This window comes from Variovorax sp. P4_D9 (genome assembly GCF_056401695.1).
Window position 1 is genome coordinate 1 of the sequence record NZ_JBFUIU010000003.1, and the last position, 48,671, is coordinate 48,671.

The 48,671-nt window shown below is 69.6% G+C and carries 48 protein-coding genes and 1 pseudogene; 34 read left to right on the forward strand and 15 right to left on the reverse strand.

The window, feature by feature from the left end:
- Positions 1-2: 2 nt before the first annotated feature.
- From AC1DY5_RS00605 to AC1DY5_RS00620, 4 genes are read left to right on the forward strand one after another with little or no spacing between them, the layout of a single operon-like run.
- Complete coding sequence (locus tag AC1DY5_RS00605) at positions 3-932, forward strand: thiamine pyrophosphate-dependent dehydrogenase E1 component subunit alpha (RefSeq protein ID WP_478107334.1); 930 nt, start codon at positions 3-5, stop codon at positions 930-932.
- The gene (locus AC1DY5_RS00610) at positions 929-1,939 is read left to right on the forward strand and encodes an alpha-ketoacid dehydrogenase subunit beta (protein WP_478107336.1); all 1,011 of its coding nucleotides are present in this window, start codon (positions 929-931) and stop codon (positions 1,937-1,939) included. The genes AC1DY5_RS00605 and AC1DY5_RS00610 overlap by 4 nt, the downstream gene beginning before the upstream one ends.
- 33 nt (positions 1,940-1,972) lie before the next feature.
- Positions 1,973-2,203: a biotin/lipoyl-containing protein gene (locus tag AC1DY5_RS00615; protein ID WP_478107338.1), complete on the forward strand. Its 231-nt coding sequence runs from the start codon at positions 1,973-1,975 to the stop codon at positions 2,201-2,203.
- Positions 2,200-2,928 carry a 2-oxo acid dehydrogenase subunit E2 gene (locus AC1DY5_RS00620; protein ID WP_478107340.1) on the forward strand — a complete coding sequence of 243 codons (729 nt, stop codon included), beginning with the start codon at positions 2,200-2,202 and terminating at the stop codon, positions 2,926-2,928. The genes AC1DY5_RS00615 and AC1DY5_RS00620 overlap by 4 nt, the downstream gene beginning before the upstream one ends.
- A 21-nt stretch (positions 2,929-2,949) precedes the next feature.
- Here the strand turns inward: AC1DY5_RS00620 and AC1DY5_RS00625 are convergent, their stop codons facing one another.
- Complete coding sequence (locus AC1DY5_RS00625) at positions 2,950-3,717, reverse strand: GMC family oxidoreductase (RefSeq protein ID WP_478107342.1); 768 nt, start codon at positions 3,715-3,717, stop codon at positions 2,950-2,952.
- Between the two features lie 85 nt (positions 3,718-3,802).
- Positions 3,803-4,555, reverse strand: a pseudogene (locus AC1DY5_RS00630) (GMC family oxidoreductase); the annotation flags it as partial.
- A gap of 209 nt (positions 4,556-4,764) precedes the next feature.
- Between AC1DY5_RS00630 and AC1DY5_RS00635 the strand changes: the two are divergent.
- From AC1DY5_RS00635 to AC1DY5_RS00735, 21 genes are all read left to right on the forward strand, one after another.
- The gene (locus AC1DY5_RS00635) at positions 4,765-5,010 is read left to right on the forward strand and encodes a hypothetical protein (RefSeq protein WP_478107344.1); all 246 of its coding nucleotides are present in this window, start codon (positions 4,765-4,767) and stop codon (positions 5,008-5,010) included.
- Positions 5,011-5,252: 242 nt separating this feature from the next.
- Entirely contained in the window at positions 5,253-5,489 is a 237-nt protein-coding gene (locus AC1DY5_RS00640; RefSeq protein WP_478107346.1) for a hypothetical protein, read from the forward strand.
- 16 nt (positions 5,490-5,505) lie between these two features.
- The gene (locus AC1DY5_RS00645) at positions 5,506-6,744 is read left to right on the forward strand and encodes a CaiB/BaiF CoA transferase family protein (RefSeq protein WP_478107348.1); all 1,239 of its coding nucleotides are present in this window, start codon (positions 5,506-5,508) and stop codon (positions 6,742-6,744) included.
- Complete coding sequence (locus AC1DY5_RS00650) at positions 6,741-7,994, forward strand: NAD(P)/FAD-dependent oxidoreductase (RefSeq protein WP_478107350.1); 1,254 nt, start codon at positions 6,741-6,743, stop codon at positions 7,992-7,994. Before AC1DY5_RS00645 ends, AC1DY5_RS00650 begins: the two co-directional genes overlap by 4 nt.
- Positions 7,995-8,016: 22 nt before the next feature.
- On the forward strand, positions 8,017-8,337 hold the full coding sequence (locus tag AC1DY5_RS00655) for a 2Fe-2S iron-sulfur cluster-binding protein (protein WP_478107352.1): 321 nt from the start codon (positions 8,017-8,019) through the stop codon (positions 8,335-8,337).
- Positions 8,338-8,400: 63 nt separating this feature from the next.
- The gene (locus tag AC1DY5_RS00660) at positions 8,401-9,624 is read left to right on the forward strand and encodes an amidohydrolase family protein (protein ID WP_478107354.1); all 1,224 of its coding nucleotides are present in this window, start codon (positions 8,401-8,403) and stop codon (positions 9,622-9,624) included.
- Positions 9,621-10,598 (forward strand): NAD(P)H-dependent flavin oxidoreductase, encoded by a 978-nt coding sequence (locus tag AC1DY5_RS00665; RefSeq protein WP_478107356.1) that lies wholly within the window; start codon positions 9,621-9,623, stop codon positions 10,596-10,598. The genes AC1DY5_RS00660 and AC1DY5_RS00665 overlap by 4 nt, the downstream gene beginning before the upstream one ends.
- 9 nt (positions 10,599-10,607) lie before the next feature.
- Positions 10,608-11,780: an NADH:flavin oxidoreductase gene (locus AC1DY5_RS00670; protein WP_478107358.1), complete on the forward strand. Its 1,173-nt coding sequence runs from the start codon at positions 10,608-10,610 to the stop codon at positions 11,778-11,780.
- On the forward strand, positions 11,780-12,610 hold the full coding sequence (locus AC1DY5_RS00675) for an enoyl-CoA hydratase (RefSeq protein ID WP_478107360.1): 831 nt from the start codon (positions 11,780-11,782) through the stop codon (positions 12,608-12,610). Before AC1DY5_RS00670 ends, AC1DY5_RS00675 begins: the two co-directional genes overlap by 1 nt.
- A gap of 5 nt (positions 12,611-12,615) precedes the next feature.
- A complete protein-coding gene (locus AC1DY5_RS00680; protein WP_478107365.1) occupies positions 12,616-13,410 on the forward strand; it encodes an enoyl-CoA hydratase/isomerase family protein in 795 nt (264 codons plus the stop codon).
- 26 nt (positions 13,411-13,436) lie between these two features.
- Entirely contained in the window at positions 13,437-14,258 is an 822-nt protein-coding gene (locus AC1DY5_RS00685) for an enoyl-CoA hydratase/isomerase family protein (protein WP_478107367.1), read from the forward strand.
- Positions 14,259-14,475: 217 nt separating this feature from the next.
- A complete protein-coding gene (locus AC1DY5_RS00690; protein ID WP_478107369.1) occupies positions 14,476-15,315 on the forward strand; it encodes an oxidoreductase in 840 nt (279 codons plus the stop codon).
- A 10-nt stretch (positions 15,316-15,325) separates the two neighbouring features.
- Positions 15,326-16,681 (forward strand): hypothetical protein, encoded by a 1,356-nt coding sequence (locus AC1DY5_RS00695; RefSeq protein ID WP_478107371.1) that lies wholly within the window; start codon positions 15,326-15,328, stop codon positions 16,679-16,681.
- Complete coding sequence (locus AC1DY5_RS00700; RefSeq protein ID WP_478107373.1) at positions 16,678-18,075, forward strand: acyl-CoA reductase; 1,398 nt, start codon at positions 16,678-16,680, stop codon at positions 18,073-18,075. The genes AC1DY5_RS00695 and AC1DY5_RS00700 overlap by 4 nt, the downstream gene beginning before the upstream one ends.
- Before the next feature lie 58 nt (positions 18,076-18,133).
- Entirely contained in the window at positions 18,134-18,877 is a 744-nt protein-coding gene (locus tag AC1DY5_RS00705; protein ID WP_478107375.1) for a MarR family transcriptional regulator, read from the forward strand.
- Between the two features lie 54 nt (positions 18,878-18,931).
- A complete protein-coding gene (locus AC1DY5_RS00710; protein ID WP_478107378.1) occupies positions 18,932-20,407 on the forward strand; it encodes an MFS transporter in 1,476 nt (491 codons plus the stop codon).
- Positions 20,408-20,547: 140 nt separating this feature from the next.
- The gene (locus tag AC1DY5_RS00715) at positions 20,548-22,266 is read left to right on the forward strand and encodes a DUF1302 domain-containing protein (protein WP_478107380.1); all 1,719 of its coding nucleotides are present in this window, start codon (positions 20,548-20,550) and stop codon (positions 22,264-22,266) included.
- 20 nt (positions 22,267-22,286) lie between these two features.
- On the forward strand, positions 22,287-23,648 hold the full coding sequence (locus tag AC1DY5_RS00720; protein WP_478107382.1) for a DUF1329 domain-containing protein: 1,362 nt from the start codon (positions 22,287-22,289) through the stop codon (positions 23,646-23,648).
- A 45-nt stretch (positions 23,649-23,693) separates the two neighbouring features.
- Complete coding sequence (locus AC1DY5_RS00725) at positions 23,694-24,788, forward strand: YCF48-related protein (protein ID WP_478107384.1); 1,095 nt, start codon at positions 23,694-23,696, stop codon at positions 24,786-24,788.
- A gap of 7 nt (positions 24,789-24,795) precedes the next feature.
- Positions 24,796-27,228, forward strand: a complete 2,433-nt coding sequence (locus tag AC1DY5_RS00730) for an efflux RND transporter permease subunit (protein WP_478107386.1) — start codon at positions 24,796-24,798, stop codon at positions 27,226-27,228.
- Complete coding sequence (locus tag AC1DY5_RS00735) at positions 27,225-28,664, forward strand: MFS transporter (protein WP_478107388.1); 1,440 nt, start codon at positions 27,225-27,227, stop codon at positions 28,662-28,664. Before AC1DY5_RS00730 ends, AC1DY5_RS00735 begins: the two co-directional genes overlap by 4 nt.
- A 19-nt stretch (positions 28,665-28,683) precedes the next feature.
- On the opposite strand, the gene AC1DY5_RS00740 is transcribed toward AC1DY5_RS00735, so the two are convergent.
- From AC1DY5_RS00740 to AC1DY5_RS00780, 9 genes are read right to left on the reverse strand one after another with little or no spacing between them, the layout of a single operon-like run.
- Positions 28,684-30,267 (reverse strand): AMP-binding protein, encoded by a 1,584-nt coding sequence (locus tag AC1DY5_RS00740; RefSeq protein ID WP_478107390.1) that lies wholly within the window; start codon positions 30,265-30,267, stop codon positions 28,684-28,686.
- Entirely contained in the window at positions 30,267-31,061 is a 795-nt protein-coding gene (locus AC1DY5_RS00745) for an SDR family NAD(P)-dependent oxidoreductase (RefSeq protein WP_478107392.1), read from the reverse strand. The genes AC1DY5_RS00740 and AC1DY5_RS00745 overlap by 1 nt, the downstream gene beginning before the upstream one ends.
- A 32-nt stretch (positions 31,062-31,093) precedes the next feature.
- Positions 31,094-31,936 (reverse strand): SDR family oxidoreductase, encoded by an 843-nt coding sequence (locus AC1DY5_RS00750; RefSeq protein ID WP_478107394.1) that lies wholly within the window; start codon positions 31,934-31,936, stop codon positions 31,094-31,096.
- Positions 31,937-31,941: 5 nt separating this feature from the next.
- On the reverse strand, positions 31,942-32,748 hold the full coding sequence (locus AC1DY5_RS00755) for a crotonase/enoyl-CoA hydratase family protein (protein ID WP_478107396.1): 807 nt from the start codon (positions 32,746-32,748) through the stop codon (positions 31,942-31,944).
- A complete protein-coding gene (locus AC1DY5_RS00760; RefSeq protein ID WP_478107398.1) occupies positions 32,745-33,854 on the reverse strand; it encodes an acyl-CoA dehydrogenase family protein in 1,110 nt (369 codons plus the stop codon). Before AC1DY5_RS00760 ends, AC1DY5_RS00755 begins: the two co-directional genes overlap by 4 nt.
- Before the next feature lie 7 nt (positions 33,855-33,861).
- Positions 33,862-35,058 carry an acyl-CoA dehydrogenase family protein gene (locus AC1DY5_RS00765; protein ID WP_478107399.1) on the reverse strand — a complete coding sequence of 399 codons (1,197 nt, stop codon included), beginning with the start codon at positions 35,056-35,058 and terminating at the stop codon, positions 33,862-33,864.
- Positions 35,055-35,879, reverse strand: coding sequence for an enoyl-CoA hydratase (locus AC1DY5_RS00770; RefSeq protein ID WP_478107401.1), 825 nt, complete (start codon positions 35,877-35,879; stop codon positions 35,055-35,057). The genes AC1DY5_RS00765 and AC1DY5_RS00770 overlap by 4 nt, the downstream gene beginning before the upstream one ends.
- A gap of 4 nt (positions 35,880-35,883) precedes the next feature.
- Positions 35,884-37,152 (reverse strand): CaiB/BaiF CoA transferase family protein, encoded by a 1,269-nt coding sequence (locus AC1DY5_RS00775; RefSeq protein WP_478107403.1) that lies wholly within the window; start codon positions 37,150-37,152, stop codon positions 35,884-35,886.
- The gene (locus AC1DY5_RS00780) at positions 37,149-37,619 is read right to left on the reverse strand and encodes a MaoC family dehydratase (RefSeq protein WP_478107405.1); all 471 of its coding nucleotides are present in this window, start codon (positions 37,617-37,619) and stop codon (positions 37,149-37,151) included. The genes AC1DY5_RS00775 and AC1DY5_RS00780 overlap by 4 nt, the downstream gene beginning before the upstream one ends.
- 142 nt (positions 37,620-37,761) lie before the next feature.
- Between AC1DY5_RS00780 and AC1DY5_RS00785 the strand changes: the two genes are divergently transcribed.
- The 8 genes from AC1DY5_RS00785 to AC1DY5_RS00820 are packed head-to-tail and all read left to right on the forward strand — an operon-like array spanning position 37,762 to position 44,858.
- Positions 37,762-38,577 carry an enoyl-CoA hydratase/isomerase family protein gene (locus AC1DY5_RS00785; protein ID WP_478107407.1) on the forward strand — a complete coding sequence of 272 codons (816 nt, stop codon included), beginning with the start codon at positions 37,762-37,764 and terminating at the stop codon, positions 38,575-38,577.
- Positions 38,578-38,587: 10 nt separating this feature from the next.
- The gene (locus AC1DY5_RS00790; protein ID WP_478107409.1) at positions 38,588-40,132 is read left to right on the forward strand and encodes a class I adenylate-forming enzyme family protein; all 1,545 of its coding nucleotides are present in this window, start codon (positions 38,588-38,590) and stop codon (positions 40,130-40,132) included.
- Positions 40,129-40,920 carry an enoyl-CoA hydratase/isomerase family protein gene (locus AC1DY5_RS00795; RefSeq protein ID WP_478107411.1) on the forward strand — a complete coding sequence of 264 codons (792 nt, stop codon included), beginning with the start codon at positions 40,129-40,131 and terminating at the stop codon, positions 40,918-40,920. Before AC1DY5_RS00790 ends, AC1DY5_RS00795 begins: the two co-directional genes overlap by 4 nt.
- 17 nt (positions 40,921-40,937) lie before the next feature.
- The gene (locus tag AC1DY5_RS00800) at positions 40,938-41,729 is read left to right on the forward strand and encodes an SDR family NAD(P)-dependent oxidoreductase (RefSeq protein WP_478107413.1); all 792 of its coding nucleotides are present in this window, start codon (positions 40,938-40,940) and stop codon (positions 41,727-41,729) included.
- A gap of 19 nt (positions 41,730-41,748) precedes the next feature.
- A complete protein-coding gene (locus AC1DY5_RS00805; protein ID WP_478107415.1) occupies positions 41,749-42,111 on the forward strand; it encodes a Zn-ribbon domain-containing OB-fold protein in 363 nt (120 codons plus the stop codon).
- Positions 42,112-42,114: 3 nt separating this feature from the next.
- Positions 42,115-43,269 (forward strand): thiolase, encoded by a 1,155-nt coding sequence (locus tag AC1DY5_RS00810; RefSeq protein WP_478107417.1) that lies wholly within the window; start codon positions 42,115-42,117, stop codon positions 43,267-43,269.
- Between the two features lie 8 nt (positions 43,270-43,277).
- Complete coding sequence (locus AC1DY5_RS00815; protein ID WP_478107419.1) at positions 43,278-44,147, forward strand: MaoC/PaaZ C-terminal domain-containing protein; 870 nt, start codon at positions 43,278-43,280, stop codon at positions 44,145-44,147.
- Between the two features lie 18 nt (positions 44,148-44,165).
- On the forward strand, positions 44,166-44,858 hold the full coding sequence (locus AC1DY5_RS00820; RefSeq protein ID WP_478107421.1) for an SDR family NAD(P)-dependent oxidoreductase: 693 nt from the start codon (positions 44,166-44,168) through the stop codon (positions 44,856-44,858).
- 20 nt (positions 44,859-44,878) lie between these two features.
- On the opposite strand, the gene AC1DY5_RS00825 is transcribed toward AC1DY5_RS00820, so the two are convergent.
- From AC1DY5_RS00825 to AC1DY5_RS00835, 3 genes are read right to left on the reverse strand one after another with little or no spacing between them, the layout of a single operon-like run.
- On the reverse strand, positions 44,879-45,793 hold the full coding sequence (locus tag AC1DY5_RS00825; RefSeq protein ID WP_478107423.1) for a crotonase/enoyl-CoA hydratase family protein: 915 nt from the start codon (positions 45,791-45,793) through the stop codon (positions 44,879-44,881).
- On the reverse strand, positions 45,790-46,644 hold the full coding sequence (locus AC1DY5_RS00830; protein WP_478107425.1) for an SDR family NAD(P)-dependent oxidoreductase: 855 nt from the start codon (positions 46,642-46,644) through the stop codon (positions 45,790-45,792). Before AC1DY5_RS00830 ends, AC1DY5_RS00825 begins: the two co-directional genes overlap by 4 nt.
- A 5-nt stretch (positions 46,645-46,649) precedes the next feature.
- Positions 46,650-47,621, reverse strand: a complete 972-nt coding sequence (locus tag AC1DY5_RS00835; protein WP_478107427.1) for a phytanoyl-CoA dioxygenase family protein — start codon at positions 47,619-47,621, stop codon at positions 46,650-46,652.
- 175 nt (positions 47,622-47,796) lie between these two features.
- Here AC1DY5_RS00835 and AC1DY5_RS00840 point away from each other — a divergent pair, with 175 nt between their 5' ends.
- Complete coding sequence (locus AC1DY5_RS00840) at positions 47,797-48,195, forward strand: carboxymuconolactone decarboxylase family protein (RefSeq protein WP_478107429.1); 399 nt, start codon at positions 47,797-47,799, stop codon at positions 48,193-48,195.
- Here AC1DY5_RS00840 and AC1DY5_RS00845 read toward each other — a convergent pair.
- A partial coding sequence (locus AC1DY5_RS00845) for an enoyl-CoA hydratase/isomerase family protein (protein WP_478107431.1) occupies positions 48,192-48,671 on the reverse strand: 480 nt, incomplete at its 5' end. The two genes, AC1DY5_RS00840 and AC1DY5_RS00845, sit on opposite strands and share 4 nt — an antisense overlap.

Below are 48,671 nucleotides of genomic sequence, written 5' to 3' on the forward strand. Positions count from 1 at the left end.
GCATGGCGCTGATCCAGCGCAGCGACGATCGCTTCCGCGCCGTCATCAAGGCCGGCAAGATCGTCGCGCCATACTACTCGCCGCGCGGGCAGGAGGCGATCCCCGCCGCGGTGTCGGTGAACCTCACCAACGAGGACACGATCTGCACCATCTACCGCGGCATCCACGACATGCTTGCCAAGGGCGTGCCGTCGAAGCTGCTGTGGGCGGAGATCGCCGGCAAGGCGACCGGCACCTGCAAGGGCAAGGGCGGCCCGATGCACATCACGCATCCGGAATCCGGCGTGATGGTGACCACGGGGATCGTCGGCAGCAGCATGCCGATCGCCAACGGTCTGGCGCTGGCAGCGCAGATCCGCGGGCAGAAGCATGTGTCGGTCGCGTATTTCGGCGACGGCGCCTCGAACATCGGCGCCTTCCACGAAGCCTTGAACATGGCGGCGGTCTGGAAGCTGCCGGTGATCTTCGTCTGCCAGAACAACGGCTATGGCGAGCACACGCGCTACGAGCTGGCCACCTCCGCCAAGCAGGTTTCCGACCGCGCCGCCGGCTACCAGATGCCCGGCGTCACGATCGACGGCAACGACCCGCTGGCGGTGTATGCGGCGGCGCGCGAGGCTGTCAGCCGGGCGCGCGCGGGCGAGGGGCCGACGCTGATCGAGGCCAAGACCTTCCGCTTCCATGGCCATGTTTTCGGCGACGCGGACGCCTACATGGCGCCCGGCGAAAAGGAGGCTGCGATGGCGAGGGATCCGGTGCCGCGCTTCCGCAGCTGGCTGATCGAAGGGGGCGTGGCCGAATCCGAGCTGGCGGCGCTCGAATCGGCGATCGATCGCGAGATCGACGAGGCCGTGGCCTTCGCGCTGGAAAGCCCCGTGCCGGATCTGTCCGAATTGCAGCGCGATGTGCTGGCCGAGGAGCTTGCGCAATGAATACAGCTGCCGCCGTGCTCGACAAGGTCAAGCCGATGAACACGATCCAGGCCGTCAACCTGGCCCTCGACGAGGCGATGGGTCTGGACCCGAACGTGATCCTGCTCGGCGAGGACATCGCCGACGGCCAGGAGGGCGGCATCGTCGGCGTGACCAAGGGCCTGTCGAGCAAGTACGGCAACTCGCGCGTGCGCTCCACGCCGATTTCCGAGCAGGCGATCATCGGCGCGGCGATCGGTGCCTCGATCGTCGGCATGCGGCCGGTGGCGGAGATCATGCTGATGAATTTCACCGCGGTGGCGATGGACATGATCGTCAACCATGCGGCCAAGCTGCGCTACATGTCGGGCGGGCAGACGCACGTGCCGATCACGATCCGCACGATGACCGGCGCCGGCTTCGGCACCGGCGGCCAGCATGCGGACTACCTCGAGGCCTGGTTCGCGCACACCGCCGGCATGAAGGTGGTGGCGCCGTCCTCGCCGGCCGATGCCTACGGGCTGATGCTGTCGTGCATCTTCGACGAAGACCCGTGCCTGTTCATCGAGAACATGCCGAGCTACTGGACGCCGGGCGCGCCGCCGCAGGTCGGCCAGCGCATCCCGCTCGGCAAGGCCAATGTACTGCGCGAAGGCCGCGACGTGACGGTGATCAGCTACAGCCGCATGGTGCAGGACTGCGCGGCCGTCGCGGACAAGCTAGCCAAGGAAGGCATCGAGGTCGAGCTGGTCGATCTGCGCACGATCTCGCCCTTGGACGAGGCGGCCTTGCTGGGCTCGGTCATGAAGACGCGGCGCGCGGTGGTCGTGCACGAAGCGGTGCGCCGCTTCGGCGTCGGCGCCGAGATCGCCGCGCTGCTGCACGAGCACCTGTTCGGCGAGCTGAAGGCGCCGGTGCAACGCGTCGGCGCGAACCACTCGCCGGTGCCGTTCTCGAAGACGCTCGAGGCGGCCTACGTGCCGCAGCCCGCGGCCATCGAGGCGGCGATCCGCAAGACGCTGGACTGAAGAACGAACGCCCCAACGACCGAGGACATCCCCGTGCCCACCCAGGTTCTGCTCCCCAAGATCGGCTTCTCCATGAACGAGGCGACGCTCGCCGAATGGATGGTCGCCGACGGCGCCGCCGTGACCGAAGGTCAGCCGCTCTATGCGCTGGAAAGCGACAAGTCCGTGCAGGAGGTCGAGTCGCCCGCGACCGGCACGCTGAAGATAGTGGCCCGCGTCGGCGAGGTCTACGAGGTCGGCGCACTGCTGGCCGAGATCGCATGATCGGTGCGGACCTTCCTGCCTGGCCCGCGGTCGACTTCGCCGCCTTCGGCGAGGTCGAGCAGAGGCCTCTGTCGCGCATCCAGGGCCTGACAGCCGGGTTCCTGTCGCGCRACTGGCTGAGCATTCCGCATGTCACGCACCAGGACGATGCGGACATCACCGCGATCGAAGCGCTGCGCGCGACGCTGACGCCCAAGCCGAGCGCGCTGGCCTTCTTCGCGAAGGCGATCGTGTCGGCGCTGAAGGTCTTCCCGCAGTTCAACGCCTCGCTGGACGCGAGCGGCAGGAACCTGGTGCTCAAGAAGTACTTCCACATCGGCATCGCGATCGACACGCCGCGCGGGCTCATGGTCGGCGTGGTGCGCGACTGCGACCGCAAACCGCTGGCCGACATCGCGGCCGACATCTCGGCCCTGTCCGCCAAGGCGCGGGGCCGCGGGCTGCCGATGAGCGACATGGAGGGCGGCTGCATCTCGATCAGCTCGCTCGGCGGCATCGGGGGCACCGGCTTCACGCCCATCATCAACGCGCCCGAGCTCGCGATCCTCGGCATCGCCAAGGCCGAATGGAAGCCTCGTCGCGCATCCGATGACGCGATCGAATGGCGGCTGGAGGTGCCGCTGTCGCTGAGCTACGACCACCGCGTGATCAACGGCGCCGACGCCGCGCGCTTCCTGCGGCATCTGGACGAGGTGCTCGCCGAGCCGACGCAGCTGCTTGTCTGAGGAAGGGCTGCCGGCGGCTCCTTATCGCGCATCCTCAAGGATCAGATCGGCCGCGCGCCACGCCATCGCCATCACCGGGCCGTTGGTGTTGCCGGCAGGCATGGTCGGCGCGATCGACAAGTCCATCACGCGCAGCGCGTCGACGCCGCGCACCTTGAGCCGCGGATCGACGACGCTGCGCTCATCGCCGCCCATGCAGCAGGTGCCGCAGGCGTGGTAGCCGCTCTTGCCGCCGCTGCGGAAGGCGTCCAGGATCTGTTCGTCGCTCTGTGCCGCCGGCCCCGGCCGAGTCTCCGCGACGATCAACGGCGCCAGGCTCGGCTGTTCCGCGACCTTGCGCATGAAGCGCATCGAGGCGATCGCGATTCGGCGGTCTTCTTCGTCCGCCAGGTAGTTCGGGTCGACCTCGGCCGACACGTCCGGATCGGGCGAGACGATGCGCAGATGGCCCTGACTGCGTGGGCGCAGCCCGTAGCTGAAGAGCTGCATGCCGGGGAAGGCTTCCATCGCCATGCCACCCGCCGCCGTGAAATCGAGCGAGAAGGGGCACATCATCAGTTGCGCGTCGGGCCGCGCGGCGCCGGGCAGCGTCCGGTAGAAGCCACCGACCGGGTACGAGCCCGTCGCCATCACGCCGCTGCGCGTCGAGAGGTACCGGGTTGCGTTGAGCCCGAGGCGCCAGCCGCTGAACTCGCGGTTCTGGGAATGGCGCCAGTCGGCGAGCCGCCATTGCGCCATGTACAGCAGGTGTTCCTGCAGGTGGCGCCCGACGGCTGGGTTGTGCGCCACCGGCCGGGATTCCAAGGGAACGAAGATGCTCGCCGTCACCGACGCCGGACAGCTTCAGCCGGCGCGGCGATTGGAGCGCACCGGCGCAGAGAATGAGCTCGCGCGTCGCATCGAAGCGCCGAACGTGGCCATCGACCACGGCCTCGACGCCGACGGCCCGCCGGCCTTCGAACAGCACGCGGACGACCCGCGTGTCGGTGAGCACCGTCAGGTTGGGGCGGGATCGCACGGGCGCCAGGAAGGCGACGGCGGCGCTCTGCCGCACCCCGTCCCGGATCGTGTAGCTCAGGTACGCAATGCCTTCGTGATCGAGGCGATTGAGGTCGTCGCGGCGCTCGAGGCCCAGGCGCGCACAGGCGGCGATCGTGGCCTCGGCCAGCTCGCTGCGCTCGCCATGGGGCGTCACCTTGAGCGGCCCGCCGGCACCGCGCAGCTCGTCGGCGCCGAGTGCGTGGTCCTCGATCGCCTTGAAGCGCTTCGCGATCTCGGCCCAGCCCCAGCCGACAGCGCCCTGCGAGGCCCACTCGTCGTAGTCCTCAGGATGGCCGCGCACGTAGACCATGCAGTTGATCGCGCTCGAGCCGCCCAGCATCTTCCCGCGCGCCCAGACCTCCTGTCGCCCCCATTTGCCTGCGTGGGGCGCCACAGGGGTGTAGTCGGCATGCTTCGGGTCCGCGAGCAGCTTGCCGAAGCCCTTGGGCATGGCGATCAGGGGGCTGCTGTCCTCGGGGCCGGCTTCGATCAGCAGCACCCGATGGGCGGGGTTCTCGCAGAGGCGGTTGGCGAGCACGCAGCCGGCAGAGCCGGCGCCGACGATGAGATAGGTGGCGTCGGTCATCGCAGCGCGCAGGTACCGGATGGTGCTGGCATTGGCTTCATATTGTCGTACAGTGTTCTGATAATGGAATCGACAAGAGAAGCTGTCAAGCTGGCTTCAGACCCGGGTTTCTCCGGATGTGAAGCTAAAATTTCAGAATACCATTCATAAAAGCGAACGACTTTTCATGCGAATAGTCGCACGATGTTTGGTCGCCCGAGGAGACTGAAATGCTCAGTGGTCTGAAAGTGTTGGCAGTCGGCGCGGCCGTCGGCTTGTTCGGGTCGGTCGGCTATCTGAAGTCGGACGCGTCCGATGACGCGCGTGCCGCGGCCCCTTCGAAGGCCGAAGTCTGCCGCGCGGGTGGCATCAACCTGCCGGCTTCGACTGCCGAGGACTGCTATAGGGAGATGGTCCGCGCCTATGGCTATCAGGGAGGCTCCATCGGCCAGGTGTTCGCGGCATCGCTCCGCTGAGGCGGGCGCCTCGCAGACCGCGTTGGGGCCCGCACGCGGATCGCGGCGAGCCCGGGCCGGAATTCGCTTCGGACGCCCTGCGATGTCATCGCACGATGGCTCGTGCCGGTCTTTTTTTGCCCCCTGTTGGGATTGCCTCATGGCCGCGCCTGGAATCGGGCCGCACCGGCATGAAGGGGTGCATGAAAAGAGCTTGCAATGTTCTCAAAGTCGACTATCATTCGACTATACGAACAGCGGTGGTGAGTGCCATGAACAGCTTGCAAATCGATTCGAATGGTGCGTTGACAGAGCTCGTCGCGTTCAAGTGGCTAATGGCGGGGYGCGGCTGGTGGGTGGATGTGCCGCGTTTCAGGCGCGACGTGGCGTACGCGCAAGAGTGCGCGCAGAAGGGCGCCGAAAGCGGCCTGGAACTGCTTGCGCGCAGCAGTGCCGCCTTGCTGGCGCAGATGCAGCGACCGACACTGCAGGGAACCTGATTCACACCTCCCAGCCATGTCCAGAAAGCCCTTCTTGCACATTCGCGTTCTCGATCTGTCGCGCGTCATCGCCGGCCCGCTGGCTGCGCAGACGCTCGGCGACCTTGGTGCCGAGGTGATCAAGGTCGAGCGCCCCGGCGTGGGCGACGACGCGCGCAGGATGGGTCCGCCGTTCCTGAAGGACCGCGATGGCCAGGACACGCACGAGACGCCGATCATCCTCGGCAGCAACCGCAACAAGAAGTCCATCACGCTCGACCTCGCCCGGCCCGAGGGCCAGGCGCTGGCGCGCCGGCTGGCCGCGATGTCGGACGTGCTGGTCGAGAACTTCAAGGTCGGCGACCTGAGGCGCTACGGCCTCGACCAGGCGAGCCTGCGCGAGCTGAATCCGCGCCTGATCTATTGCTCGGTAACGGGCTTCGGCCAGACCGGGCCCTATGCATCGCGCCCCGGCTACGACTCGATCTTCCAGGCCATGGGCGGCCTCATGAGCGTCACCGGCTATCCGGACGAGGAGGGCGGTGCGCCGGTCAAGACCGGCCCGTCGATCGCCGACTTCGTGGCCGGGCAGTTCGCCGCGATCGGCGTGATCACAGCCCTGTACGAGCGCGACGCGAACCGCGAGGCCAGCGGCGGCCGCGGCCAGCACATCGATGTCGCGCTGTTCGACTCGTTGGTGTCTTCGCTGTCGCACTACGCGGCGCAGTATCTGGCCACCGGCGAGGTGCCGGTACGGCGCGGCACACAGGGCAGCGGCGGATTGCCGTCGCAGGTGTTCCCGTGCGCCGATGGCGGCGTGATGGTGGTGTGCGGCAACGACGAGCAGTACCGCCGCTTCTGCGGCGCGCTCGAACACCCCGAGCTCGCCGACGATCCGCGCTTCGCGACCAACCCCTTGCGCGTGGGCAACCGCAAGCAGCTCACCGCCACCTTCGATGCGATCACGCGCCGCTGGTGCCAGGCCGACCTGCTCGCCGCGATGGAAGCGGCCGGCGTGCCGGCCGGGCCGATCCGCGATCTGAAGCAGGTGTTCGACGATCCGCAGGCCCAGCACCGCAGCCTGGCCACCGAGGTACCGCATCCGCTGGCCGGCAGTGTCCGGATCTACACCAATCCGATCAAGTTCTCGGACACGCCGATCACCGACTACAGCGCGCCGCCGACGCTGGGCCAGCACAACGACGAGATCTACCGCGGCCTGCTCGGCCTCGATGCCGAGGAGCTCGAGCACTTGAAATCGAAGGGAATCGTGTGACCGGCGAGGGCGGCGCGCTGGTCGTCGTCGGTGCCGGGCACGCGGGCACCGAGCTCGCGGTGCAGGCGCGCGAGGCCGGGTGGCCGGGCCCGATCCAGCTGGTCGGCGACGAGACCGCGCTGCCTTATCACCGGCCGCCGCTGTCCAAGGCCTACCTGGCCGGCACCGCCACGCCCGATTCGCTGCACCTGAAGGCGCGCGCCACGCTCGAGAAGGCCGGCGTCGAGCTGCTGCAGGGCCGGCGCGTGCAGGCCCTCGACCGGGCGGGCCAGCGTGTCGCGTTCGAGGACGGCTCCTCGATCGGCTATGCACGGCTTGCGCTGGCCACCGGCGGTCGCCCGCGTCCGCTGCCCGCAGCGATCGCGGGCGCGGCCGAAGGCGCCGACAACTTCCACTACCTGCGCACGCTGGCCGACGTCGATCGCATCCGCCGGCATTTCGAGCCCGGTGCGCGCGTCGCGATCGTCGGCGGCGGCTACATCGGCCTGGAGGTGGCGGCGGTGGCGGTCAAGGCCGGACTGAAAGTCACCGTACTGGAGGCGGCCGACCGCGTGCTCGCGCGCGTCACGGCGCCGCGCGTGTCGTCCTTCTACGAGCAGGTCCACCGCGAAGCCGGCGTCGACCTGCGCATCGGCGTGCAGGTCGAGGGCTTCGAACTCGATGCCGCGCGCCACAGGGTCACCGGTGTGCATTGCGCCGATGGCGAGCGCCTGGCCTGCGACCTGGTGATCGTCGGCATCGGCCTGGTGCCCAACACCGAGCTCGCTGCCGCCGCCGGCCTCGCGGTCGACGACGGCATCCGCATCGACGCCTGCGCACGCACCAGCGACCCGCACGTCGTCGCGGCCGGCGACTGCACGCGCTTCGACAGCGCGTTGTATGGCCGTTCCGTGCGGCTCGAGTCGGTGCCGAATGCGCTCGAACAGGCGCGCTGCGCGGCGGCGGCGCTGCTCGGGCACGACCGGCCGTTCGAGAGCGCGCCGTGGTTCTGGTCCGACCAGTACGAGCTGAAGCTGAAGATGGTCGGCCTGTCGCAGGGCCACGACCAGTTCCTGTTGCGCGGCTCGGTCGAAGAGCGCTCGTTCTCGGCCTTCTACCTGAAGGGCGAGCGCGTGATCGCGGTCGACACGGTGAACCGCCCGGCCGAGTTCATGCTCGCCAAACGCATCGTCGGCGCGCGCATGGTCATTCCAACCGAGCGGCTGGTCGATGACGGCGTGCCGCTGAAGAGTCTGCTTCCCGCAGCCTAGCCACCACGAGGAGACAAGCACCGTGCCCCGTTTCACGATCATCGAGCACACCGGTGCCGAGCACCAGGTCGACGCCGAAGTCGGCCAGTCGGTCATGCAGGGCGCCATCGACGCGCTGGTGCCCGGCATCCTCGCCGACTGCGGCGGCTCGTGCAGCTGCGCGACCTGTCACTGCTACGTCGACGAAAGCTGGGCGTCCAGGCTGCCGCCGCCGGAATCCACCGAGCGCGAGATGCTCGAGTGCGTGCTCGAGCCGCGCGAGACGAGCCGCCTGTCATGCCAGTTGCGCGTCACGCCGGCGATCGACGGCCTCGTGATCCGGCTGCCCGCATCGCAAGTCTGAAGCACCCCCCATTCGACGCTGCGCCGCGATCCCGCGGCGTGGCATTCCATCCCCGGAGACCTGATGACGACCACCACCACCACCGCTGCCCCGCTCTTCAAGGGCCTGATCTTCGACGGCGACACCCATCTCTACGAAACCCCCGACGCCTTCAGCCGCTACCTGCCCGAACAGTTCAGGAAGGACTGGGGCTACGAGTGGAAGGTCGGCGCCGACGGCGAGTACGCGCTGTACGTGGGCCATCGCAAGGTCGAGGTCAGTGCCGGCTACTACGCCGAGGATGGCCGCGTGCCGCCGCCGGGCAAGCTGCACGAATGGCTGCGCGCGCAGAAGGAGGGCAAGGAGAACGTCGACATGCGCGTGCCGATGACGCAAGACATGTATGCCCGCGACGCCCGCCTCGCGAAGATGGACGAGTTCGGCGTCGAAGGCTGCTTCCTCTACTGCGGCAACATGGTCGCGACGATGAGCTACCTCGACGAGCCGAAGGCCGCGGCGGCGGTGATGCATGCCTACAACCGCTGGATGCTCGACGACTGGGGCTTCAACCACAAGGACCGCATCTACTCCGCGCCGCTGGTCTCGCTCGACGACCTGGACGCCGCCTGCGCCGAGGCCGAATGGGCGATCAAGCACGGCACGCGCCTGTTCCTGATGCCGATGGGCCCCTTCGGCGGCAAGCCGCCGGCGCATCCGGACTTCGACCGCTTCTGGTCCATCCTCAACGAAGCGCGCTGCCGCGTGGTCTATCACGTGTCCGAGGCGATCTACATGAAGGACCACATGGCGGTGTGGGGCGAGCCGGTGCAGCAGTCGCGCCAGCGCCAGACCGCCTTCGTCTGGATGCACGGCTACAGCGAGCGGCCGGTGGTGGAGACGATCTCGTCGCTGATCTTCTGGAACTTCTTCGCGCGCTTCCCCAACCTGCGCGTGCTGTCGGCCGAGAACGGCGCCGAGTGGGTGCCGACGATGCTGATCAAGATGGACAAGTGCCGCGGCATGGCGAAGAACGGCTACTGGCCGGGCGGGCAACTGAAGGAGCGGCCGAGCCGGATCTTCCAGCGCCACATCAGCGTGGTCGCCTATCCGGAGGACGACCTGAAGACGATCGTCGACCAGGTCGGCTCGCACGAGTGGATGATCATGGGCTCGGACTATCCGCATGCCGAAGGCGTGCCGGCGCCGCGCGACTTCGCCGACGAGGCCTGCAAGAAGCTGGACGCCGAACAGACGCAGGGCGTGATGCACGACAACGGCCGACGCTTCCTGGCGCCGGTTGAATCATGAAGACGAAGGCGAGCGCGCTGCTCGGCAGCCGGCTTCCGATCGTGCAGAGCGGCATGCGCTGGGCTTCGCGCGCCGAACTGGTGTCGGCGGTCTCGAACGCCGGCGCCTTCGGCATCCTGTCGGCGCACACGCAGCCGGATGCCGAGGCGCTGCGCCGCGAGATCGAGCGCACCCGTTCGATGACCGATCGGCCCTTCGGCGTCAATCTCACGCTGCTGCCGGGCGCCAGCGGCGTCGACGTGGAGGGCTATGTGCGCGTGGTCTGCGAGGAGCGCATCCCGGTCGTCGAGACGGCCGGCGGCAGCCCGGCCCGCTCTCTCGAGGCGCTGAAGGGGGCCGGCGTCAAGGTGATGCACAAGGCCACCAGCGTGCGCCATGCGCTGAAGGCCGAGTCGCTCGGCGTCGACGCCGTGATCATCGACGGCTTCGAATGCGCCGGCCACCCGGGCGCCGATGACGTGCCGGGCCTGGTGCTGATCCCGGCTGCGGCGCGGGCGCTGAAGATCCCGGTGCTGGCGGCCGGCGGCATTGCCGACGGGCGCGGCCTGGTCGCGGCCCTGGCGCTCGGCGCCGAGGGTATCTGCATGGGCACGCGCTTCCTGTTGACGCAGGAGTCACCCCTGCACGCCGAGGTCAAGGCGCGCATGCTCGCCGCGGCGGAGACCGACACCACGCTGGTCGGCCGCCGCTTCGGCGACAGCATCCGCGTGCTGAAGAACCGCACGGCCGCCGAGGCGCTCGCCCTCGAGGCGCAGCCGGCGACGACGCACGGGGACCTGCTGCCGCTGATCGGCGCGCCGCGCTGGATGCAGGCGATGGAAAGCGGCGCCGCGGACGATGCGGCGCTGCCGATCGGCCAGTGCGTCGGCCTGATCGACGATCTTCCCACCTGCGCCGAGCTGATCGAGCGCATGCTGTCGGAGGCGCGCGCCGCGATCGAGCAGCGCCTGTCGCTGTTGCTGGGCGCCGCGTAGGCCGAGACCATGAACGATCCATCCGGACCCATCGACGTCGCGCCTTTGTTCGAACCGATCGCGATCCGCGGCCTCGCGCTCGCGAACCGTATCGTGATGGCGCCGATGACGCGCAACTTCTCGCCCGGCGGCGTGCCGGGCGAGGACGTCGCCGCCTACTACCGCCGCCGCGCCGAGGGCGGCACCGGCCTGCTGATCACCGAAGGCGTGGGCATCGACCATCCCGCCGCGCTCGGGGATGCGGGCCTCGGCGAAAACAACCTGCCGCACCTCCATGGCGAGGCGGCGCTGGCCGGCTGGCGGCGCGTCGTCGATGCGGTGCATGCCGCCGGCGGGCGGATCGTGCCCCAGCTCTGGCACCAGGGCGTGATGCGCGAACCCGGGACCGGTCCGCATCCGGAGGTGGCGTCGCTGCGTCCCTCGGGCCTGTGGGGGCCGGCAAGCCGGATGACGTCGATCGACCCGGCCTATGCCGCACGCGTGCAGGCGCCGACGCGGCCGATGACCGAGGGCGAGAACCAGGACGTGATCGATGCCTACGCGCGCAGCGCCCGCCACGCGCGCGAGGCCGGTTTCGACGGCATCGCGATCCACGGCGCGCACGGCTACCTGATCGACACCTTCCTGTGGGACGAGACCAACCGCCGCACCGACGCCTGGGGCGGCGACCGGCGCGCCCGCGCGCGCTTCGCCGCCGAGGTGGTGCGCGCGATCCGGCGCGAGGCGGGCGAGTCGCTGCCGATCTTCTTCCGCTTCTCGCAGTGGAAGCAGCAGGATTTCAAGGCGCGCCTCGCGGCGACGCCGCAGGAACTCGAGGAGGTGCTCGGCCCGATCGCCGATGCCGGCGTCGACGTGTTCGACGGCAGCGTGCGCTATTTCGACCGCGCCGAATTCGAGGGCTCGCCGCTCAACCTCTCGGGCTGGGCCCGGAAGCTCACCGGCAAGCTGGCGATGGCGATCGGCGGCATCGGCCTGGACCGCGGCTTCTACGATTCGAAGCGCGACGGCCGCGCCGGCGGCTCCGACAATGTCGCCTTGCTGATGAAGCGCTTCGAGCGCGGCGAGTTCGACCTGGTCGCGGTCGGCCGCGCACTCTTGAACGAACCGCGATGGACCGAGAAGCTGCGCCACGGGCACGCGTTGCCGGCCTTCGACGAGCAGCGGATGAAGGAGCTGTACTGATGAGTGAGGCCATCACCTGGGCGCTTGCCGATTCCGGCGTGCTGACCTTGACGATCGACCGCCCGGAGGTGAAGAACGCGATCGACACCGCCGGCCAGAACCTGCTGGTGCGCTTGCTGGCCGACGCCGCACGCCATCCGCGCGTGAAGGTCGTCGTGCTGACCGGCGCCGGCGCGGCCTTCTGCACCGGTGCCGACGTGCGCTCGATGGGCGCGCCGGACCCGGACGACGCGATTGCGCAGGCCTTCGGCAAGACCGAGCTCTGGCAGGCGCACGAGGCGCGGGTCGACCGGCTGCGGCGCCTCGCCGAAGCTTCGTTCCTGCTGCACGACATGGGCAAGCCGACGATCGCGAAGCTGCGCGGGCCGGCGGCCGGGCTCGGCTTCTCGCTCGCGCTGGCCTGCGATTTCCGCCTGGCCGCCGACAACGCCTTCTTCGTCTCGAGCTTCGCCAAGATCGGCACGCCGGGGGACTACGGCGGCAGCTACTTCCTGGCGCAGCTCGTCGGCCCCTCGAAGGCCAAGGAGATCTACATGCTGTGCGACCGCGTCGGTGCCGCCGAGGCGCTGGCGTGGGGCATGGTCAACCGCGTCGTGGCCGAGGCCGAGCTCGACGCCGCGACCGACGCGTTCGCGCTGCGCCTGGCGAACGGGCCGGCGCTGGCCTGGCGGGCGATCAAGGAGAACGTCCACGCCGCCGCGCACCAGACGCTGCAGCAGGTGCTCGACCTCGAGGCGCGCAACATGATCCGCTGCCGCCTGAGCGAGGACTGCAAGGAGGCGCTCGCAGCCTTCCAGCAGAAGCGCGAGCCGCGCTTCGAAGGGCGGTGACAGGAATGACCAAGCCCGTCGACCGCCCCGCCGACATGGTGCCGATGACGCGCGATGGCGCGGTCGCGGTGCTGACGCTGAACTTCCCGGCGCGCCGCAACGCCTACTGCCTGCAGATGCGCACGCAGCTTCGCGAGCGGCTCGAAGCGGCGATGGCCGATGCCGAGGTGCGCGCGATCGTCCTCACCGGCGCCGGCGGGCACTTCTGTGCCGGCGGCGACATCAGCGAAATGGAAGCGCGCACGCTGCTGGAGAACCGCGAACGCTGGCAGCTCGTGACTGCGCTGATCCGGCTCATCGCACTCGGGCCGAAGCCGGTGCTTGCGGCGGTCGAGGGCTCGGCGATGGGCGCGGGCCTGTCGATCGCGTCGCTCGCGGACCATGTGGTCGCCGCACGCGACGCGAAGTTCGGCGCTGCCTTCGTCAAGGTGGGCCTGATGCCGGACATGGGCGCGCTGTGGAGCCTGCAGCACCGGGTCGGCCGCGCGAAGGCGCGCGAGATCCTCGGCCTCGGGCGGGTGTTCGATGGCGCCGAGGCGTACCGGATCGGCCTGGCCAACGAGCTCGCCGAGCCAGGCGGGGCGCTGGCTCGAGCGCTCGCAGTCGCGCACGAATACGCCGCGCTGCCGCCGGTGTCGAGCGCGTTGCTGAAGAGCGCGCTGGCGCAGGGCGTGGACAGCCTCGATTCGGCGATCCGCAGCGAGGTGGAATTCCAGGCCGTGGCGATGGGCAGCGCCKACCATGCCGAGGCGGTGCGCGCGTTCCTGGAAAGGCGCGCGCCTCGCTTCGAGGGCCGGTAGAGGCGTCACGTCCGAAGACCGCGACGATGGCCCGGGTGCGCTCCGAGCTCTGGCGTGTCGGCGGCGTGTTGCAGCTCGTGCTCGAGCATGCCCCGGTGAACAGCCTCTCGCACCCGATGCGGCTCGCGCTGTGGGAGGCGCTGGAGGCGGCGGATGCCGATCTCTCGGTGCGTGCCATCGTGATCGGCGGCGCCGGCCGCGGCTTCTCGGCCGGCGGCGACTATGCCGAGCTGCGCTCGCCGCTGCAGCAGCAGTGGCCGGCCCTGTCGTCCCACCTGTTCCCGCGCATCGAGGAGTGCACGAAGCCGGTGGTCGCGGCGATCCACGGCTTCGCGATCGGCGGCGGCTTCGAGCTCGCGCTGGCCTGCCACTACCGCATCGGGCAGCGCGACGCGCGCGTCGCGCTGCCCGAGCTGGGGCACGGCGTCGTGCCGCCGAGCGGATCGCAGCGCCTGCCGCGTGCGGTCGGCGTGGCACGCGCTCTCGCGCTGATCCTGGCCGCCGAGCCGGTGCGCGCCGACCGCTACGCCGACACGTCCTTGTTCGATCGCTTGTGCGACGCCGACCCGCTGGCGGCCGCGCGCGCGTTCGCCGCGGCGCTCGATGCGGACCGGCCGCCGGCATCGGCGCTGTTGCGCCATCGGCCGCTCGAGCGCGTCGGCGCGGCCGAGGCGATCGCCGCGTATCGCGCCAGGCTGGCCGATGCGGGCGAGCCGAGCGAAGCCGCGCTGCGCTGCATCGACGCCGTCGAATGCGCTGTGCGTGCCGCGGACTTCGACGTCGGACTCGCGGCCGCGAAACGGATCCACGACGAGCTCTCTGCCCGCGCCAGCGCGGGCAACGCCTGAGATCGGGCGATATGGATAAACATATCAGCAGGATGTGGGCCTGGATGTCCGCGTAGGTCCTCCATTCGCCGGCGACGCCGAACCGATACCTGCGAACCAGGGTAAACCCGATTGCGGCCTGGCGAGGCGACATTGAAGATTCGCCAAGATAATAAAAAACAGAACGTCGTATATATAGTTGAACATCCCGACAGCAACGATCAAAGGAAATCCCGAGATGGCAAATTGGCTTATCACCGGCGTCTCGAGCGGCTTCGGCCTCGAACTCGCCCGGGCCGCGCTCGCGCGCGGCGACACTGTCGTCGGCACCGTGCGCCAGCCTGCGCAGGCCGATCGCTTCGAGCAACTCGCGCCTGGCCGCGCCCATGCGCTGCTGCTCGACGTGTCGCGCATCGACCAGGTCGAACCGGCCGTGCAGAAGGCCCTGAAGCTCGCCGGCACGATCGACGTGCTGGTCAACAACGCCGGCTACGGCCTTTTCGGCGCGATCGAGGAAGTGTCCGACGCCGAAGGGCGCCAGGTGATGGACACCAACCTGTTCGGCCCGCTCGCGGTCGTGCGGGCGCTGCTGCCGCACCTGCGCGAGCGGCGCGCCGGGCACATCTTCAACGTCGCCTCGGTGGCCGGCGTGATCGGCTTTCCCGCCTGCGGCCTGTATGCCGCCTCGAAGTTCGCGCTGGAGGGCGCGACCGAGGCGCTGGCGACCGAGCTGGCGCCATTCGGCATTCGCGTGACGATCGTCGAGCCGGGCGGCTTCCGGACGCAGTTCGCCGGTGGTTCTCAGCGCCAGGCGGGCCTGCGGATCGAGGCCTACGAGGGCACGCCCGCGCACAAGGCGCGCGACCACATCGGCCACTACCACGGCCACGAGCCGGGCGACCCGGCCAAGGCCGCGGCCGCGATCATCCGGGTGCTGGAGGCACCGCAGCCCCCGCTGCGGCTGGTGCTCGGTGCCGACGCGGTCGGCATGCTGCGTGGGGCCTACGAATCGAGGGTGAAGCAGCTCGCCGAGTGGGAAAGCGTGTCGGTTGCGACCGCCATCGATGTCTGCCAGTGAGGCGGGCAGCATGACACCGAACCGAAAGCAACTGGTCGACATGATCCTCGACCCGGACCTCGCCTATGACCTGACGGCCTCCGACGTCGAAGTGCTGCAGGTGCGCGCGGCGCAGGAGCTGCTCGAGGAGCGCAAGGCGCAGATCCCGCTGCTCGCGCGGCGCGCCGAAGAAGCCGGCATCGAGCACATCGGCAGGCTCGCGGACCTGGTTCCCCTGCTGTTCGCGCACACGGTCTACAAGTCCTACCCGCCGTCCTTCGTCGAGAAGGGGCAGTGGGGCCGCATGCTGCAGTGGCTGAACACGCTGTCAGTGGCCGACACCACCGGCGTGAACGTCGACGGCGTGAAGGACGTCGACGACTGGGTCGCGCGGCTGTGGGAGGCCGGCCACCGGGTGCTCGCGACCAGCGGTTCGTCGGGCAAGTGCTCGTTCCTGAATCACACGGTGGGTGACCACGACCTGAAGAAGCGCCATTTCAAGTACTCGGTCGGCTGGCCCTACGTGCGCTCGAATGCCGACCGCACGGTGTTCTGGCTGGGCCCGTCCAGAGGCGCGAGCAGCGCGACCGAGGCCGCCCAGTTCAACTTCGAGAACTTCGGCAAGCCGGGGCAAACCTTCGCGCTGACCGACCAGCCGCTCAGGATCGCCGACGTCAGCCGGATGGCGGCGATGCGCAAGAAGATGGCCGAGGGCAGCGCGACGCCCGACGAGATCGCCGCCTTCGAGCAAGAGGCCGCGCGCAAGGGCGCCGAAGGGCGCGAGGGCTTGCTGAAGCTGCTCGACACGATCCTCGACCGCCGCGCGCAGCCGATGCTGATCTCGGGCATGTGGGCGCAGTACATGGCGCTGATCGCCCGGGCGCGCGAGCGCGGCATCGGCGACGGCGCCTTCCATCCCGACACCGTCGTCAACGCCGGCGGCGGCATCAAGGGCGTGCCCTTGCCGCCGGACTACAAGGAGCAGGTCGACCGCTTCTTCGGCAAGGTCGTGCGCCCGGGCAACTACGGCATGACCGAGCTCGCGCAGGTGATGCCGCGCTGCGAGGCCGGGCGCTACCACCGCGCGCCGGCGCTGATCTGGCTGATCGTCGATCGCGATGGCGAGCGCCTGTTGACAGCGAAGGACGGCGAAGATGGCATCGTCGAGGGCCGCTTCGCCTTCCTCGACCTGCTCTACGAAGGGCGCTGGGGCGGGCTCATCACCGGCGACAAGGTGACGGTCGACCTGAAGCCGCGCTGCCCCTGCGGGCGCCGCGGGCCGACGCTGTTCGACAACATCACGCGCTTCGCGCAGCCGGGCGAGGACGATCACATCGGGTGTGCCGGCACGATCGACGCCTATGTGCGTGGAGCGATGGCCGCATGAACGCGACCAGCGTAGCGACCTCCGCGGTCCCCGTGTGCCATGTCGTGAAGGGCAACGTGGTCACAGGCGCGGCCCACGAATACGGCAGCCCGCGGGCGCGCTTCGCGACCCCGGCGCTGGACCTGAACGCGCTGGTGTGGACGCGCCGCGAGCCCGGCCCCGCCTTCGACACGCCGCTGGCCGAGATCATCGACCTGCTCGTGGCCTCCGGCGAGCGCCTGAAGCGCGACCCCGACGGGCTGCTCGCCGAGGCGCTCGAGTTCAGCATGCGCACCAGCCCGTTGCCGCGCGACGTGCTGGAGCGCTCCTATGCCGGCCTGGGCCGCGTCTTCGACCGCCGCGGCTTGATCTTCCAGGTCGAGCAGGAGCTCGGTGGCGCCGATGTGCTGGACGGCTGGCGCGTCATCGCCGACGCGCCCAGCGGTCGCACCCACCGAATGCGCGCGTTCCCGCCGCGGCTGATCCACGTGATCGCCGGCAACGCGCCGGGCGTGGCCGCGATGTCGRTGGTGCGGGGCGCGCTGACGAAGGGCGTGCACCTGATCAAGCTGCCCTCCAACGATCTCTTCACGGCCACCGCCATCCTGCGCACGATGGCGGCCGTCGCGCCCGGCCATCCACTTGTGCGCTCGTTCTCGGCGGCCTACTGGCGCGGCGGCGACGCCCAGGTCGAGAGCCTGTTGTTCCGGCCGCAGTTCTTCGACAAGGTGGTGGCCTGGGGCGGCGAGAGCACGATCCGCAGCGTCAAGCAATACCTCGGCCCGGGCTTCGAGCTGGTGGCCTTCGATCCGAAGACCTCGATCTCGCTGATCGGCCGCGAGGCCTTCGCCTCCGACGCCGCGCTCGCCGACGTCGCCGAGCGCGCCGCGACCGACGCGACGATCATGAACCAGCAGGCCTGCGCGTCGAGCCGGGTGCAGTTCGTCGAGGGCTCGGTCCAGGAGGTCGATCGCTACTGCGCGCTGMTGCAGGCGCGGCTGGGCGTGCAGCGCGACACCTGCTCGGCGGTCGGCAGCCCGCTGGCGACCGAGCTGCGCGACGAGATCGACGGGCTGCGCGGCATGGAGCCGCACTACCGCGTCTGGGGCGGCTACGAGGGCCGAGGACTCGTGATCCGCTCGGAAGAGCAGGTCGATTTCCATCCGGACGGCCGCGTGGTCAACGTCGTGCCAGTGACCAGCCTGGCCTCGGCGGTGGGCTGCGCCAACGTCGCGACGCAGACGGTCGGCGTCTACCCGCCGCAGCGCAAGGCGGAGTTGCGCGATGCGCTGGCTGCGGCCGGCGTGCAGCGCATCGTCGAGCTCGGCAAGGCGGTGGCCTTCGAGGCGGGCATCTCGCACGACGGCTTCCTGCCGCTGAACCGCTTCGTGCGCTGGGTCAACGACGAAGGTTGATCGCTTGCCCGCGGCCTGCCGCTGATATCGTGAAAGATATCAACCAGCAGGCGTACCGATGACCGAACCAAGCACCTGGAGCAAATCCTCATGGGCCGAATTGCTGAAGGAGAAGCGCGCCGCGGCGGGATGGTCGCAGCGCGAACTGGCACAGCGCGCCGGCGTGCATCAACCGCAGATCGTTCGCGCCGAGCGGGGCGAGGACCTGCAACTGTCGGTGCTCGCGCGCATCGCGGCGCCGCTGAACCTGGCGCCGGCGTTGGCCTCCATGGCGCCGGCGGCGCAGGACGACGACGTCGTGCAGCCCAACCTGGAGAGTTGGCGCCGTGCCTGGCCGGAGGTCGATCCGCAGGTGTTCGCCGTACTGGCGCGCCTGTCGCGCCTCGGGCATCACGTCGAGCGCAGCATCGCGTCGCTGGCTGCCGCGCAGGGACTGAATTCCGGCGACGTAATGGTGCTGGGCGCGCTGCGGCGCATGGGGCCGCCCTTCGAGAGCACGCCCACCGGGCTGAAGGAGCGGCTGTGGATCTCGCTGCCGGGGCTGAAGAAGCGGCTCGACCGGCTGGTCGCGCGCGAACTGGTGGAGCGGGTCCACAACCCGCTCGACCGGCGCGGGCAGATGGTGCGCATGACCGCGCGCGGTGACCAGGTGCTGGACGGCCTGATCGCCCACCCGGCACCGGTCTTCAAGGCGGTGCGGGCGCTGCCGGACGACGAGCGCCGGGGGCTGTCGAACAGCCTGAGGCGCCTGCTGCAGCAGCTGGACGGCGGTGTCGCAGGTCCGTTCGACGGGCCGGCTTAGCCGGGCATCGCCTCGGCGCGTGAAGAGCCCTGAGACGGGCACGAGGAGACGTTTGTGAAACTCGATTCCCCCACGCCGGCCGAGAACCGCCGCTGGCTGCTGATCCTCGCCGTGCTGGTCTTCGCCGAGGTGAACAGCTCCTTCGAGGTCGGCATGATGTACGGCGCCTTGGCCACGCTGATGCGCGAGTTCGGCGACCCAGTCGGCGTCGGCTGGCTGATCACGGCCTTCCTGCTCGTCGGCGCCGTCTCGGCCGGCCTGAGTTCGCGCCTCGGCGATCTGTACGGCCGGCGCAGGCTGCTGATCCTGGTGCTGGTGTTCGCGATGGCCGGCTCGCTGATCGGCGCCTTCGCCACCAGCCTGCCGTGGCTGATCGCTGGCCGCGCGGTGCAGGGCATGTCGGCGGCGCTGCTGCCGCTCACGATCGGGCTGGTCCGCGAGCATCTGCCGAAGGCGCGCGTGCCAGTGGGCATCGGCTGGGTCGCCGCGATGGCGAGCTTCACGGCAGGCGCGGGCATCCTGCTCGGGGGCTGGCTGGTCGATCATGCGGGCTGGCGCTGGATCTTCTGGTTCTCGGTCGGGCAGACGGCGCTGTCGATCGCGGCGGTGGTGGGGCTGCTGCCGCCCTCGGTGCGACGTGCGGCTGTGGGGCGCCTCGACCTGCTCGGCGGCGTGCTGTTCGCGCCCGGCGTCGCGCTGCTGCTGTGGGCCGTCACGCGCATGAAGGGCAGTGGGCCGGCCGACCCGGTCACGCTCGGGCTGATCGCAACCGGGCTGCTGGCGATCGCAGCCTGGGTGCGTCACGAATGGCGCCATCCGCAGCCCATGATCGACGTGCGCCGCTTCGCCGAACGCCAGATCGGGCTGGCGATGGGCCTGATGGCGCTGTTCGGCCTCGGCACGGCGCAATTGATGCTCGTGATCCTGCTGCTCGCGCAGCAGCCGGCGTGGACCGGCATCGGCCTCGGTCTCACGGCCACGCTGGCCGCATCGATCAAGGTGCCCGCCAGCCTCGCGGGACTGTTCGGGGCGCCCTGGAGCGGGCATGTCGCGGGCCGCCATGGCGCGCGGCGCGCGGCGCTGATCGGCACCCTGGTGATCTGCACCGGCTGGGTGGCCGTGCTGCTGCATCACGACGCCGTGTGGCTGCTGGTCGCCGAGGCGTTCGTGATCACCCTCGGCGGATCGATCCTCTATGCGGCGATCCCGAACCTGATCGTCGAGGTTGCGCCGTCCGATCGCACGAGCGAGATCAACGGCATGTCGCATGTGGTGCGCACCGTAGGCACCGCGATCGGCACGCAGCTCGCGACCCTGTTGCTGGCCAGCTCGACGGTGAGCGACGCGACCCGGGGCCCCGGGTCGCATCCGAGCCCGGCCGCCTATCTGCTGGCCTTCGCCTTCGTCATCGCCTGCGCCGGCGCCAGCGTGCTGCTCGCCCTGACCTTGCCACGCCGCGACCCCGCGAGGGCGCTATCGCCCGCCCTGTTGCAGATGCCTGGCCGATCCGGGTCACCGGGTAACTACTGAGACGCGTTGGTTGACGCTCTCGTTGCCCTGTGCAAAGATATGAACACTGTTCTAATATTGGCATGAACGCGTTGCCCGGCACGACACGGCGCGGCGCCTCCGCCCAGGACGGATTCCACAGGTCCAACACGGGAGACTCCATGAAAAACGACCGAAGGACTCGCCATCGCGCTGCGCGCGGCGAGCACGCCTTCAAGGTGGCCTGCATCAGCGCGGCGGTTGCCATGGCCGCGCCCGCGGCGGCATTCAAGATCGATACCGACTCGCCCGACCTGGAACTCACGCTCGATACCACGCTGCGATACAACTCGGCGGTCCGCACCGGCGAACGTGATCCCAGGCTCGTCAGCTCGCCGGCGGTGGACGAGGGCAACTGGCTGTTCGACAAGAACGACGTGACGCTGTCGCGCCTGGACGTCTACACCGAGTTCGACCTGAACTACCGGAAGAACATGGGTCTGCGGGTCAGCGCTGCAGGCTGGTACGACACCAACTTTCCGAGCAAGAGCGTCAGCGCCCCGCGCTTCGCGGCGGTTCCGAACTATGCGAGGAACGACTTCACTTCCTACATCGACCGCTACTACAAGGGCCCCTCCGCCGAGTTCATGGATGCGTTCGCCTGGGGCAACGTCGACTTCGGAGGTACCTCGCTGAACGTGAAGGCCGGCCGCTTCGCCTGGCTGCCCGGCGAGTTCCTGTTCGGCAACGGCGGCAGCGTCTCCTACTCGATGGCGCCCAACGACGGCCGCAAGTCGGACCTGAGCCCGGGCGCCTCGGCCAAGGAAACGGCGCTGCCGCTCGGCCAAGCCGCCGCCATCTGGCAGATCAACAACGCGTTCTCGTTGATGGGCCAGTACACGGCCGAATTCCGCTCGGCGCGGATTTCCGAAGGCGGCACGTTCTGGCAGGTCAACGACACCGCGCTCGAAGGTCCGCCATTCATTGCCAATCCGACCGTGCCGCGCGGCGCGTCGTTCCAGGGCGACAAGGGCGACATCGCGTTGGGCCTCAAGTGGTCGCCGCAGGCGCTCGAGGGCGACTCTTTCGGTCTGTGGCTGCGCCGGTTCGACGACAAGAACCCGAGCTGGCTGAGCCAGGTTGCGGTCGCCGGCAACGGCGCGCGTATCGGCCGCGCGGTCTATGCGAAGGACATCGAACTGATCGGCCTGACCTACAACGCGTTGATCGGCGGCTGGGGCACCGGCGTGGAGCTGAACTACCGCCGCAAGATGCCCCTGAACGTCAAGAGCGGCTTCGCCTACAGCACCTCCCCCGGCACCTCCCTCGGCCTGGTCAACGACCCTGGGTTGGAAGGTCCGCGCGGCGACACGATCCACTTCCTGATGAGCGGCGCCTTGACGATCAACAAGAACGCGCTCTTCGACTCGGGTTCGATCGCGCTGCAGTTCGACGCGATGAACCTGCAGAAGATCACCAGCGGCGCTGCCCTTTTCAACGGCGAGGGCGGCAACGTGGCCTGCATCGACAACCCCGTGCTGCGTGGCTGCTCGACGCGCAACGCCGCGAGCATCGCCCTGTCGTTCACACCGGTGTGGCAGCAGGTCTTTCCGAGCACGGACATCTCGGCGCCGCTGTTCCTGACCTACGGTCTGAAGGGCAATGCTGCCGCCGTCGGCGCCGGCATCACGCCCGAAGGGTCGTGGCTGATCCGTCCGGGCATCCGGGTCGAGTACTTGGCCGGCAAGTACAAGCACCAGTTCGACCTGACCTTCAACGCACGTGGTGGCAAGACCGGCACCCTCTTCACCGTCCCGGGCGGACCACAGTACTTCGCCTCCGGTCTGGCGAACCTGCGCGATCGCAACTACGTGAATTTCACCTACCAGACCGCGTTCTGAGCACTTCGAAGGAAATCGAGATGAATATTCGACACATTGCAACTGCCGCGCTGTGCCTGGGCGTCGGCGCGAGTTTCGTGCCTGCAGCCATCGCGCAGGATGGCGATCGCCTGCCCTGGGGCGCCTTGAAAGCGGGCAACAAGGACGGCAGCGTTCCAGCCTGGGACGGCGGCCTTCCGGTCAACGCCAATCCGCCGGGCTTCAAGAAGGACTCCGGTTTCTGGGCCGACCCGTATGTTGCCGACAAGCCGCTTTACACCGTGACCGCGGCCAACATGGAGCAGCATGCCGACAAGCTCACCGAGGCGACGAAGGAACTGCTGAAGCGCTACCCGACTTTCCGCCTCGATGTCTATCCTTCACGCCGGCCGGCCAACTACTCGGCGTGGTACGTCGAGAACACCCGCAAGAATGCAGCCGGCCGCTGCAAGGCGATCGAAGACGGCGAAGCGGTGTCCGGCTGCTTCGGCGGCACGCCGTTCCCGGTCCCCAAGACCGGCCAGGAGGCGATGTGGAACCTGATGCTGGTGAACAAGGGCAACTCTTCGTGGACCTACGGCCAGGCCTGGTACGTGGATGGGAGCGGCAACAAGGTCATGACGGGCGAGGTCAACAACCGCAACCAGAACGATTACTTCAACCAGAAGCTGACCGCCGAGGAGTTCTACGGCAAGGGTGGCCAGTACTTCATGAACAACAATATCTATTCCGCTCCGGCACGGATCACCGGTGAAGGCAACCTGCAGCGCAAGTTCATCAATCCGGTGGCCCAGCCCGACAAGACCTGGGCCTACACGCCGGGCCAGCGCCGCGTGCGGCTGTCGCCCGACGCGAGCTACGACTTTCCGGTCGCTACGTCTGCCGGGGCCATGCTGTACGACGAGATCTACGCGTTCTCGGGCCGGCTCGACCGCTTCGACTGGAAGCTGGTCGGCACCAAGGAGATGCTGATCCCGTACAACGCCTACAAGTACCTGGGCGCGAAGCCCGACGACCTCCTGATGAAGGGCCATCCGAACCCGGACGCGCTGCGCTGGGAGCTGCACCGCGTCACCGTGATCGACGCCACGCTGAAGCCGGGCGCGCGCCACGTCGTCGCCAAGCGCCGCTTCCATCTCGACGAGGACATCCCTGGCGCGGTGATGGTCGATGCCTGGGACGCCACCGGCAAGCTCTCGCGCGGCATCCTGAATCCCACGGTCTGGGCCTACGACAAGCAGGCGGTGGTGCAGGGCGGCACCTTCTACTTCGACTTCGGCACCGGGGCCTGGTACAACTCGTCGATCCTCGCGGGGTACAAGGGCCTGTTCGTGGACATCGACACGGTCGACGCCGACGCGTTCTACAGCCCCGAAGGCCTGGCGCGCCGGACCCAGCGCTGAGTCGACGCGAGAGTGGCCAAGGATGCCTGTTCCTCCGTTCGCGCCATGCCGCACCTGAGAGCCCTCGCGACGATCGTGGCGTGCCTTTGGGCGTCGATCGTGGTCGCCGCGGCGACCGGGCTTTCCGCATCCGCGTTCGTCGATCCGCTCGATGCGCCGGCGCGCATGACGCCGCGCTCGCTTCGTGCGCCGGCCTATGCGCTCGCGGTGGTCGATGCCGAGCATGTCGTCGCGGTCGGCCCGCGCGGCCACATCCTGCGTTCCGCGGACCGCGGCAAGACCTGGGAGCAGCGTCCCGCGCCGGTCAGCACCGACCTGCTCGCGGTGCAGTTTCCGTCCCCCACGCAGGGCTGGGCGGTGGGCCACGACGGCGTGGTGCTGCACAGCACCGACGGCGGGCTGAACTGGCGCCGCGTGCTAGACGGCCGCAGCCTCGGGGCGATGATGGTCTCGTACTATGAGAAGAAGGGCGCCGCCGCCGATCCGGCGCTCGCACGGGCGCGCGACGAGGCGAAGCGCATGGCCGAGGACGGGCCGACCCGGCCCTTCCTGGCGGTGCACTTTCGCGACGAGCGCGAAGGCTGGGTGGTCGGCCAGTTCAACCTGATCCTGCACACGGCGGACGGCGGCGCGAAGTGGGAGCCATGGCTCGACCGCACCGACAACCGCGACGGCTATTCACTGCATGCCATCCGCCAGGCCGGCGACCAGGTGGTGATCGTCGGCGAGCTCGGCCTGGTCATGCGCCTGGACGCGGCGGCCGGACGCTTCGTGCGCATCGAAACGCCGTATCCCGGCACCTGGTTCGGCATGGCGGCCTCGAAGGACGCGATCGTCGCCCTCGGCCTGCGCGGCACGGCCTGGCGCTCGACCGACGCAGGCGCGAACTGGAAGCCGCTGGCGACCGGCACCCGCGCGGCGGTCAACGGCGGCGTGCTCCTGCCCGATGGCCGCCTCGTGCTGGCGACGCAGGCGGGCGAGGTGCTGGTCGGCGCCGCGCTCGGCGACAGCTTCGTGCCGATGGCGCCGATGCCCGGGCTGGGCGCGGCTTTCGACGTGGTCTCGATGGAAGCCGACTGGCTGCTCGTCGCCGGCCCGTCCGGCGTTCAGCGGCTGGCGATGGCGCCGGCGGCGAGGTGACACAGCGATGAACATCGGCAACGAGACCTTCGAGGTCATTCCGGATCCCTCCCGCTTCGACCCGCGCTCCGGCAATGCGCTCGAACGGCTCATCTTCAACCACCGCCGGGTGATCCTCGTCGCCTTCGCGCTGGTGTCGATCTTCCTCGGCTGGCGGTCGACGCAACTGACGATCAACGCCAACTTCGAGCGCATGATCCCGCGCTCGCACCCGTACATCCAGAACTACCTCGACAACAAGACCGAGCTGCGCGGGCTGGGCAACCAGCTTCGGGTGGTGGTCGAGAACACCCAGGGCGACATCTACGACCCCGAGTACCTGAAGTTCCTCGCGTCGATCAACGATGCGCTCTACATCATGCCGGGCGTCGACCGCCCGTGGCTGAAGTCCCTGTGGACGCCGGTGCTGCGATGGGGCGAGGTGACCGAGGAGGGCATGCGCGGCGGCCCGGTGATGCCCGAGCGCTTCGACGGCTCGCCGGCCAAGATCGATGAACTCAAGGCCAACATCGCGCGCTCCGGCGCCGCCGGCCGCATCATCAGCGACGACCAGCGCTCGTCGATGATCGTGGTGCCGCTGCTGGACCGCTATGCCGACAGCGGCGAGCCGATCAACTACCTGAAGCTGTCGCGCGCGCTCGAGGAGCAGGTGCGGGCCAAGGGCACGGGCAAGTTCCGCGTCTACATCGTCGGCTTCGGCAAGCTTGTCGGCGACCTGATCGAGGGCCTCGCGACGGTGATCTCCTACTTCGCGATCTCGGTCGCGATCGCGGCGCTGTTCGTGTTCCTCTACACCCGCTGCCCGCGCAGCACCGTCGTGCTGGTCGTCACCGCGGTGCTGGGCGTGATGTGGCTGATGGGCCTGCTGCAGATCCTCGGCTACGAGCTCGATCCGTATTCGATCCTGGTGCCTTTCCTGCTGTTCGCGATCGGCCTATCGCACGGCGCGCAGAAGATGAACGGCATCATGCAGGACGTGGGCCGCGGCACGCACAAGTACGTCGCCGCGCGCTACACCTTCCGGCGCCTGTTCCTGGCCGGCCTGACGGCGCTGCTGACCAACGTGGTCGGCTTCATGGTGCTGATCATCATCGACATCCCGGTGATCCGCGACCTGGCGGTGATGACCAGCATCGGCGTCACCGGGCTGATCTTCACGAAGCTGGTGCTGATTCCGGTGCTGCTGTCGTACACCGGCGTCAGCCCGAAGGCCGCGCAGCGCTCGCTGAATGCCGACGCGGCCGAGCAGGCCGGGCGCTCCTCGATGGGCCGCGTGTGGGCCGCGCTGGAGCGGCTGACCGAGCGGCGCTGGGCACTGGTCGCCATCGTGGCGGCGGCGCTGCTCGGCGCCGGCGCGCTGAGCCTGCGCACGGGCCTCAAGATCGGCGACCTCGACGAAGGCGCGCCGGAGCTGCGCCGCGATTCGCGCTACAACCTCGACAACGCCTACATCGCGCGGCACTACGGCCTGTCGAGCGACCAGTTCGCGGTCATCGTGAAGACGCCGAAGAGCGCCTGCGACCGCTACGAGGGCCTGGTCGAGGCCGACCGTCTCGGCTGGGACCTCGAGCATGTGCAGGGCGTGAAGGCGGTGACTTCGTTTGCCGAACAGACCAAGCGCGGTGTCGCCGCGTCGAGCGAGGGCTATTTCAAGTGGAACACGCTGGCGCGCGACCCGCGCATCCTCGGCCCGGCAGCCAACCGCGTGATCCAGGACAACCCGGACGCGATGAACCCGAACTGCTCGCTGTTCGCCGTCACGGCGTACCTGGGCGACCACCGCGCCGACACGCTCGACCGCGTGCTGAAGGCCGTGGAGGGATTCGCCGCGACCCACAGCCGGCCCGGTGCGGAGTTCCTGCCGGCGGCCGGCCCGGCCGGCATCGAGGCGGTGACCAACATCGTGGTGCACCAATCCTTCTACATCATGCACGTGGTGCTCTACATCGCCGTGACGCTGCTGTGCTTCGTCACCTTCCGCTCGTGGCGCGCGGTGGTGGTGGCGCTGGTGCCTCTGCTGATCACGTCGATCCTCTGCGAGGCGATCATGGTGGTGATGGGCATCGGCGTGAAGGTCGCGACCTTGCCGGTCATCGCGCTCGGCGTGGGCGTCGGCGTCGACTATGCGCTGTACCTGCTGTCGGTGCAGCTCGCGGTGCAGCGCCGCGGCGGCAGCCTGCGCGAGGCCTACAAGCACTCGCTCGAGTTCACCGGCAAGGTCGTCGCGTTGATCGGCGTGACGATGGCCGCCGGCGTCGTGACCTGGGCCTGGTCACCGATCAAGTTCCAGGCCGACATGGGCATCCTGCTGACCTTCATGTTCCTGTGGAACATGATCGGCGCGCTGGTGCTGATCCCGGCGCTGGCGCACTTCCTGCTGCGCGACGTGAGGCAGCGCGGCACGACGGCTTCTCCCGCGGCGGCCGCGGCGCACGCGTGAACGGTCCGGGGTCGCCGCGCGGCGGCGCCGCAGCCCACGGCCATTCGATCGTCGTCGCGCTGGTGTTCGCGGAGATCATCAGCTCGTTCGAGGTCAGCATGATCTACGCGGYGCTGCCGACGCTGATGCGCGACTTCGGCGACCCGGCCGGCGTGGGCTGGCTCATCACTGCCTACCTGCTGATCGGCTCGGTCTCGGCAGGCCTGTCGTCGCGGCTGGGCGACTTGTTCGGGCGCAAGCGCCTGGTGCTCGCGATGCTCGCCTGCTCGGCCAGCGGATCGCTGATCAGCGCCATGTCGGTCGGGCTGCCGGGGCTGATCTGCGGCCGGGCCTTGCAGGGCATGTCGGCCGCCTTGCTGCCGCTGGCCATCGGCATCGTGCGCGAGCGCCTACAGGCCGAGCGCGTGCCGGTCGCGGTCGGCTGGCTCACCGCGATGGCGACTTTCAGTGCGGGCGCCGGGCTGCTGCTCGGCGGGCTGCTGGTCGACCATTCCGGCTGGCGCACCATGTTCTGGTTCGGCGCGGTGCACGGCATCGTGGCGATGGCGCTGGTCGCGCGCTGGGTGCCGGCTTCGGCGGCCGCCGCGGCCGCCGCGACCGGCGCGCGGGTCGACTGGATCGGCGGCATGCTCTACGCGCCCGCGGTGGCCGCGCTGCTGTGGGCCGTGTCGCGGCTGAAGGCGCACGGGCTCGGCGATGCCGCGACGCTCGCCGCGCTGGCCGGCGGCGTGCTGCTGCTGGCGATGTGGTGGCGCCACGAGTGGCGGCACCCACAGCCGATGATCGACGTGCGCCGCATCGCGACGCGCGAGGTCGGGCTGCCGATCGGCCTGATGTTCCTGTTCGGGCTCGGCACCTCGCAGACGATGCTGGTGCTGATGGCGCTCGCGCAGCAGCCGCCGTGGACCGGCATCGGCCTGGGCCTGAGCGCGACGATGGCCGGCCTGCTGAAGCTGCCGTCGAACTTCATGGGCCTGTTCGGCGCGCCGTGGGGCGGCCACCTCGCGGCGCGGCACGGCGCCCGCAGTGCGGCACGGCTCGCCAGCGTGATGATCCTGGCCGGCTGGATCGGGCTGACCGCGCTGCACTCGACCGCCTGGATGCTGGTGGGGTGGGTGATGCTGGCCTCGCTCGGTGGGGCGATGCTGATGTCGGCGGTGCCGAACCTGCTGGTGGAGGTGGTACCGGTCGAGCGCACCAGCGAGTTCGTCGGCCTGGCGCAGGTGGTGCGCACGCTCGGCACCGCGATCGGCACGCAGGYGGCCAGCGTGCTGCTCGCGCTGGCGGTGGTGCGCAGCGCGACGCAGCCGCATGCGGCCTATCCGGGCGCCGACGCCTACCTCTGGACGATGACGGCGATCACCGGTGTGTGCCTCCTGTGCGGGCTGGGCGCCTGGACGCTGCCGCGGCGGCCGGCGCATGCCGCAGGCGCCTGATCAAGCGTTGGCCCCCGGCTCAGCGCAGCCGTTCCCGCAACTCGCCCTTTCGCACCTTGCCCGACGCAGTGCGCGGCAGCTCGCCGACGACATGCAGGCCTTCGGGTGTCTTCTGGCGCGCGACGCCGGCCGTCGCGAAATGACGCTGCACCGCATCCAGGTCCAGCGAGGCGCCGTGGGCGAGCACGACGAAGGCGCACACCTTCTCGCCGTAGCGCGCATCGGGCTGTGCCACCACGGCGACTTCGCACACGGAAGGGTGGCTGCCCAGCACGCGTTCGACCTCCTGCGACGAGATGTTCTCGCCGCCGCGGATCACGATGTCCTTCTTGCGGTCGGTGATCGTCAGGCAGTTCGCGGCGTCGAGCCGGCCGATGTCGCCGGTGCGGAACCAGCCGTCGGCGGTGCGCGCGTGCGCATCGAGCGCGGCGTCGGTGTAGCCGACGAAGAGCTCCGGTCCGCGTGTCAGGATCTCGCCCTCGTGGCCGAGCGGAAGCTCACGCTCCTGGTCGTCGACGATGCGCACTTCGCTGCCGGGCTGCAGGCGGCCGTCGGTGGCGGCCCGCTGTGCGAGCGGCATCTCGCGCCAGCCGATGCTGACGGTGGAGTGCTCGGTGAGGCCGTAGGAGCGGCTGGCGGCGATGCCGGCGCGCTCGGCCGCCTCGACATGTTCGGGCGTCACGCCGGTGCCGCCGAGCCCGTACGCGGCGAGCGACGACAGGTCGCGGCCGTCGCACCGCGCCGCGTCGAGCAGGCCCTGCAGGTGGAAGGGCGTGCCGCCGGACAGCCGCACGCGGTGGCGCTCGATCAGCTCGGCCGCAACGGCTGCGTCCCAGCGATCGACGAACACCATCTCGGTGGCGGTGACGAAGGGCCGCAGCAGAAAGTTGAAGCCCGCGATATGGCCGGCCGGAAATGGCGTGAAGTAGGGTCCGTTGCCGCCTGGCCGCGCGGCGGTGGCGGGGGCGTCGTCGATGAACGGGATCTGCCACTCGGCGCCGACGGTCTGGTGCGTGTGCTTCACGCCCTTGGGCGCGGCGGTGGTGCCGGAGGTGTACAGGAGCACGCAGGTGTCCTGCGGCGCGACGGGCTCGGCGGCCGGGGTCGGGGCATCGGCATTGGCTGCCTGCTGCAACTTCCGCCAGGTGATCCCGCCGCGCGGCGCTCGCTCGCCGAGCACCAGCACCTGCTCGAGCTCGGGCAGCACGCCGAGCGCCTCCACCCGTTCGAGGAAATCGATGCCGCGCCATCGCTGCGGCACCGCGAGCAGGCGTGCGCGCGACTGGCGCACGATGAATCCGACCTCGGCCGGCCCGTAGATGTGCACGATCGGCACCAGCACCGCCCCGATCTCGAACGCGGCGAGGTACAGCACCGCGGTCTCGTGCTGCGTCGGCATCTGCACCGCGATCGTGTCGCCGGCCTTCAGCCCGATCGCGCGCAGGCCGCGGGCGAGTTGGCGTCCGGCCTGCAGCAGGCCCGAGGTCGTCATCGCGATGTAACCCGCCTCGGTATAGAAGTGCAGGCGCGTCAGCGGCCGCGCCATCGCGGCGTGTGCCAGCAGGCGATTGAGGGGCACCTGCGGCAACGACGCTTCAGGCATTAGCTCACCTGGAAGCCGCCATCCACCGCGAGCAGCTGCCCGGTGATCAGCCGCGACGCCGGGCTCGCGAAGAACAGCGCCGCCATCGCGATGTCCTCCGGATCGCCCATCTTGCCGAGCGGGATGCGGCCCGGCCCCAGGATCGGCCCTTTCATGTCGACGCCGTCGGTGCTGGCGGCCTTGGCGCCGGGCGTCAGGGTGCCGCCGGGCAGCACGGCGTTGACGCGGATGCCGTCGGCGGCGAACTCCAGCGCGGTGGTCTTGGTCAGGCTGTTCACGCCGGCCTTCGATGCGTTGTAGGTGGCGTTGTGATAGACCACCGCCTGCATCGACGACACCGAGGAAATGTTGACGATCGCACCGCCGTTCCCCTGCGCCTGCATGCGCCGGATCGCCTCGCGCAGGCACAGGAAGGTGCCGCGCAGGTTCACCGCGTGCAACCTGTCCCAGAACGCGGCGTCGACCTCGAGGAAGGGCTTCTTCGGAAAGATCCCCGCGTTGTTGACGAGCACGTCGAGGCTGCCGAATTCCGCGATCGCGCAATCGAGCATCGCCGCGACCTGCGTGTCCTGCGACACGTCGGCCGTCGCCGCGATGGCCTGGCCGCCGGCCGCGCGGATGCCCGCCGCGGTGGTCTCGGCGCCGTCGGCATGGATGTCGGCCGCGACGACCTTGGCGCCGGCACGCGCGAACAGCTCGGCGATCGCCTGTCCGATGCCGCTGCCGGCACCGGTGACGACGGCGGTCTTGCCAGCGAGGCTCAGCGGGCCTGCGGCGAGGGTGGAGTCGGACATGTGCTCTTCCTTTCTTGAACCGGACGGGGGTGTCATTTCTTGCGCATCGCTTCCCATTGCGCGTCGTTCCAGTCCTGCATCGCGCGGAAGGTCGGGCCGCCGGCGCCCTGCATCCAGCGCCCGCCGTCCATGACGATCAGGTCGCCGGTCATGTAGCCCGAGCCGTCGGCCGCGAGATAGGCGTACAGGTCGCACAGCTCGCGGTGCTCGCCGAGGCGCCGCAGCGGCACGCCGCGCTCCTGCGCCTCGACCTGGCTGCCGGGCGGGAAGAGCTGCTCCCAGGCGCCCGGCGTCGGGAACAGCCCCGGCGCCACGCAGTTCAGGCGGATGCTCTTCGGGCCCCATTCGACTGCGAGGCTGCGCGTCATCGCGAGCACGCCGGCCTTGGCTGCCGCCGACGCCGCGGTGAAGGCCTGGCCGGTGATCACCGGTGCCGAGACGGTGCTGATCACGTTGCCTGGTCGGCCTGCCTCGATCCAGCGCCGGCCGGCGGCGATCGTGCAATAGAAGCTGCCGTGCAGCACGATGCCGAGCACCGCGTCGACGGCGCGCGCCGAGAGCTTTTCGGTGCGCGCGATGAAGTTGGCCGCGGCGTTGTTGACCAGCACGTCGGGCGCGCCGACCTGCCAGATGCGCTCCATCATCGCCTCGACCTGCTCGGCATCGCGCACATCGCAAGTGAGCGTGTCGACGCGCGCGCCGGGCAGCTCGGCGCGGAACTCCTCGGCGGTGGCGTCGAGCACCGCGAGCCGCCGGCCGCAGATCACCAGGTGCGCGCCGAGTTCGAGATAGCGGCGCCCGATGCTCTTGCCGAGCCCGGTGCCACCGCCGGTGACGAGGATCTTCTTGCCCGCGAGCAGGTCGTTGCGAAACATGGCCTTCACCTGCCGACGAACTTCGCGGTGCGCTTCTCGGCGAAGGACTTGCGGCCCTCGGCGGCGTCCTCGGTGCCGTACAGGAAGGTGTTCGTCGCGGTGGCATGCGTCGCCGCGTGCATCCAGCCCTGGCCGAGCGCCAGGCGCGCGTTCTCGATCGTGCCCTGCACCGCGAGCGGCGCCTGTTCGGCCACGCGCTGCGAATAGGCGAGGGCGCGCTCGAACTGCTCGCCGGCGGGCACGACTTCCTGCACCAGGCCGAGCCGCAGCGCCTCGGCGCTGCCGAACTCGTCGCCGGTCAAGAGCCACTTCATCGCGTTGCCCCAGCCGGCGCGTTCGATGAAGCGGAAGGAGCCGCCGTAGCCGGGCATGATCCCGCGCTTCACCTCGAGTTGCGAGAAGCGGCAGTTGTCAGCCGCGAACACGACGTCGGCGGCGAGCATCAGCTCGATCGCGATGGTGTAGCAGATACCCTGCATCGCTGCGACCACCGGCTTCGTGCGATAGGGCTCGCGCAACTGGCCCGGGTCGACCAGGTTCAGCGGCACGTAGGGTGCGCCGGCCTTGCGGTACTCGGCCATCAGCGGCAGGTCGACGCCGCCGCTGAAGTGATCGCCCTTGGCATACAGCAGGCCGACGAACAGGTCCGGCGCGCTCTCCAGCAGCGTGTAGGCCTCGCCGAGCTCGCGGAACATGCGCGGCGTGAAGCCGTTGCGCTTCTCGACGCGGTCCACGCCCATCAGCAGGATCGGCCCGCGCCGCTCGACGACGATTTGGCCCTCGGGGTGGCTTTCGGTGATGGCTTCAGTCACAGCAGTTCTCCATAGCGTTCGACGTGGTGTTCCCAGTTGCCCCAGGTCATGTCGATCGCGGTCAGTCGTTTGAAATAGTGGCCTGAGGCCAGCTCGTCGGTCATGCCCATGCCGCCATGAAGCTGGGTCGCTTGCTGCCCGACATAGCGCCCGGAGCGTCCGGCCATCGCCTTCGCCGCCGACGCGGCGCGGCGGCGCAATGCGCGATCCGGCGACTCGACGTGGGCCGCGGCCATCAGCGCCAGCGCGCGCGCCTGCTCGACGGCGATCCGCATGTCCGCGGCGCGATGCTGCAGCGCCTGGAAGCTGCCGATCGGCACGCCGAACTGCCTGCGCGTCGAGAGGTGCTCGCAGCTCAGCTCGGCGAGCTTCGCCATCGCGCCGACCGCCTCGGCGGCGAGTGCCGCCAGGCCCTGGTCGGTCGCCCAGTCGGCCAGTTCCAGGCCCTGGCCGGGTTCGCCGATCAGGCAGCTGTCGTCAACGGTGACGCCTTCGAGGCGGATCTCGGCGGCGCGCTGGCCGTCGAGAGTCGGGTACCCGTCGATCGCGACGCCGGGGGCCCTGGCGTCGACCAGCATCAGCGCCACGCCCCCGCCCGTGTCGGCGGTGACGATCAGCCAGTCGGCGCTGTCGCCATGCGGCACCACGGCCTTCGCGCCGTCGAGCTGCCATCCGCCGTCGCGGCGCGCCGCGCGCGCGTTCACCTTGTCCAGGTCGTAGCGCGCCTGCGGCTCCAGCGCGGCGAGCGCGAAGCGCAGCCGCCCCTCGGCGATCGGCCCGAGGAAGCGATCCTTCTGCGCCGCGCTGCCGAAGGTGGCGAGCAGGCGCGGCGCGATCACCGCGCTGGCGACGTACGGCTCGATCACCAGGCCGCGGCCGAGGCCTTCCATCACGATCAGGGTCTCGACCGCGCCGGCGCCGATGCCGCCGTGCGCCTCGGGCACGTTGAGCGCGAACAGGCCGAGCTCGGCCATCTGCCGCGCCAGCGCATCGCTCGGGCCTTCGACCAGGCGCTTGCGGCGCGCCTCGAACTCGTACTCGTTCTGCACGAAGCGCGCCATCGTGTCGGCGAGCATCTGCTGCTCTTCGTTCAGCGTGAAGTCCATGGTGGGCCTACAGGGGGATCAGGGATTTGCCGATCAGCCCACGCTGGATCTCGTTGGTGCCGCCGTAGATCGCGACCTTGCGCAGATCGAGGTACTGGCCGGCGAGGGCATTGAGCTCTGCGCCGGCCGGCGTCGGCCCGTCGTAGCCGGGCTCGAGCGCAGCCTCGACCAGCGGCACCGCATAAGGGCCTGCGCATTCCATCAGCAGCTCGCCAAGCTCGGCCTGGATCTCCGAGCCGCGCACCTTCAGCATCGACGGCTCCGCGCCCAGCCCCAGGCCGGCGCGTTCGAGCGAGATGAGCCGCGCCAGCGCCCATTCGTGCGCCAGCACATCGATCTCGATCCTGGCGATCTTGTCGCGAAAGCGCGGGTCCTCGATCAGCGGCCGGTCGCGTCTGGCCTGCGTGCGCGCCAGCTCCTTCAGCCGCCGCAGCAGCCGCTTGCACATGCCGAGGCCCGCGATGGCGGTGCGCTCGTGGCCGAGCAGGTACTTCGCAATCGACCAGCCCTCGTTCTCGGCGCCGACCCGGTTCTCCACCGGCACGCGCACGCCGTCGAGGAAGACTTCGTTCACGTCGTGGCCGCCGTCCAGCGTGCGGATCGGGCGCACCGTGATGCCGGGCGTGTCCATCGGGATCAGCAGCAGCGAGATGCCGCGCTGCGGCTTCGCGTCGGCCGAGGTACGCACCAGCGCGAACATCCAGTCGGCCCATTGCGCGAACGAGGTCCAGGTCTTCTGGCCGTTCACGACATAGTGCTCGCCGTCGCGCTCGGCACGCGTCTTCAGCGAGGCGAGGTCGGAGCCGGCGCCCGGCTCCGAATAGCCCTGGCACCACCAGTCGTCCATCGACACGATGCGCGGCAGGAAGAGCGCCTTTTGCGCGTCGCTGCCGAACTTCATCAGCACCGGCCCGATCATCGCGAGGCCGAAGGGCATCTGGCGCGGTGCGCCGGCGGTGAAGGATTCCTCGTCGAAGATGTTGCGCTGCACGGCGTTCCAGCCGCAGCCGCCGTGCTCGACCGGCCAGCCGGGCGCGCCCCAGCCGCGGCCGGCGAGGATGCGCTGCCAGCGCACGTAGTCCTCGCGCGGAACGCGCAGGAAGCCCAGCACCTTCCGCCGGATGTCCTCGGGCAACTGCGCGGCGACGAAGTTCCGCACCTCGGCGCGGAAGGCTGCGTCTTCGGTCGATTCGTGAAGCTTCATCGTCCCTTGAAGCGCGGCTTGCGCTTTTCCTTGAATGCGAGCTTGCCTTCCTCGAAGTCCTCGCTGAGGTTGGTCTGCATCATGTCGGCGCTGTCGGCCATCAGCGCTTCGTGCAGGGTCTGGAACGGCAGCTCCCAGAGCTGGCGTTTGATCATCCGCAGCGACAGCGGCGAGCAGGACTCGGCCAGCTCCCTCGCATACGCATAGGTCGCGTCGGCGAGTTCCTCGGGCGGGTGGATGCGGTTCACGAGCCCGAGCCGCAGCGCTTCCTCGCCGCGCACCTTGCGCGCCGACATCAGCAGGTCGAGCGCGTTGGCGTGGCCGACCGCGTTGCGCAGGGCCCACGCCATGCCGTATTCGGACGCCAGGCCGAGGCGCGCGAAGGCGGTGGTCAGGACCGCATCGTCGGCCGCGAAGCGCATGTCGGCGTAAAGCGCATGCACCAGTCCGAGGCCGGCGGTGGCGCCGTTGAGCATCGCGATGATCGGCTTGGCGATCGCCGGGAAGTAGGCGGCGCGGCTCTGGTAGTCCGGGCGGCGGCTGAAGTCGTAGGCGCGCGGGAGCTTCTGAAGCAGCGAGCGTGGAAAGGAGGGGTCGTCGCCGGCCGACTTGAAGCCGGTGACGTCGCCGCCGGCGCAGAAGGCGCGGCCGGCGCCGGTCAGCACGATCACGCGCACCGCCTCGTCGCTCTCGGCCGCGTGCATCGCCTGCCAGACCTCCTCGGCCATCACGTCGGTCCAGGCGTTCAGGGCCTCGGGGCGGTTCAGCGTGAGGGTGGCGATCGCGTCGCGCACCTCGTACAGGATCTGTTCGTAGGCCATGGCTTCAGCGCGTGATGTTGGCTATATCTTCGGCACTGTAGCCAAACCAGCCGAGCACTTCGTCGTTGTGCTCGCCGAGCTGCGGCGGCGGCAGATGGATGCCGCCGGGCGTGCCGGAGAACTGCGTCGGCACGGCGGTCGTCACCATCGGGCCCTCGGTCGGATGCCGGTAGCGATGGAAGAAGCCGATCTCGTTCAGGTAGGGGTCCGACAGCATGTCCTCGAACCGCGCGACCGGCCCGTTCGGCACGTCGATCGCGTCGAGCAGCTCGTGCCACTGCGCGGTGGGTCTGGTCTTCATCTGCTCCGAGACCATGCGGTAGACGCGGTCGATGTTCTTCATGCGCCCTTCGTGCGTCGCGAAGACGGGGTCGGTCAGCAGCTCGGGGCGGCCGAGCGTGGGCAGCAGGCGCTTCCATTGCTCGTCGTTCACGGCCAGCACGCAGAGGTGGCCGTCGCTCGTCTCGTAGGGGCGGCGATGTTCGGAGAGCAGGCGCACGTAGCCGACGCCGCCGCCCATCGGCGGGTCGAACGCGCCGCCGTACAGATGTTCTTGGAGGTTGAAGGCGACGATGGTCTCGAGCATCGGCACGCGCACCATTTGGCCGAGGCCCGTGCGCTCGCGTGCGTACAGCGCCATCGCGACGCCGGAGGCCAGCATGTAGCCGCAGAACTTGTCGACGATCACGGTGGGCAGGTAACGCGCCTGGCCGACCGAGCGCAGCATCAGGTCTGCGATGCCGGCCTCGCCCTGCACCACGTCGTCGAAGGCCGGATCGTTCTCGCGCGAGCCGCCGGGCATGTAGCCGCAGCCGTAGCCGTAGACGATGCGCGGGTTGCGCGCGGCGATGTCCTCGTAGGCGACGCCCAGGCGCTTCGCCGCCGCCGGACGCATGCTGTGGATGAACACGTCCGCGCTCTCGACCATGCGCAGCAGGGCTTCGCGTGCCTCGGGCCGCTTCAGGTTCAGCGTCACGCTGCGCTTGTTGCGGTTCATRTTCAGGTGCATCGCGGCCATGTTGGGGCTGCGCGAGGGGCCGTTCTGGCGGTTCGGGTCGCCTTCGGGCGTCTCGACCTTGATGACGTCGGCGCCCATGTCGCCAAGGATCATCGTCGCGACCGGGCCGAGCACGTTGACCGTCAGGTCGATCACGCGCACGCCGGTGAGAGGTCCGGCGCTGGTGGCCAGCCTGGCGTGCAAGGGCTCGCCGGCGGGCGCCGAATCGGGCCGCACCCCGAGCTGCACGTCGGCCTGCAGCACCGGTGCTTTCATGTGCGCACCTCGGCGCGCGCCTTAAGCATGCGCAACGGCGTGTACTCCATCACGACCGTGCCGTCTTCCTTCACCACGCGGTTGCGCGTGCGCACCAGGCCGCGCCCGGGCCGGCTCTCGGAGCGGCGCGCTTCGATCACCTCGCATTCGACGTGGAGCGTGTCGCCGGCGAAGGTCGGCCCCTTGATGTCGAGCTGCATGCCGAGGAAGGCGAGGCCGGTGCCCTGCATCGTCGCCTGCGCGAGCAGCCCTTCGGCGAAGCAGAACACCATCGAGCCGGGCGCCAGACGCCCCTCGAAGCCGGCGACGCCGTGCATGAACTCGAGGTTGGTGAACAGCACCTCGGTCATTCCGATCTTGTCGATGAAACCCACGATGTCGGCCTCGGTGACCGTGCGGCCGACGGTCTTGAATTGCCGGCCCAAGGGCAAGTCTTCGAAGCAGAAACCAAGACCGACTGTTTCCATGATTGCCTTTGAGCACAAGAAATTTGCGCTTCCATTGTTGAACGATGTTCGATAATATAAATGCCAGATCGACGCGCCGTCAACCCGATGGCCCCCCTGGAAACCCGCCCGTCACACTGAATCCGCATCGAAGGAGACCCGATTGGAGACCGACAGCCGCTATGCGCGCTACACGCGCCTGAAGTTCGACCGACCGCATCCGCGCGTGCTGCGCGTGACGCTGGATTCACCGCTGAAGATGGGCGCGATGGACGCCGCGATGCACCGCGAGGCCTCCCAGATCTGGGCCGACGTCGATGCGGACGACAGCGTCTCGGCGGTGATCGTCACCGGCAGCGGCAAGACCTTCTCCGCCGGCGGCGACCTGCACCACGAACGCAAGGTGTGCGAGGACTACGCGCTGCGCATGCAGGCGATGAAGGAGTCGCGCGACCTGGTGCTGGGGATGATCAACTGCCGCAAGCCGATCGTCGGCGCGGCGCGCGGCTGGGCGGTCGGCGCCGGCCTGGCGCTCTTGATCCTCGCGGACGTGTCGATCGCGTCGCGCGACGCGAAGTTCTCCGACGGCCACCTGAAGATCGGCGTCGCGGCGGGCGACCACGCGGCCATCATCTGGCCGCTCCTGTGCGGCATGGCCAAGGCCAAGTACTACCTGATGACGGCGGAGACCTTCACCGGCGAGGAAGCCGAGCGGATGAACCTGGTCTCGATGGCGCTGGCCGACGAGGAGGTGGAAGCCAAGGCCGTCGAAGTCGCCTCGCGCCTTGCCGAGAGCGCGCCGGCCGCGGTGCGCTGGACCAAGCAGACGATGAACCACTGGCTGCGCCAGGCGACGCCGATCTTCGACGCTTCGCTGGCGCTCGAATTCATCGGCTTCGCCGGCCCAGAGGGCATGGAGGGCATCGACGCCTTCCTCGGCAAGCGCGCGCCGAAGTTCAGCCCGGACACGCCGGTCTAGGACGCGCGTCATGCTCCAGACCATCGGCGAGCTGCTGGAACGTAACGCCCGCTTCCATCCGGAGCGCGAGGCGCTGGTGTGCGAGGGCCAACGGCTGAGCCATCGCCAGTTGCTCGAACGCGCGAAGCGCCTGGCCGACGGCCTGCACCGGCTCGGCCTCCGGCGGCAGGACCGGGTCGCGGTCCTGTCGATGAACAATGTCGAGTACATCGAGCTGCTGGCCGCCGGCGACTGGGCCGGCTTCATCGTCGCGACCGTGAACTTCCGCCTCGCCGCGGCCGAGATCGAATGGCTGCTCGGCGATGCGACGCCGCGCGTGCTGGTGTTCGAGGCGCAGTATGCGGAACTGGTCGGCGCGCTGCGCCCGCGCCTTGCGACGATCGAAGCGTATGTGTGCATCGGCGGCCATGTGCCGGACTGGGCACGCGACTACGAGGCCGTGATCGCGGAGGGTTCCGCCGAGGGGCCGCCGTTCCGCTCGCAGGCGCAGGACTACGGGCCGCTGGTCTATACGAGCGGCACCACCGGCCGGCCGAAGGGCGCGCTGCGAGCCCAGTGGCGCTGGGTGCGGACGGCCGACGCGGGCTCGCGCATGAGCGAGCTGGACTCCGATTCGCGCATGCTGCTGACGACGCCGGCCTTCCACGTCGGCGTGATCGGCTATGCGCTGCAGGTCCGATGGTGCGCCGGCACGCTGGTGCTGCACCGCGGCTTCGATGCGGCGAACGTGATCCGCACGATCCAGCAAGAGCGCATCAGCTTCGCCTTCGTCGTCTCGGCGATGCTGCAGGCGATCCTCGATTCGCCGGCGATCGGCGATGCGGACCTGTCGAGCCTGCACAACGTCGTGGCCGCCGCGGCGCCGGTGCCGGTGACGCTGCTGCGGCGTGCCTTCGAGCGCATCGGCCCGGTGTTCTCGGTGCAGTACGGCGCGACCGAGACCGCCGCCTGCGGCTTGTACCGCCACGAGCTGAAACCGTTCGGCGATGCGCGCGACGTGAAGCGCATCGCCTCGGTCGGCCACCCGGGGCAGGGCACGCGGATCCGCGTCGTCGGCGATGACGGCGAGGACTGCCCGGCCGGCAGCGCGGGCGAAGTCTGGACCTTCACCGACGAGCGCATGGACGGCTACTGGAACAACACCGCCGCGACGCTGGACGCTTTGCGCGACGGCTGGTATCGCACCGGCGACGTCGGCTATCTGGACGAGGACGGCTACCTGTTCCTGGTGGACCGCAAGAAAGACATGATCATCTCGGGCGGCGAGAACATCTACAGCCGCGAGGTCGAGGAAGCGGTGCAGGCCTATCCGGGCATCGTCGAGTGCGCGGTGATCGGCGTGCCCGACCCGAAATGGGGCGAGGCCGTGAAGGCCTACGTGGTCTGCGTGAGCGGCGCGAGCGCGCCGGAAGCCGAGGTGATCGCCCATTGCAAGCGCCTGATCGCCGGCTACAAGTGCCCGAAGCATGTCGAGGCGATCGGCGAGCTGCCCCGGGTGCCCAGCGGCAAGGTGAACAAGGTGGCGCTGCGCGAGCGCGCCAGGAATTCGGAATGAGCGCCATGTTCGAGACCGAGGTTGCCGATCGCATCGCGACCGTCACGCTCTGCCGTGCGCCGGTGAACGCGCTGAGCGAGGAATGGGGCGAGGCTTTCGACGCGCTGCTCGACCGGCTCGGCACGCGCGACGACTGGACGGTGCTGCATCTGCGCAGCAGCCAGAAGGTGTTCGCGGCCGGCGCCGATCTGGCGCAGATCGACGGCTGGGCCGCCGAGCGCCGGCCGGGGCCGCGGCTGGCGCTCTACATCGAGCGGCTGCAGGCGGTGTTCGGCCGGCTCGCGAGCCTGCCGCAGGTCACGCTGGCGGAGGTCGGTGGCGCCGCGCTCGGCGGCGGGCTCGAGCTGGCCCTGTGCTGCGACCTGCGCATCGCTGCGCACGAGGCCAAGCTCGGCCTGCCCGAAGTCGGCCTCGGCCTGATCCCCGGCCTCGGCGGCACGCAGCGGTTGACGCGGCTGGTGGGCGCCGGCATCGCGAGCCGCTTGATCCTCGGGGCCGAGCTGCTGGACGGCTCGGCCGCGAAGGCGCTCGGCCTCGTGCAGTGGGCGGTGCCCAGGGCCGCGATCGGTGACGAGGCGGCGCAGCTGGCGCGCCGTATCGCCACGCTGCCGCCGCCGGCATTGCGCGTCGCCAAGCAGTTGATCGCGGCGGCCGGCGCTTCGGCCACCACCGGCTATGCGCTCGAACGCGAGCTCGGCGGCGCCTTGCTCGAGACGCCGGAGGCGCGCGAACGCATCACGGCCTTCCTGCAGCGCAGCGCCAAGCCCGCACCGACACCATCCCCTTGAACCCTGGAGACCGATTCATGACCGAGAACCTCGACACCTCGTGGCGCGCCGTCACCGACCTGGCCGGCAAGAGCGTTGTCATCACCGGATGCGCCTCCGGCATCGGGCGCGCCGCGGCGCTGCAGTTCGCCAGCGCCGGCGCCGCCGTGTACGCCGGCGACAGGAACCTGGCCGATGGCGAGGCGACCATCGCGCAGATCCGCGCCGGCGGCGGCCGCGGCGAATTCATCGCGCTGGACCTGGCCGACGGGGCGACCATCGACGCCTTCGTCGACGCTGCCGTGGCGCAGATCGGCGGCGCGCCGGACATCGTCGCCAACGTGGCGGGTCTCGACCGCGTGATGCCCTTCCTCGAGAACACGCCCGACGTCTGGGACCTGCTCGCGCAGGTCAACTACATCGGCCCGGTGCGCATGATCCACCGCTTCCTGCCGCACATGATCGAGCGGCGCAAAGGCAAGATCGTGATGGTGGCGAGCGACGCCGGCCGCGTCGGCAGCATGGGCGAGACCTTCTATGCCGGCACCAAGRGCGCGGTGATCGCCTTCACGAAGTCGCTGGCGCGCGAGACGGCGCGCTCGGGCATCACCTGCAACTGCGTCGCGCCGGGGCCGACAGACACGCCGCTGTTCAACGGCACCATTCCGGAGGGCAAGCTGCGCGACGCGCTGATCAAGGCGATCCCGCTGAAGCGGCTGGCGCAGCCGGTCGAGATCGCGCACACCATCGTCTATCTCGCGACGCCGGCCACCGACTTCATGACCGGCCAGGTGGTGTCCGTCAGCGGCGGCCTGACAATGCATGGCTGACGAGCGAACGAGGATCCCCATGAACCCCGAGAAGGAATTCTTCGAGCACCTGGCCTCCGGGCGCTTCATGATCCAGAAGAGCCGCAGCACCGGCGGCCACGTGTACTACCCGCGCATGGCCGAGCCGGGCACCGGCGCGACCGACCTCGAGTGGGTCGCGGCCTCGGGCCGCGGCACGGTCTATTCGACGACGGTGATCCGCGGCAAGCCGCCGGCACCGAACGCCAACCTCGCGCTGATCGATCTTGCCGAGGGGCCGCGCATGATGAGCCGTGTCGAGGGCATCGCGCCCGAGGCGGTGAAGATCGGCATGGCGGTGCACGCCAAGATCATCACCGAGGATGACCATCGGCTGGTCGTCTTCGAACCGGCGGAGGCCTGAGCGATGCAGGAACGCTTCCCCCGCGGCCGGAGCGCGATCGTCGGCACCGCCACCTTCGGCTGCGGCGCTGCGCCGGGCTACAGTTCGATGGAGCTGGCGCACCAGGCGAGCGTGCTGGCGTTGGCTCAGGCCGGACTGAAGCCGTCAGATGTCGATGGCCTGTTCGTCGTCGTCATGGACGACTCGCTCTCCGGTCTCACTCTCGCCGAGACGCTCGGCATTCATCCGCGATTCCTCGACAACAACCGCACCGGCGGTTCGTCGTTCCAGGTGCATGCGATGCTCGCTGCGCTGGCGCTCGACGCCGGGCTGTGCGACGTGGCGCTGATCGCCTACGGCAGCAACCAGCGCAGCAGCACAGGCAAGCTGCTGCAATCGTCGCGGCCCTCGCCCTGGGAGTCGCCGTACAAGCCGCTGCGCCCGATCTCGTCGTACGCGCTCGCCGCGGCGCGCCACATGCACCAGTACGGCACGACCAAGGAGCAGCTCGGCGCCGTCGCCGTGGCCGCGCGCCAATGGGCGGCGCTGAATCCCGAGGCCTTCGTGCGCGAGCCGCTGACGATGGACGACTACCTGAAGGCGCGCCTGGTCGCCGACCCTTTCGGGGTGCGCGACTGCTGCCTCGTCACCGACGGCGCGGCCGCCGTGGTGCTGACGCGCGCGGAGCGCGCGAAGGACCTGAGCCGGCGGCCGGTGTATCTGCTCGGCGGCGCGCAGGCCATGACGCACCGCGAGATCGCCAGCATGCCGGACCTGACCGTCACCGGGCTCGCCGAGGCCGGCCCGCGCGCCTACGCACAGGCCGGCGTGGGCCCCCAGGACATCGACGTCGTCGAGCTGTACGACGCGTTCACGATCAACCCGATCCTGTTCCTCGAGGACCTCGGCTTCTGCGAGAAAGGCGAAGGTGGCCGCTTTGTCGAAGGTGGACGCATCGCGCCGGGCGGCGAACTGGCGGTGAACACCAACGGCGGCGGCCTGTCCTGCGTGCACCCGGGCATGTATGGCCTGTTCACGATCGTCGAGGCGGCGCGCCAGCTCGCGGGCGACGCCGGCGAGCGGCAGGTGCCGGAGGCGAAGCTGGCGATCGCGCAGGGCAACGGCGGCGAGCTCTCGCACGAGGCGCTCGTGATCCTCGGCAGCGAAGAAACGCTTTAGGAACCAAGATGCTCGACTACGAGATCTGCAAGAACTGGACCTTTCCGGACCTCGTTCATCGCTATACCGAACGCGACACGATGCTGTATGCGCTGGGCCTGGGCTACGGCCAGGATCCGATGGATCGCGGCGCGCTGCGCTTCGTCTACGAGAAGGCGCTGCAGGCGGTCCCGACCATGGCCGCGGTGATGGGCTCGCCCGGCATCTGGTGGCGCGACCCGAGGACCGGTGCCGATGCCGTCAAGCTGGTGCACGGCGAGCAGGACGTGCGAATCCTGCGTCCGCTGCCGGTCAAGGGCTGCGTGGTCGCGCGCAACCGCGTGGTCTCGCTGACCGACAAGGGCACCGGCAAGGGGGCGGTCGCTGTGGTGCTGCGCACGCTGATCGACGCGGCCAGCAACGACACGGTGGCCGAGAGCCGCAACGTGACCTTCCTGCGCGGCGACGGCGGCTTCAGTGCCAACGGCGGCACGAGCGATCCCGGCCCCGAGCCGCTGCCGGCGGTGCCCGAGCGCGCGGCCGATCTCGAAGTGGGCTATGCGACCCGGCCCGAGGCGGCACTGATCTACCGCCTGTGCGGCGATGTGAACCCGCTGCATGCCGATCCCGACGTGGCGGCGAAGGCCGGCTTCGACCGCCCGATCCTGCACGGCTTGTGCACCTACGGCATGGCAGCGCGCGCGGTGATCGAGCAGGTGCTCGATCACGATGCGGCGCGGCTGAAGCGCTTGGCGCTGCGCTTTACCTCGCCGGTCTGGCCGGGCGAGACCGTGCGCTACGAGCTGTGGCGCGAGGGCGCGACGGTGCTGCGGCTGCGCGCCAGCGTCGATGCGCGCCAGACCGTGGTGATGAACAACGGCGTGGTCGAGTTCGGCTGAGACCGCCGGAGGCCGACGATGCAAGACAAGGTGGTGATCGTGACCGGCGCGTTCGGCGCGCTGGGCCAGGCGGTGGCGCGAACGCTGGCGATGCAAGGCTCGCGGCTGGCGCTGGTCGATGCGTCGCCGGCTGCGCCGGCCGAGTTCGCGCATTTCGAGGCGTCGCACCTCCTGCTGCCCGGCACCGACCTGTCGCGATTCGACGCGACGCAGGCGGCGATTGCGCGCGTGGCCGAGCGCTTCGGCGGTGTCGATGCGCTGGTCAACATCGCCGGTGGCTTCAGCTGGGAGACGATCGCGGACGGCGACCCGGCCACATGGGACCGCATGTACACGATCAACTTGAAGACCGCGCTCCATGCATGCAAGGGGGCGTTGCCGCACCTGCTGGAACGAGCGGGCCGGGTGGTCAACATCGGCGCCGGGGCGGCGGGCAAGGCGGCCGCGGGAATGGGCGCCTATGCAGCCTCCAAGGCCGGCGTGCTGCGCCTCACCGAGGCACTTTCCGAGGAGACTAAGGACCGCGGCATGAGGGTCAACGCGATCCTGCCCGGCATCATCGACACGCCGGCCAACCGCAGGGACATGCCCGATGCCGATACCTCACGCTGGGTCACGCCGCAGGCGATCGCCGAGGTGGTCGGGTTCCTGTTGTCGGATGCGGCGCGCGCGGTGACCGGGGCCGGCTTGCCGGTGATGGGGCGGCTGTAGCCCCCGCGGGGCCGGCCGGCTCAGTCTTCTTCCGCCGAGGCGCCGCGGGCCTTCAGGCGGACGAGGCTGTCTCCATATGGCTCGTCGCGGTTCTTCAGCGCCTGCTTCAGCCCACCCGATGCCATGTCGGCCCTGAACTGCGTGCGCCGCGGCCCGCTGGCCAGATGTGCGCGCGCGTCGAGCTCGGCGGTGAGCCGCTGCAGCGTGCGCACATGCATCAGCTCCATGCCCAGATTGATCACCCGCTTGTGCGCGGCGAGCAGGTCGACGTCAGTCAGCGCGATGCGTCGAGCGAGTTCGGCGACCTCGTCTTCGAGCCGGTCGGCCGGCACGGCCTCCATCACCAGGCCGAGGCGCGCCGCATCGAGCCCGCTCAGGCAGTCGCCGGTGAACATCAGCCGCTTGGCCCACTGCGGTCCCGCATGCGCGAGCCAGAACTGCGTCGGCGGCGTGCCGTTGGCGCGCGTCGCCGGAAAGCCGATGCGCGCGTCCTCGGCCGCCAGCACCAGGTCGCACAGGAAGGCGAGGTCGGTGCCGCCGGCCAGGCAGTTGCCGTGGATCTTCGCGATCACCGGCTTGTGCAGGTCGAAGATGCGCATGCGCTGTTCGAGCGTGCGTTCGAGCGCCCAGCAGTCGTCGTCGAAGCCGCTGCGCTGGCTGCGGTAGAGCGCCGGGTCGTAGGGCATGTCCTCGGGTGCGACGCCGGCGTAAGCCCCCGCCAGGTCGTAACCGGCGCAGAAGTCGCGCCCGGCGCCGTCGATCACGATCACGTTCACGTCGCGCCGGTCGTCGGCTTCGAGCAGGGCCTGCTCGAGCTCGCCGAGCATGGCGTCGGACAGCGCATTGCGCTTGTCGGGCCGGTTCAGCGTGATGCGCGCCACTTGCTCGTCGACCTTGAAAAGAATGGTCTCGCTGCTCTTCAGCCACTTGTTCATGGCGAGTCTCCGGTCAGGGCGGCCTTCGCATCGTCCTCGGCCGCGATCATTTCCAGGGCGGCGAGTGCCGCCACTTCGCCGACGCCGCCGTCCACCGGCAGGCAAACACCGCTGATGAAGCGTGCCTCGTCGCTCGCGAGGAACAGCGCGGCGGCCGCGACATCCCACGCGTCGCCTTCGATGCCCAGCGGCGCGATGCGGCGGCGGCGCTCGCGGCCGGCGGCGTCGACGAACTGCTCGACCAGCGGGGTGAACAGATGGCCCGGCGCGATCGTGTTCGCGCGCACGCCGTCGCGGCCGTACATCACCGCGAGCTCGCGCGACAGCGCCACCACGGCGGCCTTCGACGGGCCGTAGGCCGCGCCGCCGTGGGCACGCAGGCCGGCAGTGGACGCGATGTTGACGATGTTGCCGCGCGAGGCGACCAGGTGCGTGATCGCCTGCTGCGTCATCAACACGACACTCTTCAGGTTGACATCGAGCACGCGTTGCCACAGTCCGTCTGGGAGCGCCTCGAGGCGGCCGCCGCCTGTACCGAGGCCGACGTTGTTCACCAGCACGTCGAGGCGGCCGTAGCGTTCCAGCGTCGCCGCGACGACGCGGCGGCAGCCGTCCGCCTCGGTGACATCCGCGGCGTAGACGAAGGCGTCGCCCCCGTCCTCGGCAACCATGCGGCGCGTGATCTCGGCGCGTTCGGCGTCCAGGTCCACCAGCGCGACGCGCGCGCCTTCCCGCGCGAACACGCAGGCGATCGCCTTGCCGGTGCCGAAGCCCTCGCCCTGCGAGCCGGCGCCGGTGACGATCGCGACCTTGTCGGCCAGTCGCTGTCCATGGCGAGAGGGGCGAGGCATGGCGCTCAATGGATCGGGCGCATGATCGTCGCGCGCCCGGCCCGGGCCGCGAGGATCACTTCGTCGCCGACGTGAAAGCGCGCGGCGATGTCGGCCAGCGGGACCTGCTGGCCGTCGAGGCCGCGGCAATAGGTCGCTTTGTCGAGGACGAAACGCCCGCCGCGCCCGTCATCGCCTTCGAGGCCGACCGCGCGCGCTTCGACAGCGGTGAGGCGCCCGACCATCGGCGGGTTCTTGTTCGCGCCCATCACGCGGATGTCCATCGACAAGCGAAAGCGGTCGGAGTGGTTCGCGAGGCCGGTGTGCGGCGTGATCAGGTCCATCAACAGCACGTCGCCCGGCCGGTAGGTTGCGCGGCGCCAGCGTTCGGCCGGCACCGCGCCCTCGGGAATCGGATAGAGCGGCGGCTGCCTCGTGTCGTGCAGGATCGGTCCGCGATGCAGGCCTTCGCCGAGGATCAGGCCGCCGACGTCGTCATCGATCTCGGCGAGCGGGATCCAGCAGATGCGGAACGGAATGCCCTTGTTGTAGAAGCCGTCCTGGTGCACGAAGTCCAGGCGCGAACGCGCGCGGTGGGCGGCTGGTGGCGTGGCACGGTACTCGACGGTCGGGATCCAGAAGGGCTCGTCTCCGAGCAGGCGCCGGAAGAAGGCGTGGATCGCCGGCTCACGCACGAAAGGCTGCCAAGCCTTGCGCCTGGACAGCGGATCCATCCGGAAGGGGAAACCCTCGAGGCTCGCGCCGTTGTAGCGCGCCTCCGGGTCCGCCGGGTCGGCCACGCCGTACTCGCCGAGAAGCTGCATGTAGACGGCGCGCAGGCGCGCGACCGCGTCGCGGTCCAGCACGTCGCGGAAGAACCAGTAGCCGTTGCGCTCCCAGGCGGCATCGAGGGCCGCACGGTCGCCAAGCAGGTGGTTCGAGGTCTCCAGTTCGCGTGCCGGGGGCGAGGGGGCAGGTGGTGTCGCAAAAGCGGTCATGTATTGCATATAATAGAACAATGTTCGTAAAATAGAACGAGTTCAATGTAGGCGATGACCTGGGCGTCACACAAAGCGGGTTTACCCGAATCGTCGCCGCGAGCCGTTGCCCAACAACCCGGAGACCCATTCGATGAGCAGCGAAGACGACCAAAGCCCCAACTACCGGCGGGGCGTGAATCTCGTGCGCGAGATGTTCGGAGAAACCTTTCTCGACGGGATGCTCGCGGCGGCAAACTCCGGCGGCTTCGCGGCGGACAGCGCGACCATCGCGCTCGAATCGGCGTTCGGCGCCGTCTGGTCGCGCCCGGGCCTGCAGCGCAAGGAGCGCAGCCTCGTCACCATCGGCATCCTCGTCGGCATGGGCAAGCCCAACGAGCTGAAGAACCACGTGCGCGCGGCGCTGAACAACGGCCTGACGGTGACCGAGCTGCAGGAGGCGCTGATCCAGGCGATTCCGTACTGCGGCTTCCCCTGCGTCGCCGAGGCGCTGGAGGCGACGGTGGCGGTGCTGCGCGAGCGCGGCCTGGTCGGCGACAACGTGAAGACCGCGAAGGATCGCGGGATGCTTTAGCGGTTGTCGAAGCGCGGCGCGCGCTTCTCGAAGTAGGCCTTCCGCTTCTCCGCCGCGTCTTCGGTGGCCTGAGCCTGGAACACCGCGCGCGATTCGATCTCGCACGCCGCCTCGAGGCTCGCGACGCCCTGGTTCAGCCACAACGATTGCTTGGTGAGCCAGACGCCGAGCGGCACGTTGGCACAGATCGCCTCGGCGAGCTCGCGCGCCTCCGCCAGCAGGCGCTCGTCCGGCACCGCGCGCAGTGCCAGGCCGATGCGAGCCGCCTCGTCGGCCAGCACCGGGCGTGCCGTCAGCAGGATCTCGGCGGCACGCTGGGTGCCGACCGCACGCGGCAGCATCCAGCTCATGCCGAGCTCGTGCCCGGTGCCGGCGTTGTGGATCGAGTTGACGAACCGGGCCGATGCGCCGGCCAGGCACAGGTCGGCGGCCAGCGCGAACGCGAAGCCGATGCCCGCCGCGGCGCCGTTCACCGC

What these genes read in the sequence shown, in the direction of transcription:
- AC1DY5_RS00605 (WP_478107334.1), top strand. Translation starts at nt 3, where the DNA reads ATGGCGCTGATCCAGCGCAGCGACGATCGCTTCCGCGCCGTCATCAAG.
- AC1DY5_RS00610 (WP_478107336.1), top strand. Translation starts at nt 929, where the DNA reads ATGAATACAGCTGCCGCCGTGCTCGACAAGGTCAAGCCGATGAACACG.
- AC1DY5_RS00635 (WP_478107344.1), top strand. Translation starts at nt 4,765, where the DNA reads ATGCTCAGTGGTCTGAAAGTGTTGGCAGTCGGCGCGGCCGTCGGCTTG.
- AC1DY5_RS00645 (WP_478107348.1), top strand. Translation starts at nt 5,506, where the DNA reads ATGTCCAGAAAGCCCTTCTTGCACATTCGCGTTCTCGATCTGTCGCGC.
- AC1DY5_RS00660 (WP_478107354.1), top strand. Translation starts at nt 8,401, where the DNA reads ATGACGACCACCACCACCACCGCTGCCCCGCTCTTCAAGGGCCTGATC.
- AC1DY5_RS00665 (WP_478107356.1), top strand. Translation starts at nt 9,621, where the DNA reads ATGAAGACGAAGGCGAGCGCGCTGCTCGGCAGCCGGCTTCCGATCGTG.
- AC1DY5_RS00670 (WP_478107358.1), top strand. Translation starts at nt 10,608, where the DNA reads ATGAACGATCCATCCGGACCCATCGACGTCGCGCCTTTGTTCGAACCG.
- AC1DY5_RS00675 (WP_478107360.1), top strand. Translation starts at nt 11,780, where the DNA reads ATGAGTGAGGCCATCACCTGGGCGCTTGCCGATTCCGGCGTGCTGACC.
- AC1DY5_RS00685 (WP_478107367.1), top strand. Translation starts at nt 13,437, where the DNA reads ATGGCCCGGGTGCGCTCCGAGCTCTGGCGTGTCGGCGGCGTGTTGCAG.
- AC1DY5_RS00690 (WP_478107369.1), top strand. Translation starts at nt 14,476, where the DNA reads ATGGCAAATTGGCTTATCACCGGCGTCTCGAGCGGCTTCGGCCTCGAA.
- AC1DY5_RS00695 (WP_478107371.1), top strand. Translation starts at nt 15,326, where the DNA reads ATGACACCGAACCGAAAGCAACTGGTCGACATGATCCTCGACCCGGAC.
- AC1DY5_RS00705 (WP_478107375.1), top strand. Translation starts at nt 18,134, where the DNA reads ATGACCGAACCAAGCACCTGGAGCAAATCCTCATGGGCCGAATTGCTG.
- AC1DY5_RS00715 (WP_478107380.1), top strand. Translation starts at nt 20,548, where the DNA reads ATGAAAAACGACCGAAGGACTCGCCATCGCGCTGCGCGCGGCGAGCAC.
- AC1DY5_RS00720 (WP_478107382.1), top strand. Translation starts at nt 22,287, where the DNA reads ATGAATATTCGACACATTGCAACTGCCGCGCTGTGCCTGGGCGTCGGC.
- AC1DY5_RS00725 (WP_478107384.1), top strand. Translation starts at nt 23,694, where the DNA reads ATGCCGCACCTGAGAGCCCTCGCGACGATCGTGGCGTGCCTTTGGGCG.
- AC1DY5_RS00730 (WP_478107386.1), top strand. Translation starts at nt 24,796, where the DNA reads ATGAACATCGGCAACGAGACCTTCGAGGTCATTCCGGATCCCTCCCGC.
- AC1DY5_RS00740 (WP_478107390.1), bottom strand. Translation starts at nt 30,267, where the DNA reads ATGCCTGAAGCGTCGTTGCCGCAGGTGCCCCTCAATCGCCTGCTGGCA.
- AC1DY5_RS00745 (WP_478107392.1), bottom strand. Translation starts at nt 31,061, where the DNA reads ATGTCCGACTCCACCCTCGCCGCAGGCCCGCTGAGCCTCGCTGGCAAG.
- AC1DY5_RS00750 (WP_478107394.1), bottom strand. Translation starts at nt 31,936, where the DNA reads ATGTTTCGCAACGACCTGCTCGCGGGCAAGAAGATCCTCGTCACCGGC.
- AC1DY5_RS00760 (WP_478107398.1), bottom strand. Translation starts at nt 33,854, where the DNA reads ATGGACTTCACGCTGAACGAAGAGCAGCAGATGCTCGCCGACACGATG.
- AC1DY5_RS00765 (WP_478107399.1), bottom strand. Translation starts at nt 35,058, where the DNA reads ATGAAGCTTCACGAATCGACCGAAGACGCAGCCTTCCGCGCCGAGGTG.
- AC1DY5_RS00770 (WP_478107401.1), bottom strand. Translation starts at nt 35,879, where the DNA reads ATGGCCTACGAACAGATCCTGTACGAGGTGCGCGACGCGATCGCCACC.
- AC1DY5_RS00780 (WP_478107405.1), bottom strand. Translation starts at nt 37,619, where the DNA reads ATGGAAACAGTCGGTCTTGGTTTCTGCTTCGAAGACTTGCCCTTGGGC.
- AC1DY5_RS00790 (WP_478107409.1), top strand. Translation starts at nt 38,588, where the DNA reads ATGCTCCAGACCATCGGCGAGCTGCTGGAACGTAACGCCCGCTTCCAT.
- AC1DY5_RS00795 (WP_478107411.1), top strand. Translation starts at nt 40,129, where the DNA reads ATGAGCGCCATGTTCGAGACCGAGGTTGCCGATCGCATCGCGACCGTC.
- AC1DY5_RS00805 (WP_478107415.1), top strand. Translation starts at nt 41,749, where the DNA reads ATGAACCCCGAGAAGGAATTCTTCGAGCACCTGGCCTCCGGGCGCTTC.
- AC1DY5_RS00810 (WP_478107417.1), top strand. Translation starts at nt 42,115, where the DNA reads ATGCAGGAACGCTTCCCCCGCGGCCGGAGCGCGATCGTCGGCACCGCC.
- AC1DY5_RS00815 (WP_478107419.1), top strand. Translation starts at nt 43,278, where the DNA reads ATGCTCGACTACGAGATCTGCAAGAACTGGACCTTTCCGGACCTCGTT.
- AC1DY5_RS00820 (WP_478107421.1), top strand. Translation starts at nt 44,166, where the DNA reads ATGCAAGACAAGGTGGTGATCGTGACCGGCGCGTTCGGCGCGCTGGGC.
- AC1DY5_RS00825 (WP_478107423.1), bottom strand. Translation starts at nt 45,793, where the DNA reads ATGAACAAGTGGCTGAAGAGCAGCGAGACCATTCTTTTCAAGGTCGAC.
- AC1DY5_RS00830 (WP_478107425.1), bottom strand. Translation starts at nt 46,644, where the DNA reads ATGCCTCGCCCCTCTCGCCATGGACAGCGACTGGCCGACAAGGTCGCG.
- AC1DY5_RS00835 (WP_478107427.1), bottom strand. Translation starts at nt 47,621, where the DNA reads ATGACCGCTTTTGCGACACCACCTGCCCCCTCGCCCCCGGCACGCGAA.